Below are 57671 nucleotides of genomic sequence, written 5' to 3'. Positions count from 1 at the left end.
CCATGACAGCCCGGTCACGCGGTCCAAGCGCGAAATCACCTATGTCGAGCTGCGCAATCGCGTCGCCACCCTTGCCGGTGCGCTGCGTGCCAAGGGGATCGAAAAGGGCGACCGCGTCATCATCTACATGCCGATGATCCCCGAAGCACTGGAGGCGATGCTGGCCTGCGCGCGCCTTGGCGCGATCCATTCTGTGGTCTTTGGCGGATTTTCCGCAAGCGAACTGGCGGTGCGAATCGACGACGCCAAACCCAAGGCGATCATCGCCGCCTCCTGCGGGATAGAACCGGGCCGCGTGGTGCATTACAAACCCCTGCTGGACGGGGCCATTGATCAGGCCGCGCACAAGCCCGATTTCTGCGTGATTTTCCAGCGCGAGCAGGAAGTGGCACATCTGGAGGAGGGCCGCGACTACAACTGGCACGGCTTTCAATACGGTGTCGAACCGGCGGAGTGTGTGCCGGTCGAGGGCAATCATCCGGCCTATATCCTTTATACCTCTGGCACGACGGGCGCGCCCAAAGGCGTGATCCGCCACACCGGCGGGCAGTTGGTGGCGCTGAACTGGTCCATGAAAAACATCTATAATGTCGATCCGGGCGATGTGTTCTGGGCAGCGTCCGATGTCGGCTGGGTCGTCGGCCACAGCTATATCTGCTACGCGCCGCTGATCCACGGCAACACCACCATCGTGTTCGAGGGCAAGCCCGTCGGCACTCCCGACGCAGGCACGTTCTGGCGGATCATCGAAGAATACAAGGTGCGCAGCTTCTTTACCGCGCCCACCGCCCTGCGCGCTGTCAAGCGCGAGGATCCCAAGGGCGAATTCGTCAAGAAATACGACCTGTCGCATTTGCAGGCCGTCTATCTGGCGGGCGAGCGCGCCGATCCGGACACGATCGAATGGGCGCAGAAGGTTCTGGACAAGCCGATCTACGATCACTGGTGGCAGACAGAAACCGGCTGGACCATCGCAGGCATGCCCGCAGGGATCGAAAAGCTGCCCGTGAAGATCGGCTCGCCCTCGGTTCCGATGCCCGGCTATGACGTGCAGATCCTGGACGAGGCGGGCCAACCGGTAAAATCCGGAGAGCTGGGTGCCATCGCGGTCAAGCTGCCGCTGCCTCCGGGCACGTTGCCGACCCTGTGGAATGCCGAAGACCGGTTCCGCAAATCCTACCTTGATCACTTCCCCGGATATTACGAGACCGGCGATGCCGGCATGATCGACGAGGATGGCTATCTTTATATCATGGCGCGCACGGATGATGTGATCAACGTGGCGGGCCATCGCCTGTCCACCGGCGGCATGGAAGAGGTGCTGGCCGCGCATCCGGACGTTGCCGAATGTGCCGTTATCGGCGTCACGGATCAACTTAAGGGACAATTGCCCATGGGCTTTGTCTGCCTGACCAAGGGCGTGAACCGGCCGCATGACGAAATTACGGCAGAATGCGTCAAACTGGTGCGCGAAAAGATCGGTCCGGTTGCGGCGTTCAAGCTGTGCCTTGTCGTGGACCGGCTGCCCAAGACGCGGTCAGGCAAGATCCTGCGCGCCACGATGGTCAAGATCGCCGACAGTGCAGAGTTCAAGGCCCCCGCGACGATCGACGACCCGGCAATTCTGGACGAGATCCGCGACGCACTGACAACCATCGGATACGCGAAGTAGGTCCCGACACCGGGCGGCTCTTCCGGGCCGTCCGCCTTGCGTTTTGCAAGGACACATAGGACAGTTGCAGCCTCAAACCCTACAGGAGGTTTCCGTGGCCACAACGCCCCCCTTATGTGATTTCGGTTGGCCTGCCGCCGACTTCACCTTGCCCGGCACCGATGGCCGGTCTCATTCACAAAGCGGCATTCGCGGCCCGAAAGGGATGCTGCTGATGTTCATCTGCAATCATTGTCCTTATGTCATTGCGGTGCGCGACAGGATCGTGCGCGACGCGCGTGATCTGGAAAAGCTGGGCATCGGTGTCGCGGCGATCTGTTCCAATGATGCCGAAAGCCATCCTGCCGACAGCTTCGACAATATGGTGAAATTTGCGGCGGATGCCGGTTTTCCCTTCCCCTATCTGCATGACGCGGATCAATCCGTGGCGCGTGCCTACAACGCGGCCTGTACGCCGGATTTCTTCGGCTTCAATGCCGATTTGCAGTTACAATATCGCGGACGGCTGGATGCCTCGCGCGCGCGCCCTGCCAAAGCGGACGTGCGCCGCGATCTGTTTGAGGCAATGCGCGAAATAGCCGAAACCGGTCTTGGACCGCCTGAACAGATCGCCTCGATGGGGTGTTCGATCAAATGGAAAGCCGCCTGATGGTCGCAACAATCGCCTTTGATCTGGACGGGACACTGATCGACAGCGCGCCGGACATCGCACATGCCGTAAATGCGATGCTGACTGAGGAAAGTGCCGAGATGTTGACGCTTGCCGAAGTGACCGGTTTCATCGGCAACGGCTTGCCACATCTGGTTAAACTGGTCGTCGAAGCGCGCGGCATGGACATGGCACGACATGATGCCCTGACCGCTTGCGTCCTGGCCCATTACACCAGGGCGGGCAGCACCTACACGGTGCTTTATCCACAGGTCCGGGCGGCATTGGATGCGCTTTCAACGTCAGGACACCGGCTGGCTCTTTGCACCAACAAACCAGAGCGCGCCGCGCGTGACGTGCTGGCACATTTCGGGTTGGAAAGCCTGTTTGCCACGGTTATCGGAGGTGACAGTCTGACAACGCGCAAACCCGATCCGGCGATGCTGTTCGCAGCGCTGGGGGAAGATGGCCCGCAGATTTATGTGGGCGACAGCGAGGTGGATGCCGAAACGGCGCAGCGCGCGGGCGTCAACTTCCTGCTCTACACCGAAGGCTATCGCAAAAGCCCGGCAGAGACCCTGCCCCACGCTGCCCGCTTCGATGATTTTGCGCAGCTTCCGGCCCTTGTCACACAGCTTTTGGCGCAGGACTCGGCACGCCAAGTCCGATAGCTGTCCTCACATATGGCGATCTAATTCGAAAAACCCGCCGATCTGAACCGGCGGGAGCAAAGTGCAATTTGTACAGTGACCTTAGCCGATCACCGTGGTGTCGCTGAAGTCCAGACCCAATATCAGGGGGTCGTGATCGGAGGATGCGAACACATCGGCATTGTAGAAAGCCGGGTCTTTGAACTGTGACGAATAGTTCAGCAGATCCGGCTCATCCGCATTGATGTGCCATTCCGTCAGCCCGGTAACATTCATCGCAAATTCATCCGAGGCGATGGCCTGATCCAACGTGCCGCGCTGGCCATCGAACACGAAGCTATAGGCATTCTCTTGCCCGATGAACGTGTCGATCAGATCGGTCGTGTCTGGCGCATCGCGCAGGCTTTGAACCGGATCTTCCTGCGCATAGGCATTGAAATCCCCCAGCACCACATAGCTGCTGACACCGCCCTGATAGGTATTGCCCAGCCAATCCTGAAGCTCGTCCGCGGCATCCGTGCGCACGCCGTTCCAGAACCCCTGCCCGTCGCCGGCATCGTAGTTGGGATCACTGGTCAGCGCATCCACATCGGCCTGGGTAAAGCCGGTGCCGCCGCCATCCAGATAGGATTGTGCTGCTTCTGCGAGGTCTTGCAGATTACTGTCGCCCTTGGATTTGAAGTGAACAGAGACGACGGTGAAGACCTCGCCGCTGTCGTTGTCCATGAAGGTGGCGGCGACGGCGGGGCGCGAGCGCTGGAAATCGCTGATCTGGTCGCCAGCAGGAACAAACGGGTGCAGAACCTCTGCCAATGCGAATGTCGCCGCCGCCGAGGGTTCGTCAAACACAAGGAAATCGCTGGCCATCAGCGTTACCTTGGTCGTGTCATAGACGATCCCGGTGGTGATCGCATCGGTTCCCAGAATACCGCCCCCACCGCCCGTGGGATCAACAACCGAGAAATTGGCCCCGTCCTCCGTGGACAGGTTCAGCGCATCGGTCAGCGTCTGCATGGCCGATCCTGCGCCAAAGCCGTTATTCTCGATCTCCTGCAAGGCAAACACATCCACGCCGGAGGTCAGCATAGATTCAACCGTTGCGGCGGTCTGGCGCGCCAGATCGCCCGCGCTGTTGGCCCCGCGACTGCCCAGCGTGGTGAAGTAGTTCAGCACATTGAACGCGCCCACTTGAAGGGTGCCGCCGACATCTTCCGGCGTTGCAACACGAGCACCGGTATTTGTGGTCTGGTCGACGTTCAACTGCCCATCCACCAGCATCCGGTACGCGCCAAAGCCGTAGGACATGACGCCCGTGGTCGGCCCGTCAATCTCTGCCCCCAGGCGCAACGTCGGTCCGTCACTTGTGAAGGTATCACCGCTATCGAGATAGCCGTTGCCATTATCAAATGCCGCTTCGACCGGGATATAGGCGAACTCCGTCGGGTTGGATGCGTTCACGCCATCGTCGATCAGCAGGCGGTTGTTGATGTTGCCCTGGTTCACCACCGCCACCTGCGCGGCCTCGGTCTGGGCGTCGAACAGTTGCGTTCCCTGCACCTGATTGCCGGCCGATACTGTGATCTCGCCAAACCGGTCAAGGTTGAAGTTCTGTGTGACGGTGATGCGTTCGCCCGCCACTCCACTGTCGAGAGAGATGCGCATGCCCTCGACCGCCTCAAAGTCCTGCGAGACTGCCGGATCCAGCAGGATCTCTGCCGCGGTGGGCATCGGCTGGTTTCCAAGTTCCACCGTGATATCGGTGACAGAGGTGATCTGCGTCAGGCCAAAGAACTCGTCCACCGTACCCGAAACGCTGACCCGGTCGCCCAGAGATGGCAAGCTAAGACCGGCGGCGAAAACGAAGATACCTTCGGAGGTGGCCGCATCCGCGTCAGCATCGGCATCCTCTTCCTGAAGAAAGAAGCCGCCCGCGCCGATATAGGTGACAACCGCATTCACGGTCACGCCCAGCCCGTCGAAGGGCGACATGGAGCCCGCCCCCTGGATCTGCGAAATCAGCACCAACTCACCCGGAGGTGTCACATCCGCGTCATTGGCCTCGCCGCGCGTCTCGGCCTCTGGCGCGCGCCAAGTGCCATCATCGTTGCGTTGCAGCGACTGGCCGATGGGGGTGGTCGTGGCTTCGCTGACCACAACATCGGTCGCCTCCACACCGTCCGCCGGGCCACCGACAGCCGTGAAGCTGCCCTCGTAGCTCAGGAATTCGACAAGCGCGCCATCATTGGACAGGGCGATACCGTCATTGCCGTTCTGAATGCCGGGCGTTTCGATGACATAGTAGTCATAGGTGCCATCCGAAGAGCTGGCGGCAGTCGGGAAGTCATAGGTGGCATAGCTTGCGCCGCCATTGCCGTTATACAGCGTGACCGACGCCAGCGACACGTCGCTGCCTGCCTCGACCCGGATTTCGACAAATTCGCCGACATCGCTGCCGTCATTGTCATAGTGGAATTCGTTGATACGGCCCGCAAAGGCAGCAGGGGCAGCGCCATTGGCCGCCCCCGGCGTACCAAGATCGCCATCGCCGAAGGTCGCCACAGCCGTTGTCCAGTTGGCACCATCGTTGTTGTCCGCCGCCAGATCGACCAGCTCCATCGACGCACCGTTGGGGTCCGGGAAGGCCGGGCCGCCGTCATATTCAACGCGGTCAATCTCGCCGAAGTCGGGCGAGGTCAGCACCACCTCGTCGGCACCATTGGCCAGCGCGATGCCGCTATAGGCGTAATCCACGTTCACGCCGCCATTCGTCGCCATGTCGGCATTGTTGCCGAAGACAAGGTAACCGCCGGCCGGCACGACAAGCGGCCCGCCATTGTCGATCACATGGCTGTCGGAATCATTGTCCGAAATGGTCCATCCGTTCAGATCCACATCGCCCGAACCGGCATTGTAGATCTCGAAATACTCCCCGCTCGAATCCGACACGGCAGACGGGTTCTGCATGATCTCGGTGATGACGATCTCGGGTGTCGGCACAAAGTCGTTGTCCAGCCGGCGCGTCTCGTCCTCTGGTCCGCGCCACGTCCCATCGTCATTGCGTTGCAGCGATTGACCTGCCGGTGTGGATCCGGCCTCTGCCACACCCACATCGGTGGAGCTTTGGCCCGCCGCGGTGCCGTCAGCGGCGGTCAGGGTGCCCTCGTAGCTGAGGAACTCGATCACCGCCCCGTCGCCGATCAGCGCGATGCCGTCGGGTGATCCGTTCTGCAATCCGGGGGTGTCGATCACATAGTAGTCATAGGTGCCGTCACTGCCAGCGGGCGTGCCCGGCAAGGCAAAGCTGTTGTAAAGCGCCCCGCTACTGCCGTTATACAGCTCCAGCGACAGGCGCGACGGATCGGTGCCGGCCGCCAGTCGGATCTCGACGAATTCACCGGTATCGGCACCGGCATTGTCGTAGTGGAATTCATTCACCCGCGCATCGAGTGGCGGCAATTCCACCACATCGGCCACCGTCACCGCGATATCGGCGCTGTCGCTGTCAATGCCGTCGCTGACGCTGACCGTCACGTCATAGATGTTGTCCCCATCCGCATCGCCGGGAGCCTCGAAATCCGGGGCAGTCACGAAGGACAGTGCGCCCGTGATGCTGTCGATCTGGAACAGGCCCGCATCCGCGCCGGACAGGCTGAAGCTGAGGCTGGCGCTGTCCACATCCGTGGCACTGATCGCCGCGGATACGTCCACGGTGTTTTCGTCGATGGTCACGGCGGCAAGTGCTGCGATCACGGGGGCGTCGTTAGCGCCCGTGATGGTCACTGTCACGGTGGCGGTATCGGTGCCGCCCTTGCCGTCATCCACCGTGTAGCTGAAGCTGTCGGTGGCCGTCTCGCCATCTGCCAGCGCGTCAAACGCTGTGCCGGGGTCATAGGTCACCTGTCCGCCGGACAGGCTGACGGAGGTGCCCGCAGTTGCGGTGGCGCCCACCGAAATCACGGTCATGGTGTCGCCGTCAAACTCGCGGTCGTTTGCCAACAGATCAGCCGTAGCAACAACCAGAACCTCATTTTCGCCCGCCGACAGCGCGTCATCCCCGGCAAGCACGTCATTGTTCTGACCGTTCAAGTAAAGGGTGAAATCGTCGCCTTTGAAATAGAGCGCCTCGATCCCCCAGAGCTTGTCAGTCCCGGTATCGGCAACGTCCCCGGCGGATTTAACAGTCGTGGGGGACCAGCGGCCAAACGACCACCACGGCCCGCGCGTGGGCATGGTGATCTCATAATCGCCAATGCCACCTTCGTAGACGGCCGTGTCAAAACCACGCCCGCCTTCCAGCACATCATTGCCCGCGCCGCCATTAATGACATCATCGCCCCTGCCGCCAAAAACGATGTCATTTCCGGCCCCTGCTTCGATCGTATCGTCGCCGCCAAAGCCAAAAATGCGGTCATTGAACGCAGAACCAATCAGCTTGTCGCCGCCGTTCGTGCCAAAAACGAATGATTTCCACCAATATGACATGTGATGACCCCCCAGGCCGCAGTTCGATTCCGAAGTTTTATGCCGACAGTTTGTGACAGTTTCGGCTCACTTGCGACAAAAAGTTAATTGCCGTTACGGCAACCGCTGCCCGGCGGCATGTTTTGAGAACAAACGGTTTGCGGCTTGAATGCGTCCTACGACGTGGTTCAAAGCCAATCTTGGGGGATTGACGACATGCCGAATTGCTGGGCTCACTAGCACAATGCTGTTCAGAAAGGCTGAATTGTGCAACTGCGCCCAAATCTTTTCCGGAAGCTCGACTCTGGCATCGCCTTGCCGCAAGGGATCGACTATCCATCCGACGACGCGTCAAAACCGCTTGCCCTGTTGGCGCGCTGCCCGGCCTATGCGCCCACGCCGCTGCGCAGTCTGCCGGAACTGGCGCGCGCGACAGGCATCGCGCAGCTTAGCGTGAAAGACGAACGCGGGCGAATGGGTCTTGGCAGTTTCAAGGCGCTTGGCGCGGCTTATGTGATCGCCGATGACGCGGTGCAAACCGGGACCGACCCATTTGCAGAGGCGCTGCACGGCATCACCTATGTGACCGCCAGTGCAGGCAATCACGGAATGTCGGTTGCAGCAGGGGCGCAGATCTTCGGAGCCAATGCCGTGATCTACATTGCCGAAACCGTGCCTGAAAGCTTCGCACGCCGGCTGGCGGCAAAAGGCGCGAAGGTGGTCCGCGAAGGTGCCGAGTATGAGGCCAGCATGGCCGCTGCCGCAAAAGCCGCCGAGGTTAACGGCTGGCGACTTCTGTCCGACAGCAGCTGGCAAGGCTATACCGACCGACCCTGGCGGCTGATGCAAGGATATCTCGCGCTGATGGCAGAGATCGCGGATCAGATCGCGGATGCGCCCACACACGTCTTTGTACAAGCCGGCGTCGGTGGACTGGCCGCTGCGGTTGCCGCGTTTACGCGCAAAGTTTGGGGCGATGCGCCCGGCATTATCATCGTGGAGCCGGACGCAGCCCCCGCCATTGCGGCGTCCCTGACAGAGGGGCGCGCCATCACGACCACCGGACCTGTCTCCATCATGGGGCGGCTGGACTGCAAGGAACCATCACTGATCGCGTTAAAAGGGCTTGCCCGCGACGCAGATATGGCGGTCACCCTGTCGGACGATGCGGTTGCACGGACGCTACCGCGCCTTGCAGCGCATGATCTGGAAACCACGCCCTCCGGCGGTGCGGGGCTGGCAGCGCTGTTGTTGTCCGAACCACACAGGCAAGCACTGCGGTTGAACGAATCCAGCCGAGTGCTTGCCTTCGTCACCGAAGGTCCCGAGAGCTAAGGGCGATGCCGTACCCGCGCCTCTTCAGAAAGACATGGCATCTGGTCCAGACCGCCGCCTAACAAGCGATGCCTGTGCACGGCAAAACGATCACTCCTCAGGACCCGTCTTTCGGTATTTTTATGGCCGGTCTTGCCCGCCCACTCGTGCCATCCGCGACGCAGACCTTGATAAGAGACCGCGACGCAAGGCAGGGTTTGAGGTGTCAGATCGCGCGCGCGGAGGCGTCGCTGTCGGCAAAGGCTGGATTCTTGTTCTGCGCCTGAAAATTGCTCATCGGTGCAAAGCTGGCCACGTCGGGCCGGGACGCTTCAACGCCCATCTTATGGGCATTCTGCCGCGCGACGCTCAGGGCCGAGGGCGACGGGGCTGCGGCATCATGTACTGGCGTGATTGACCTTGCTGCATAGACACCGAAGGCCAGCATCGGGACAGCCGCCATATTCGCCCGCTTGATCCCTGTCTGGGACATGGTCTGCAAAACGCGCAGATTGGTTTCCGCGATATTCCCGCAAAAACGCCACCACATTGCACTAAATTGGTAACCTTGGCTTAACGGGTTCATTGCACGCTCCTCCTCCAATTGCGCCGCATCGATTCAGCATTGGGTACCGATGCCAGATCAACCTATCCGAGCAGGATGACAACAAGAAGACATAACATCCCGAGCATCTCGAAAATTGGCCTATTCGCCATATTTTTGGTCGTTTGAGCAAAAAGCCGCCAAAGCGCGGGCAAGCGTCTTTCAGCCCGGTCGTTTCAGGGGCGGCAAGATCGTGGCTCGCCTATCGCTTGCGTCGTTTGACATTGCCGCCATGCTGACCCGGCCTGCCTGCGGTGCTGCGTCCGCGCGCTTTTGTGGCAGCATCGGACGCGGCCTCGACCGCCGATTGCCGGGCCATCGGGTCGTCATGCAAGGCAAGATCGACAGCCTCCAGCCGCTTGACCTCGTCGCGCAGGCGCGCGGCCTCTTCGAATTCCAGGTTTTCGGCGGCTTTGCGCATGTCGGTACGCAACCCGTCCAGCACGGCGGCCAAGTTGGACCCTGCCTGTTTCGGGTCGATCTTGGCCGTCACGCGGCTCATATCCACATCGCCCTTATACAGCCCTTGCAGAATGTCATCGACATTCTTCTTGATCGTCGACGGCGTGATGCCATGTTCCTCATTATAGGCGATCTGCTTGTCGCGGCGACGGTTGGTTTCCCCCAGCGCGCGTTCCATGCTGCCGGTGATCCGGTCCGCATACATGATAACGCGCCCCTCAGAGTTTCGCGCGGCCCGCCCGATGGTCTGGATCAGAGAGGTTTCAGAGCGCAGAAAGCCTTCCTTGTCGGCGTCCAGAATGGCCACCAGACCGCATTCGGGAATATCCAAGCCTTCGCGCAGCAGGTTGATGCCGATCAGCACGTCGAAGGCACCCAGCCGCAGGTCGCGCAGGATCTCGATCCGTTCGATCGTGTCGATATCCGAATGCATATAGCGCACGCGAATGCCCTGTTCGTGCATATATTCGGTCAGATCCTCGGCCATGCGCTTGGTCAGTGTCGTGACCAACGTGCGGAACCCATCGGCGGCAACTTTGCGCACCTCGTCCAGCAGATCATCCACCTGCATTTCGACAGGCCGGATTTCGACCTGCGGATCAAGCAGACCCGTGGGGCGGATCACCTGTTCGGTGAACACGCCGCCCGTCTGTTCCAGCTCCCATTTGGCGGGCGTGGCAGAGACGAAGACCGATTGCGGGCGCATCGCGTCCCATTCCTCGAACTTCAGGGGGCGGTTGTCCATGCAGGACGGCAACCGGAAGCCATGCTCGGCCAGTGTCATCTTGCGCCTAAAGTCACCCTTGTACATTCCGCCGATCTGCGGAACGCTGACATGGGATTCATCGGCAAACACAATCGCATTGTCGGGAATGAATTCGAACAGCGTGGGCGGCGGTTCGCCCGGTGCGCGGCCTGTCAGATAGCGCGAGTAGTTTTCGATCCCGTTGCAGACGCCGGTGGCCTCCAGCATTTCCAGATCGAAATTGGTGCGCTGCTCCAGCCGCTGCGCTTCCAGCAGCTTGCCTTCGCCCACAAGCTGATCCAGCCGCATCCGCAGCTCCTTCTTGATGCCGATGATCGCCTGATTCATCGTCGGGCGCGGCGTGACATAGTGGCTGTTGGCATAGACGCGGATGCGGTCGAAACTGCCGGTCTTTTCACCCGTCAGCGGATCGAACTCGGTGATCCCTTCCAACTCGTCGCCAAAGAAGGACAGCCGCCATGCGCGGTCTTCAAGGTGGGCGGGAAAGATCTCCAGCGAATCGCCGCGCACCCGGAAAGAGCCGCGCTGGAACGCCTGATCGTTGCGCTTGTATTGCTGGGCCACCAGATCGGCCATGACCTTGCGCTGGTCATATTCCTTGCCGACAAACAGATCCTGCGTCATCGCGCCGTAGGTCTCGACCGAGCCGATCCCGTAGATGCACGACACCGAGGCCACGATGATCACATCGTCACGCTCCAGCAAAGACCGCGTGGCCGAGTGGCGCATCCGGTCGATCTGTTCGTTGATCTGGCTTTCCTTCTCGATATAGGTGTCGGACCGCGCGACATAGGCCTCGGGCTGGTAGTAATCGTAATAGCTGACGAAATACTCGACCGAGTTGTCAGGGAAGAACTGCTTGAACTCGCCGTATAATTGCGCGGCCAGCGTCTTGTTAGGCGCAAGGATGATGGCGGGACGCTGGGTTTCCTCGATCACCTTGGCCATGGTGAAGGTTTTGCCGGTCCCGGTCGCCCCCAGCAGCACCTGATCGCGTTCGCCTGCATTGACACCCTCTGACAGTTCCACGATCGCGGTGGGCTGATCGCCCGCCGGAGAGAACTCTGTCTGCATCACAAACCGCTGGCCGCCTTCCAGCTTTTCGCGCACCCGCACGTCGGGCGCGGGCGCGTGCATCAGCGGCATCTGTTCAGGAGAATTGTTGTGCATGTGCTACGGCCTTTCAGAAGTGACAAACTTGATGGCTTTGCCGCGCCTTTCAACCCCACCCCCTGACAAAACCTGTCAGTAACCGGTCGCGGGCCTGTCCTTTAGTCTTAACTCTGTCGCTTTGGGCTTGCCCAAGGGCGAACCCGGTCCTTACCTGTTATGAAGCAAGCGCCGGAGCAGCAGGTTCAGGGCAGGTCTTCCTCTCACTCCCCCAACACTGCTTTAATCTCTGATCCGGCCTTGCGGCCTTATGCAACAGTTTGTCCTGAATACCCGGCTTGCCGGGCACGCGCAAATCTAGCATAACGGCCTCACAGAAACGGAGATTTCGGCCATGAAAGCGCGCATCTACAAACCCGCCCGCAACGCTATGCAATCGGGGGTCGCCAGGACCAAGACCTGGGTTCTGGATTTCGCTCCGTCCGAGCGCCGCTCTGTCGACCCGCTGATGGGCTGGACCTCTTCAGGCGACATGCAAAGCCAGGTGCGCCTGCGCTTTGACACCCGTGAGGCTGCCGAGGAATACGCAAGCGATCACGGCATTGATGCGGTGGTGATAGAGCCGAAGACCCGCAAGCCCAACATTCGCGCCCGTGGATATGCCGAAAACTTTGCAACCGACCGCCGCGGTCCCTGGACACATTGATCCGATGTAAATCGGGGCAAAGCTTTCTCGGGATTGGGCCGAATATCCTGCGAACATGGTGCCTAGGAGAAACCTGATTTCTTCCGAAGATTTACATGTTGGGCGCCCGGTGAGTGCCTCGATTGTATCCTGAGTGTAGCATGGCATTCCAGCCCACCCCCATCACGCAGGACGGCAAGGAGGCCCGCACCTTTGCGCGCAGCATGCAGTTCTGCGCCAAGAAAGGTGAACAGGGACGCGCCATCACCCTCGCCGAGGCAGAGGCTAGACGCAATCGGCCTTGGGGGCTATCTGGGGGACGGTCAGAAACCCACCAAGGGAAAGACACTAGAAACCGTGAAAAATGGTGCGGGCGGCCGGACTCGAACCGGCACGGGCTTTCGCCCCAAGCATTTTAAGTGCCATATGTCTACCATTCCATCACGCCCGCACAAAGCTGATGTCACGCTTTCCTAGCGGGGGCGCGCGGCGAAAACAATGCGGTTTGACGCAGTTCTTCTACGGTCAAAGCTCCTGGCCATCCGGTTCCGTCAAAAACTGGCGTTCAGCCAGCCACGGGTTCAACGACAGGGCCTGTCGCAACACGGTCTGCGCCTCGTCTTGACGTTTCAGCCCGATCAACGTCAGCGCCTTGCCCGCCAGAGCGGCGACGTGGTTTGGCGACCTGTTCAGCGCACGGTCCAGATCCTGCAAGGCGATCTCGTAATCCTGCCTGATGAAGTTGACGAACGCACGTTGATTGTAGCCCTCGGCATAGTCAGGGCAGTAATCGATCAACCTGTCAAAATCCGCGCGCGCGCCAAGCAAGTCAAAGGCCCGGCGTTTGCGCAACCCGCTATCCAGGATTTCCTGTGCAGTCTCGTCAGGCGCATCAGCCCAAAGATCCCACATCTTGTTTGATGCCAGGCGTCCATCCATCTCTGTCGGCGCGGATTGCGCCTCGGCGATAAGCTGAGCCAGACGTTCTGAATGATCTGGTGCGGGCGGGCAGGACTGCGCCAGCGCAGACGTGGAGGTAAGAGCAAGGGCGGTCAGGCTGGCGCGTATCATCCGCCTATCGTGCGCGCAGACAGCCTTGCGTCAAGTCACATCGGCGAGATCGCCCTCTTTGACCGACTGCATCGCAACATAGGTCGAGGTCGAGGAGATATATGGCAACGGCGAGATTTTTTCGGCCAGAACGCGACGATAGGCAGGCATATCCTGAACCCGCACCTTCAGCAGGTAGTCGAAATTTCCCGCGATCAGATGCGCTTGCTCAATCTCGGGAATGCGGGCCACGGCGGCGTTGAACGCGGCGAGCGCGGCCTCTCGGGTATCTGTCAGGCGCACCTCGACGAAAGCGACGTGGTCAAGGCCCAGGCGGATCGGATCAAGTATGGCGCGGTAGCCAAGGATAAAACCCTCGGCCTCCAGCCTGCGCAGACGGGCTTGCGTCGGGCTTTTCGACAGGCCAACCTTGCGCGCAAGATCCGTTACCGTGATGCGCCCATCGGCCGCCATTGCCGCCAGAATCGCCCGGTCAAACCCGTCCAGGCCCGAGAAGTCGTTTTGAGCCAATTTTCTCTCCAAATTCAGCACAACCGGACGGTCGCAGACAGATTTACAGTCAGATCGCCTAGCCACACCGCTATAGTGTAAGACAAAAGAACGGAGACCGCCATGCAAAACCTGTTTGACCTGCGTCAGGCCATTGATGCCGCCACCTATACCGATAGCCTTGCCGCATTGCGTGATGGCGGTGCCGACAGGGCGTTTTCGCCGGAGCAGCGCGCGCGCATCAGCACCAGCGCCGCCACGCTGGTCACCAAGATCCGGGGCCATGCCCGCCCCGGATTGATGGAGGTGTTCCTTGCCGAATACGGGTTGTCCACCGATGAAGGCATTGCGCTGATGTGTCTGGCCGAAGCGCTGTTGCGCGTGCCCGACGCCGCCACGATCGACGCGCTGATCGAAGACAAGATCGCGCCATCGGATTGGTCCAAACATGCGGGACATTCCACCTCTCCGCTGGTCAATGCCTCGACCTGGGCCTTGATGCTGACCGGCCGGGTGCTGCGCGACCGCCAGCCCGGCCCCGCCGCGCATCTGCGCGGCGCGATCAAACGTCTGGGCGAACCCGTCATCCGCACCGCTGTTGGCCGCGCGATGAAGGAAATGGGCGCGCAATTCGTGCTGGGTGAAAGCATCTCCAGCGCCATGACCCGCGCCGCGAAGATGGAAGCCAAGGGCTACACCTACAGCTACGATATGCTGGGCGAGGCCGCCCGCACCGAAGCCGACGCGCGCCGCTATCACCTGTCCTACAGCCGCGCCATCGCCGCCATTTCCGAGGCCGCCAATGCCAAAGACATCCGCGACAATCCCGGCATTTCCGTCAAGTTGTCCGCGCTGTTCCCGCGCTATGAAGAGGCACAGCGCGACGCGGTGATGACCTATCTGGTGCCGCGACTGCGCACGCTGGCAGGTTTGGCGCGCACCGCCAATATCGGGCTGAACATCGACGCCGAAGAGGCCGACCGCCTGTCGCTGTCCCTCGATGTGATCGAGCGGGTGCTGGAAGATCCCTCGCTTGAAGGCTGGGACGGGTTCGGCGTTGTCGTGCAGGCCTACGGGCATCGCGCGGGGCCGGTGCTGGATTGGCTCTATGCGCTGGCCGACCGGCTGGACCGGCGCATCATGGTGCGGTTGGTCAAGGGCGCCTATTGGGACACCGAGATCAAGATCGCACAGGTCGCCGGTCTGGATGCCTATCCGGTCCACACCACCAAGGCGGCGACGGATGTGAACTATATCCTGAACGCGCAGAAATTGCTTGGCATGACCGACCGGATCTACCCGCAATTCGCCACGCATAACGCCCATACCGTCGCTGCCGTGCTGGAAATGACGACCGACAAGAAAGCGTTTGAGTTTCAACGCCTGCACGGCATGGGCGAAGCGCTGCACGAGATCGTGCATGAAGGCGAAGGCACGCGCTGCCGGATCTACGCCCCCGTCGGCGCGCATCGCGATCTGCTGGCCTATCTGGTGCGCCGCTTGCTGGAAAACGGCGCGAACAGCTCTTTCGTGAACCAGATCGTGGATGACGAAGTGCCCCCCGAAGAGGTCGCCCGCGATCCGTTCGCGGCATTTGGCACGCGCTCCACCCTGCCGAAAGGGACCGACCTGTTTCTGCCGGAGCGGCGCAATTCATGTGGCTGGGATCTGGCGCATCGACCGACCCTGGCGGCGGTGGAACAGGCGCGCACCGCCTTTGTGCAAGCCGAATGGACGGCGGCACCGGTGCTGGCCACAGACGCCCCTGTTGCCACGCCCCGCAAAGTCACCAACCCCGCCAATCCCGAAGAAACCGTGGGCGAGGTCAGTTTCGCGACGCCGGAAGCCGTTTCTGCCGCCGTGACGGCGGCCCAGCCCTGGGACACTGACCCGACACAGCGTCGTCGCGTGCTGGAAGCTGCCGCCGACCTCTACGAAACGCATTACGGCGAACTTTTCGCATTGCTCGCCCGCGAGGCCGGTAAATCGCTGCCAGACGCCGTGGCCGAGTTGCGTGAGGCGGTGGATTTCCTGCGATACTATGCGGCGCGCGCCGATGCAGAGCCCCCGCGGGGAGTGTTCGCCTGCATCTCTCCCTGGAACTTCCCGCTGGCCATCTTCACCGGGCAGATCTCCGCCGCGCTGGCGGCTGGAAACGCGGTGCTGGCGAAACCGGCCGAGCAAACCTCGCTGATCGCTGCCCGTGCCGTTGCCCTGCTGCATGAGGCCGGTGTCCCGCAAAGCGCGCTGCAATTGCTGCCGGGCGAGGGCGATGTGGGCGCTGCGCTGACCTCCAATCCCGGCATTGACGGCGTGGCCTTCACCGGGTCGACCCAGACCGCCCAGCTGATCCACCGCGCGATGGCCGAAAACCTGGCCCCCGGCGCGCCGCTGATTGCGGAAACCGGCGGTCTGAACGCGATGATCGTCGACAGCACCGCCCTGCCCGAACAGGCCGTGGATGCCATCGTCGAAAGCGCGTTCCAATCCGCAGGCCAGCGCTGTTCCGCGCTGCGCTGCCTTTATGTCCAAGAGGACATCGCGGATGGCTTCACTGAGATGCTGACCGGCGCGATGGATGAGCTGAAGCTTGGCGCGCCGTGGAACCTGTCCACGGATGTCGGCCCGGTCATCGACGAGGAGGCCCGGCAAGGCATCGCCGACTATATCGAGGCCGCACGCGCCGACGGCCGCGTTGCCAAGGAACTCCCGATCCCCGGTCGCGGACATTTCGTCCCGCCCGTCCTGATCCGCGTGAACAGCATTGCCGACATGGATCGCGAAATTTTCGGCCCGGTCCTGCATATCGCCACCTTCAAATCGCGTGATCTGGACAAGGTGATTGATACGATCAACGCCACCGGCTACGGGCTGACCTTCGGGCTGCAAACCCGGATCGACGACCGCGTGCAGCATGTGACCGACCGCATTCATGCGGGCAACGTCTATGTCAATCGCAACCAGATCGGTGCCATTGTCGGCAGCCAGCCCTTTGGCGGCGAGGGCATGTCCGGCACCGGCCCGAAGGCAGGCGGGCCGCATTACCTGCCGCGCTTCCAGCGCCGGACGGTCGATGCCGTGACAGGCGAATGGGACAAGCCCGCCGAAGCAGACAAGGTGCAGCGCCAGATCGACGCCACACCGATCCCCAAAGAGCGCCGCGACAGCAGCCTGCCCGGCCCAACCGGAGAGCTGAACCGCCTGTCCAGCCACGCCCGGCCCCCGGTGCTGTGCCTTGGTCCCGGCAAAAGTGCCGCAGATGCCCAAGCCGCGCTGGTCCGCGCGGGCGGCGGGGTCGGGTTGGTCCCTCCGGGCCTTCTGGACCCGCAGACCCTGACGGGATTGACCGGCCATTCCGGTGCGATCTGGTGGGGTGACGCCGCGCAAGCGCGCGCCTATCGCTATGCACTAGCTGCAAGTGACGGCCCGATCCTGCCGCTGATCACGGATACGCCGGATGCGGCGCATTTGCGGCACGAACGTCACCTGTGTGTCGATACCACTGCTGCGGGCGGGAATACGGCCCTTCTTGCCGGGACCTCTTGACCTGATCCGAACATGGCCGCAGCTTGGCGGCCATGTTCCCGATCCGAGATCACAACCCTTCCGGCCGCACGCCCTATGTCACCTACGCGCTGATTGCGATCAACGTCGCGGTTTTCCTCAGCTATTGGGGATCGCTGGGCGACATGCGCGTGATGGGGCAGTTTTACTGGGACTGGGCCCTAATCCCTGCGCGCGTCAGCGAGGGCGCAGGCTTTACCGGCATCGTCACCTCGATGTTCCTGCATGGTGGCTTCATGCATATCGCAGGCAACATGCTGTTTCTGTATATTTTCGGCGACAATCTGGAGGATGAGATGGGCCACCTGCCCTATCTTGGCTTCTATCTTGCGTCCGGGATTGGCGCGGGGCTGACGCATTATCTAGCGGCACCGCTTAGTCAGGTTCCTACCGTTGGGGCCTCGGGCGCGATCGCGGGGGTGATGGGCGGCTATCTGCTGCTTTTCCCAAAGGCGCGTGTCGATGTGCTGGTAATCTTCATCGTGTTTTTCCGGATCTTTCCCATTCCGGCGTGGATCACGCTGGGGCTTTGGTTCGCAATCCAGATCTTTGGCGGGTTTGGCAGCCCGGCCGATGAAGGCGGCGTCGCCTATTGGGCGCATGCGGGTGGTTTCATCATCGGTATTCTGCTGACCATCCCGATCTGGCTGAAACGTGGCGGCCCCGGCTTTTGGAACCGGACAGACGGCCACCCGCCACATCCCGAGGCGCGCTATGCCGTTGCGCGCACATCCATCCCCAAAGTCCGGAGACGCCGATGACCGACTATCGCCTGACCTGCCATTGCGGCGCTGTCGAATTGAAGCTGACCATGCCCGAAGGGCTGTCCACCGCGCGTCGCTGTGACTGTTCGTTCTGCCGCAGACGCGGGGCAGCGGCGGTGTCGGCACCTTTGGACGGATTGCAGATCGTTCGCGGCGCAGAGAATCTGACACTCTATCAATGGGGCACAGGGACGGCGCGGCACTATTTCTGCAAAACCTGCGGCATCTACACGCATCACCGCCGCCGGTCGAACCCGAATGAATACGGCGTCAACCTTGGCGCGTTGGAGGGCGTCAATCCGCGCGATCTGGGTCAGATCGACTGGGTCGATGGGGTCAACCACCCGTCCGACAGGTAGGCCACCTTGTGCCTACGGCCTAATCCTTGCGGATGATTTTCAGGAAATCGTCGTAAAGCGCGCCGTTGGCCACCAGCGGATCGCCATGTTCAAGCGGGTTATGTCCTTCGCGCACCGGGCCAACCAGACCGCCGGCTTCTGACACCAGCAGCAGACCTGCGGCAAGATCCCAGATTTTCAGCTCACGCTCCCAGTAGCCTTCGAAACGACCGGCCGCGACATAGGCCAGATCAAGCGAGGCCGCGCCCCACTGCCGCACACCCGCACATTCCGGCATCAACCGTGCCAGATCCTGCAATGTCGCGGGCAATGTCCGCCTTGTCCCAAACGGCACGCCGGTTGCGAAAATAGCATCCGTCATCCGCGAGCGGCCCGACACGCGCAGCCGGCGGTTGTCGTTCAGCCAGGTGCCAGAGCCCTTCTCGGCATAGAACATCTCGTCCTTGGCGGCGTCGAACACCACGGCCGCAACGATCTGACCCTTGTGTTCCAGCGCGATGGAAATCGCCCAATGCGGCAGGCCATGCAGGAAATTGGTCGTGCCGTCCAGCGGATCGACGATCCAGCGCCGGGTCGGATCCTTGCCCGGAATCTCGCCGCCTTCTTCTGCCAACCATCCATAGGTGGGGCGTGCTTCGAGCAGCGCTTCTTTCAGGATCTCTTCAGAGGCCAGATCAGCTTTGCTGACAAAATCCCCGGCTCCTTTGCGCGAAACCTGAAGGTTTTCGACCTCGCGGAAGTCCTTGACCAGCGACCGGCCCGCCTTGCGCGCCGCCTTGATCATGATGTTGAGATTTGCACTGCCCTGCATCGCGCCGGTTCCTCATGTAATCAGGCCGCGCGTATACGCGCCCTGAACGGCAATGCCAAGGGGCGCAGACGTAAGGTTGGAAAGTGGCGTTGCCTGATGCGGCGGGTTGGTTTGGGGCTGCCAGCCAGAGGACGAAAGCGCGCGGAATGAACGTCGGACAGCCAACCTTTGATCAAAATATTCGTCAATGCCCGACATGGGGTCGAGCAATCCAGGCTGCTGGCCTGCGCGCCTTGCCTAGTGTCTGGCACCACATCCTTGAACAAGCATGCGGAGCAACTCTTCGGATGGAAATTGCCGTTCGTCGCTTTGTTCTGTTGGTTCATCGAGGTGCAGAAACTGGTGAAGTGTCCATGCCATGTGTCGCTCCATCATAGAAAGCCATGATTTTACAAACTCTTAAATGTCAGTCTTCATGAGATCAGTCAAGCGAAGGCACGCGTGATCAAAACGCCGGCCAACGCGGATACTCCGGTCAGAACCGTTCCCCATACAAGGTCTGTCGCCACCATCTGCCAATGCCAGTTCTTCAACGTGGCGAAATTCGTGAATTCGTAAGTGCCGTAAGCCATCGCGCCCAGCAATGCCCCGCCCCACAGAGCCTGCGTCGGTGCGTTGTCGCGCAGCGCGGGCAGAGAAATCAGGTAAATCACGCCGCCGACGTAGAAAAGATAGAAGACGGCAGCAGCACCAAGGTTCAGCGTATCGCTCAGCATATTGCCGATATGCCGTTCAAACAGAGGCCGCATCACGCTTTTCAGCATCACGGCATCAAGCCCCAGAAACACCACTGCGGTCGAGACATAGAGGATGACGATCTGCATGGATGCTCCTTTCAGCGCGTGTATCCAACATACGCTGCTCAGCGCGTGTCGGATCTGTTTGGTTTCGAAAATCCGCCACGCGACGCGGAAAAGGGCAGCCCGATGGGCTGCCCCTTGTAGATGCGAGGCACGGATGCCCGGAACCGCCGCGCCGCTTTAGAAGCGGTAGTTTACCGAAACGTTCGCGGTTGTTGCATTGGCTTCCACGTCGGAAATGTCGAAATCGTCAAACTGGTGATATAGGAACTCACCGCCCACGGTGACTTTCTCGGTCAGGAAGTGCTCGGCACCCAAACCGACGAAATAGCCGTTGGAGTCGCCAAGCGATACAGCGTCATCTTCGGTGAAGGCCTTGGCGTAGCCGCCTGTACCATACAGGAACGTACGGTTCAGATCGACACCGGCGCGCAGACCTGCGCGGAACACCTTGTCGAGCGTTGCGGCACCATCAATGTCGATATCGGATTCGTCATACTGGATGCCGCCGCCGACGACATAGTTGCCGAAGTCATAATCGTAATAGGCGCGCAGACCGTACAGGCCGCCGTCACCTTCGACGCCACCGGCATTCTCGGTCTCTATATCGCCAAAGCCAAGCTGGGCACCGATGGAAGGACCGGTCCAGTCATAAAGCGGCGCAGGAGCAACGACGGCGACAGGCGCGGCGGGCTCTGGCTCGCTGAGGGTGTTGTCCAGGCTGCCGGCAAAGGCCGGTGCTGCGATGGCTGTCGACGCGGCAAGCGCTGCCGCAAGGGTCAATCTGGATGCAGACATGGTCATGCTCCTCGTTCTTTGTTTCATTTCAGCGCCCGTTTGTGCCGGGCGACTGAAGAAGAAATAGGTAGCGGCCGCACACAGTTCCTTCACGGCGCAATCACGAATTTGTTCTGTGTTTCGCACGCAACAGTGGCAGTTTTCAGCGCATGATACCGGCGTTGGGAAATGACACGGCGAGCAGAGTTGCAAGACCTTTCGGGGCGGCACAAAAGGCCCCGGGTCAGAGCCCGGGGCAGGTTATGCCTGGCCGAACGGGTGTGTTCCGAGCCTACGCTTGTGCGCGCAAACGACAGGGCCAGACAATTTGGTCTTCCCTGTCGCTCTTGAACCGGCTTCGCCGCGTGCCTAGCTGGGATCGCTTTCGAGAACGCCCATGAATTCGCGCCATTCGCCTTTGGACATGCCAGAGGTTTCCTGAGTGACGGTCTCGCCCTTCAGCATCCGGCGCACGCAGTCCAACGCGCTTGAGGACAGGGTTGCGCCACCCATGCGGTAATCCGCGAAGGCCTTGTAGGCAAATGGCACCCAATCGGCGACCACGTTGCAGATCGCATCGGCATAGACGCGGATTTCATATTGCGCATGGGCATCGGCGCGCAGCCGCAGGAAATGCAGCAGGTTGTGCAGGTCCACCTTCCAATACCATTGCGTATAGATATTTGCTGGCAGGTTCATCCGCGCCAATTCCCGCGCCAGACCCTGTTGACCGTCCTGGCCAATCATCTCTTCATAGTGATCATAGGCGCGCATCGCATCATCGCGCAGGTAGCGCAGCACGCGATCGGCCTCTTCGCCTTGCAGGGCCTCGCCCCGGCCCTGATTGTTGACGACCGATTGCGCTGCCAGCGCTTCGGGCTCGGGGATATAGAACTCCCGGTCCAGGATCGAGTAGCGGGCAGAGTATTCGTTGACGTTGGCGGTCCGGTGCCGAATCCACTGGCGCGCCACGAAAACCGGCAGCTTGACGTGCAGCTTGACTTCGCACATCTCGAACGGCGTCGAGTGCCAGTGACGCATCAGATAGCGGATCAGCCCCTCGTCATTCTGCACCGATTTTGTGCCACGGCCATAGCTGACCCGTGCGGCCTGACAGATCGCGGAATCGTCGCCCATATAGTCGATGACCCGCACGAAACCATGATCGAGAACCGGGATCGCCTTGTAAAGATGCTGCTCCATGCCGGGCGCGGTGGCACGCAGCGTTTCGCGCGGGGTGCTGCGCAGATCGTCGATTTCGGCCTGCTGGTCGGGCGAGAGGGGCATGGGCGAATCCTTTGGCGCTAGATGAGTCGAGCCAGACCATATCTTGACGAGGCGGCGCGATAAACCACTAGATCGGGTGAATGCGTTTTGCGGAGAAATCCCATGTCATGCGTGTGCCCAACGCGTCGATGCCGCAGGGGCGCGGCTGATCCTCTCGACATCCCGGTCCGCGGCTCTATCGTGAAGGGCGATCCAACAATTCGGAGAATGAGATGTCCCTACGCTACCTGCACACCATGGTCCGGGTGAAAGACCTTGAAAAATCCATGGCCTTCTACGCTCTTCTTGGCCTGCAAGAGACCCGCCGCACCGAAAGCGAAAGCGGTCGCTTCACACTTGTTTTCATGGCCCCGCCGGGACAGGAAGAATGCCCGGTTGAACTGACATGGAACTGGGACGGCGATGATGGTCTGCCGTCCGACAGCCGCCATTTCGGCCATCTCGCCTACCGGGTCGAGAATATCTACGATCTTTGCCAGCATCTTCAGGACAATGGGGTGACGATCAATCGGCCCCCGCGCGACGGGCATATGGCCTTTGTCCGTTCTCCCGACAACGTGTCGATCGAGCTGTTGCAGGAAGGTGATAGCCTGCCGAAACAAGAACCCTGGGCCAGCATGGAAAATACCGGCCATTGGTAAAGGCACTGGCGCTCTTGCTGGCATTGTGCGCGTCCGGTCCGGCCGCAGCGCAATGTCGGCTGGCGCTGGCTTTGGCGCTTGATGTGTCCTCTTCGGTGGATGCGTCAGAGCATCTGCTGCAACGCCGGGGACTGGCCGCAGCGCTGAATGACGCGGATGTGCGCAGGGCAATCCTGTCCGGTGCCCCGCGGCATGTGGCGCTCGCAGCCTATGAATGGAGCGGGCGCGACCAGCATCAGATGCTTTTGAACTGGACGGTGCTGGACGGTGACACATCGATTGACGGCGCGGTTGCCGCAATTCTGTCGCCGCCGCGCAGCCATGACAACTTTCCCACGGCGCTTGGCTATGCATTGGGCTATGGCGCAACCCTGCTGGAGCGCGGGCCGGACTGTACGCGGCGCGTTCTCGACGTATCCGGTGACGGGCGCAACAATGAGGGCTTCGCACCGGATCTGGCCTATCAGCATTTCCCCTTCGCCGGGGTCACCGTCAACGGGTTGGCTGTGCTGAACGACAATCCGGCACTGGCCGGATATTTCGAGCGCGAAGTGATCCGTGGCCCCCGCGCCTTCGTCGAGGTTTCGCAAGGCTATGAAGGCTATCGTGAGGCGATGACCCGCAAGCTGTTCCGCGAGATCAATGATCTGGTTGTCGGTCAAACTTTGCAGCTTCAAAAGGATCCGCGCGGATGAGCGATTTGCGCAGGATCATTCGGGGACTGGCCGTTGGGCTGACACTTATCTTGACCGTCACAGCGGCCCAGGCCGCCTGCCGGCAGGCGCTGGTTCTGGGGCTGGATGTGTCCGGCTCTGTTGACGCAACGGAATATGCTCTTCAGATGCAGGGTTTGGCGAATGCGTTGATGCACGCCGAAGTGCAGGCCGCATTGCTGGCGATGCCGTCGGAACCGGTCCGCTTGTCGGTCTTTGAATGGAGCGGCCCGACCAGCCATCGCCTGACCTTGCCTTGGACAGAGATCGAAAACGCAGCCTCCATCGCCGCCGCCGCGACGGCCCTGCGGCGGGCGACTCGGCCGGCGGGAGACCCTTCGACGGCAATCGGGGCGGCAATGTCCCATGGCGCTGCGTTGCTGGCGGGCCAGTCCGATTGCCGCAAACGCACCCTTGATCTGTCGGGTGATGGCAAATCCAATACCGGTCCGCATCCCCGCGAGATCGACGGCGCCGCACTCGGCGGGATCACTGTCAACGGCTTGGTGATAGGGCCGCCCGCCGATCTGGACCTTGGCGAACTGGCCGAACTTTCATCCTATTATCAAGCCTATGTTCTGCGCGGGCCGGATGCTTTTGTCGAAACCGCACGCGGCTTTGCGGATTTTGAGGCCGCGATGGTGCGCAAGCTCAAACGCGAGCTTCAGGGTTTGGTCATGTCCGCCAATACCCCCTGACGCGACTGCTCAGTAAATATAGCGGATCTGATCGGTCCAATACCGTTCCACCCGGCGCAGCGACCCGGTAATGTCAGCGATGCCTTCGTTGCTGAGAACACCCTTTTCGATCAGCCCATCGGCATGGCGGGCAAAGAGCTTCGTCACGACATCGCGCACGTTGCGCCCCTTGGGCGTCAGACGAACACGCACCGACCGGCGATCAATCTCGCAACGCTGATGGTGCATGTACCCCATCTCGACCAGTTTCTTGAGATTGTAGCTGACGTTCGACCCCTGATAGTAACCGCGCGATTTCAGCTCACCCGCAGTGACCTCGTTCTCGCCGATATTGAACAGCAAAAGCGCCTGAACCGCGTTGATGTCCAGCACGCCGACGCGTTCGAATTCGTCCTTGATCACGTCCAGTAACAACCGGTGCAATCGTTCGACCAGCGCCAGCGCCTCCAGATAACCCGCCATAAAGCCCTGTTCCGGACCCTGCCCCATATTTGAATGGATGCTCATTATGTCTACTCCGCCATGACTTTCTTGACGGAGAGAGTCCGCTAAAAAACCGAAAAAATTGTTAAGCGACAAATTTGCTGCAATTTTTCGCGCAGGCTTGATTGTCGGACGCCGATCAAGCAGGCCTGAACGCAGTAAAATCGGGAGGATACTCATGCGAATTCTGTTCACCGGCGGGTCCGGCAAGGCCGGGCGTCACGTCATCCCGTATCTTCTGGAACGCGGCCACCGGGTGCTTAACGCCGATCTGGTGCCGCTGGATCACCCCGGCGTCGACAATCTGACCGTTGATCTGACCGAGTCTGGTCAAGTGTTCAACGCCATGACATCGCTTGCCAATTTCGGTGAACTGGACCCCGGAACCGGGGTACCCAAATTCGATGCCGTGGTGCATTTTGCGGCCCTCGCCCGCATCCTGATAAAGCCCGACAACGAGACCTTTCGCACCAACACCCTGTCGACCTACAATGTGATGGAAGCGGCCGTCAAACTGGGCATTCCCAAGGTCATTTTCGCCTCATCCGAGACCACTTACGGGATTTGTTTTGCAGATGGCGAGGTCAAGCCGGACTATGTTCCGGTGGACGAAGACCACCCCACCGTGCCGCATGACAGCTACGCCATGTCGAAGATCTGCAACGAGGCTTGCGGGCGGTCCTTTCATGCGCGCTCGGGCATCGACATCTACGGGTTGAGAATCAACAACGTGATCGAGCCGCATGAATATGCATCGGACTTTCCGGCCTATATTGCGGATCCAGACCTGCGCCGCCGCAATATCTTTGCCTATATCGACGCGCGCGATCTGGGGCAGATGGTCGATCGTTGCCTTGCGACCGACGGGCTGGGCTATGAGGTTTTCAACGTCTCCAACGACGATCATTCCGTCGCACTGAGCAGCGCCGAGATATGCGCCCGCTACTATGAAGGTGTGCCGGTCACACGCGAGATGGGTGAAACAGAAACGTTCTATTCCAACGCAAAGGCCAAATCGATGCTTGGGTTTCGGCCGGAACATAGCTGGCGGGATGTGTTGAAGGGCTAAGCTGAACGGCATCGCCCAGACAGGCGCGGCCCGCACAATCCTAACCCTACCGACCAAAAGCGTGCGTGGCTGAATGGGACGCGTCATTTCTTTGGATCAAGCCACGCCCTGCGCGCGCCAGTTGCCATCTTGCCGACATGCAAGAAGCGGCATACTGCTACGCAATGACCGGTGCGATGACACTGCCCCAGCATCTGCGGGCGATCCTTTTTCTTGGCGTCCCGCTGATTGGCGGGCATCTGGCGCAATTCGCCATCGGCTTGACCGACACCGTCATGCTGGGCTGGTACAGCGTCGAGGCGCTGGCAGCCGTCACCCTCGCCACTACGCTGTTTTTCGTGCTGTTCATCATGGGGGCGGGGTTCGGCTGGGCGGTGATGCCCATGGTCGCGCAATATCACGCCAAGGGGGACGAGGTGATGATCCGTCGCGCGACCCGTATGGGCGTGTGGCTGTCCTTGGGCTTTGCTGTGCTGGTCCTGCCGCTGTTGTGGTTTTCCGGGCCGTTACTGCAATTGCTGGGCCAGACCGAGGATTTGTCCATCGCGGCGCAATCCTATCTGCGCATCACCGGGCTGGGCTTGATCCCGGCACTGTCGGTCATGGCGCTGAAAAGCTATCTGGCCGCAATGGAACATACCCGGATCGTCTTCTGGATTACCGCCTGTGCTGCGGTCCTGAACGCGCTGGTCAATTACGCGCTGATCTTCGGCAATTGGGGCGCGCCGGAATTGGGGCTGCGCGGCGCGGCGGTGGCGTCGCTCGTCACCAACTCTTTGTCGCTGGTCGGCGTGATGATCTATATCAACATCGTCTTGCCGCAACATGCGCTGTTCGCACGGTTCTGGCGGGCCGATACGGAAATGCTGGCGCGGGTGTTTCGGCTGGGCTGGCCGATCAGCTTGACCAATCTGGCCGAGGTTGCCCTGTTCGCCGCCTCCGCCGTGATGATGGGTTGGCTGGGCGAGGTCACCTTGGCCGCACATGGCATCGCGCTTCAGCTGGCGACTGCGGCCTTCATGGTGCATCTGGGCCTGTCCAATGTGGCGACCGTGCGCGCGGGCAATGCGGTGGGGCGTGGTGACATGGCGCATCTGATCCGCGGCGCTGCTGCCGTGGCCGGGCTGAGCATCGCCACCTCGCTGGTCACGGTCACGGTATTTCTGACTGTGCCGGACCTTCTCGTATCAGCTTTCATTGATCCCGAGGACGACCGGTATGGCGCAATCCTGTCGGTCGGCATCAGCCTGTTGGCAATGGCGGCGCTGTTCCAACTGGTAGACGGTGCGCAGGTGGTCGCGCTTGGACTGTTGCGCGGACTGCAGGACACGCAGGTGCCAATGATAATGGCGGGCGTTGCCTATTGGGTGATCGGGGTGCCAGCCAGCTATGTGCTGGGCTTCCCGATGGGCCTTGGCGGGCCGGGGATCTGGCTTGGTCTGGTGATGGGCCTTGCGGTTGCCGGCTTGCTGATGGTGACGCGTTTCGTGCTGAAAATGCGGGCGGCGGATCTGGGGTAAGGCGATTTTTGTTGAGCTTTGAGGTCATTGCCTGGGGAACAAGAGGTCCCGGCTCGGGGCCGGGACGCGCTGCGCATCGAACGGGTGGCCGCCATTGGTGGCATTTCTCGGTCTTGCGGACGTCAGTGGGAAGGCCACGCGTCGGACGTGGATGAGCGTCCCTCTTCCGGTCAGGCCAACCTACGCCGCCTGACTGGCCCGGTGCCGCACAGGACGCTGGACGGCAGGTCAGCGGAACGTCAGGTCAGGTTTTCGCAGAAGCGGCGGATGCGGTTGCAGGCCTCTGTCAGCACGTCCTCGGAGGTTGCATAGCTGACACGGAAGTTGGGGCTAAGTCCGAAGGCGGCACCAAACACCACCGCCACGCCGGTTTCTTCCAACAGCGCCGTCGCAAATGCCTGATCCGTATCCAGCAGCGTGCCTTCCGGACTGGTCTTGCCGATGCACCCGGCAATGGAGGGGTAGACGTAGAAGGCGCCATCCGGCGTGGGGCAGGTAATGCCCGGCGCTTCGTTCAGCATCTTCACCACCAGATCGCGGCGGCGCTGGAACATCGCACGAAACCGCGGCAGGAAGTCCTGCGTTCCGTTCAGCGCCTCGACGGCCGCCCATTGGCTGATCGAACTGGGGTTGGTGGTGGATTGCGACTGGATCTTGCGCATCGCAGCGATCAGATCCTCCGGCCCCGCCGCATAGCCGATCCGCCAGCCTGTCATCGCATAGGCCTTGGACACCCCATTGCAGGTCAACGTGCGGTCATACAGCGCCGGCTCGACCTGAGCGGGTGTGCAGAATTTGAAATCGTCGAAGACAAGATGTTCATACATGTCGTCGGTCATCACCCAGACATGGGGATGGCGCAGCAGAACATCGGTCAAGCCCTTCAGCTCATCGCGGCTGTACCCTGCCCCGGTAGGATTTGACGGGGAATTGAAGATCAGCCATTTGGTCTTTGGCGTGATCGCGGCCTCAAGCTGCTCAGGCGTCATCTTGAAACCCGCCTCGATCCCGCATTCCACCGGCACGGGCGTGCCGCCGCCCAGCAGGACCATATCGGGATAGCTGACCCAGTAGGGCGCGGGAATGATGACCTCGTCGCCCGGATTGAGCGTCGCCATCAGCGCATTGAACAGGATCTGCTTGCCGCCCGTGGCCACGCTGACCTGTGCAGGCATGTAGCTCAGCCCGTTCTCGCGGGCGAACTTGGCGCAAATGGCGGCCTTCAGTTCCGGCATTCCGTCTGGTGCGGTGTATTTCGTGCGGCCTGCGCGAATCGCCGCAATGGCCGCGTCCTTGATGTTGTCCGGCGTGTCGAAATCCGGCTCGCCTGCGCCCAGACCGATGATATCGCGTCCCTGCGCCTTCAATTCCTGCGCAAGCGTGGTCACAGCGACCGTCGGAGACGGCTTTACACGCGAAAGTGTCGCGGAAAGGAAGCTCATGGTCGCACCCGGTTTGAAGCCAATTCGGACATGTTTTAGGGTGCCCCCAATGGCCGATCAAGCCCAATCGCTGGAAGGACACTGCATGACCGACACGAACGACGCCTGGTACGGCCCCGACAGGGCCACATTCGGAGACCGCGTCGCCGCCGCCCGAGAAGCGGCCAACATGACCCAGAAGGACTTGGCCAAACGGTTGGGTATCAAACTGTCGACCCTGGAAAGCTGGGAGGCCGACACGTCAGAACCACGCGCCAACCGGCTGTCGATGATGGCCGGACTGCTCAACGTCTCGATGATGTGGCTGCTGAATGGCGACGGAGAGGGCGTGGACGCGCCCGAAGATGAGACCGAGATGCCCGAAGGGCTGGACGAGATCCTTGCCGATATCCGCGAGGCCCGCGAAACCTTTCGCAAGTCCGCCGCGCATATGGGACGGTTGGAAAAGCGCCTGCGCACGCTGATGCAGGATGCGGGCCAATGACCGAAACGCGTGCGATCCGTCTCAAACGTCTGAAGATGCGATCGATGCGGCGCGGGATCAAGGAGATGGACATCCTGTTGTCACGCTACGCGGATGCCCGACTGGCGCAGTTGGACAGCCTCCAGCTTGACAGGTACGAGATGCTTCTGGACGAGAGCGATCAGGATCTCTATCAATGGGTTTCGGGCCAGAAACCGGCACCCGAGGCTCTTGCTGCGCTGATCGAAGACATCTCGCAAACGGCATCGGCCGGGTGACACGCGCCCCGGCCATCGAGCCGGGGCCTCCGGCACCTGTCGCCACCAAATCGCTTGCAAGACAATATGCTGTAGGATCGGGCGCAACGCGTGCTTTTCCCCTGCTCCGTGCTCTGCCATAATGGCCGCAAGCAAAAACACAGAAAAAGAGCAGCACAATGGCCGAAGACCTCCTCTCGGGCACCGCCCCTTCCGATTATGACGCCTCGTCCATCGAAGTTCTCGAAGGGCTGGAACCGGTGCGCAAACGGCCGGGCATGTATATCGGCGGCACAGATGAACGCGCATTGCATCACCTCGTGGCCGAAGTGCTGGACAACTCCATGGACGAGGCCGTGGCAGGTCACGCCAACCGCATCGAGGTCGAACTGCACGAGGATTACGCCCTCACGATCCGCGACAACGGGCGCGGCATTCCCATCGACCCCCACCCCAAATTCCCCGGCAAATCCGCGCTGGAGGTAATCCTGTGTACGCTGCATGCGGGCGGCAAGTTTTCGGGCAAGGCCTATGAAACATCCGGCGGTCTGCACGGCGTGGGGGCCTCGGTTGTCAATGCGCTGTCGGATTCGATGGTCGTTCAGGTCGCGCGCAACAAGGAACTGTATGAACAGCGGTTCTCGCGCGGCATTCCACTGGGCGGCGTTGAAAAAATCGGCGCGGCCCCCAACCGGCGCGGCACCACCGTCACCTTTCATGCGGACGAAGAGATCTTTGGCCATCACAGGTTCAAACCGGCGCGGCTGTTCAAGTCCATCCGTTCCAAAGCCTATCTCTTCTCCGGCGTCGAAATCCGCTGGAAATCCGCCATCGACGACGGCGAAACGCCAACCGAGGCCACATTCCACTTCCCCGGCGGGCTGGCCGACTACCTGAACGAAACGCTGGGCGGTGCCACAACCTATGCCGACCGACCCTTTGCCGGGCTGGTCGATTTCCGCGAGAAGTTCGATGCGCCTGGCAAGGTCGAATGGGCAATCAACTGGACCCCTGCCCGCGACGGCTTCATCCAGTCCTACTGTAACACCGTGCCCACGCCCGAAGGCGGCACACATGAGGCCGGGTTCTGGGCCGCGATCCTCAAGGGTATCCGCGCCTATGGCGAGCTTGTGAACAACAAGAAAGCCGCGCAGATCACCCGTGATGACCTGTCCACGGGCGGCTGCGCACTGGTCAGTTGTTTCATCCGGGAACCGGAATTCGTCGGGCAAACCAAGGACCGTCTTGCCACGACAGAAGCACAGCGGCTGGTGGAAAACTCCGTCCGCGACCATTTCGACAACTGGCTGGCGGCGGATACCAAATCCGCGGGCGCAATCCTTGATTTTCTGGTGTTGCGCGCAGAAGAGCGGCTGAAACGGCGTCAGGAAAAGGAAACCGCGCGCAAGACGGCGACGAAAAAGCTGCGCCTGCCCGGCAAGCTGGTCGATTGTTCGGCCACGAACCGCGCCGGCACGGAACTGTTCATCGTCGAGGGCGACTCGGCCGGCGGGTCGGCCAAGATGGCACGCGACCGCAAGACCCAAGCCCTGCTGCCTCTGCGCGGCAAGATCCTGAACGTGCTGGGGGCGGCCTCCGCCAAACTGGGCACGAATGCCGAGATCAGTGACCTGACCCAGGCGCTTGGCGTAGGTCTGGGCACCCGGTTCAACGTCGATGATCTGCGCTATGACAAGATCATCATCATGACCGATGCGGATGTGGACGGCGCACATATCGCCGCCCTCTTGATGACCTTTTTCTTCACCCAGATGCGTCCGATGATCGACGCCGGGCACCTCTACCTCGCCTGCCCACCGCTTTACCGGCTGACGCAGGGCGCCAAGCGCGTCTACTGCCTGGACGAGGCAGAGCGCGACGCGTGGTTCGAAAAAGGCCTTGGCGGCAAGGGCAAGATCGGCGTCAGCCGCTTCAAGGGTCTGGGCGAGATGGACGCGAAGGATCTCAAGGATACCACGATGAACCCCGAAACACGCAAGCTGATCCGCGTCACCATAGACGAAGACGAACCCGGCGAAACCGGCGATCTGGTGGAACGGCTGATGGGAAAAAAACCCGAGCTACGCTATCAATACATTCAGGAAAACGCGCGGTTCGTGGAAGAGTTGGATGTGTGATCTCAGAAACCTTGGTCTGATCTAGCTCGACTGAAGGCAATACCGCGTCGCACAACAAATATCGTGGGCGCGGACGGTGCGGTTCGGCTTACATATTCGCGAAGGATTAAACTACCGCCGCCGGAAAATGCGGGATATTTCTAACACTTGGATAACAAGTTGTGATTGAACCCAATAGTTCAGACTAAATTAATGGATTGGTTAGGAATAGCTGATGATTACACGAGCAGTTTTTACTTGCGCGGTTTGTTTCATGTTCATCGCGGATACGAGCCAGGCGGAAGTCTGCGACTACACTCCGTCGAGCCTGGTGGGTAAGTCTGTCACCGCAATTGGGACGGCAGTCGCTGGCGGCAGCGCCGCCGCGGGCGTCGGCCTACAGGCTGCAGGATATTACACTTTGGTTCATGCTGGTTCGGGCCTTACCATGCTAGCATCTACTGCAGCAGGAACATCTGCGGCTGGCACCGTGGGAATTATAGCAGGGACCGGGGGCCTTGTCGGTACGGTCAGCGCAGTCTTAATGGCTCCGGTAACGATTGTTTTGGGAGGCATAACAATCGTTGGTGTGGGCCTCTTCGAAGGTGCCTGTTATTTCCAAGTGGAACGGGTGACCGACCCATATGAAGTGCGAAGGCTAATTGAGAGCATTGCATCGCGGGACGATGCAGTTTCAATTATTCCGACAGATGATGGAGATGCGATGGCCCTGACCGTTTTGGGGAATGTCAAAACCTATTTGCTGCGAAAATTGTATATTGCAGATGGTCACTTGAAGTACCGAGACTTTGGGCCCAACACAAATCTTGGTCCAATATTGTTCACAGCGGCTGGCGTCGAGGAATAGCATCGGCCTCGGCCACACCGCGTAAAGACGCGCCATGGTCGGAAGGCGAAGCTAAAGACTTTTGCTCTGAGTTGGGACCAGCCGTCGCATCGAGAAAAGTTGCGATACAGCTCAGTTTAATGCAGTCCAGACAGCGAAGGCGGGAGTAGTCCCGCCCTCTGTAGTGATAGAAGTAGAAAAGCCAAGCTCACATCCGCGCTTGCCATTCGTCGACTTCACGCTCGGCTTCTTCCTTGGTCTTGCCGTAGCGCTCTTGCACGAGGCCTGCGAGTTGCTCGCGGTTGCCGCGGGCTTGGGCCAGTTCGTCATCCGTCAGCTTGCCCCACTGCTCGCGGGCGTTGCCTTTGAATTGTTCCCATTTACCTTCGATTTGATCCCAGTTCATAACGATCTCTCCTGTCGCTGTGTCATTCGAAAATATAACTCGCAGATGCGCAGTATGTTCCGTTTGGTTACCGTGAAATGTACAAACGGTAACGGTGTGGGACGGACTACCCTCGCCGCCATCAGACCGAGAACAACCCGTCGCGCACCGCCCGGATCAGCAGTTGTGCGACGGAATGCACCCGCAGCTTGCGCATCAGGGACGCGCGGTGGCTTTCGACGGTCTTGGGGCTGATGGAGAGCGCCTCGGCGATGCCGGAATTGGTCAGGCCGCGCGCTATCATCTGCAACACTTCCAATTCACGCTCCGACAGGCCGTCGGCGGCGGTTTCCTCGGCGATGCGCATCGCGATCTCGGGTGCGATCACCGTTTCGCCGGCGACGATCCGGGCAATGCCCGCGCAAATCTCTTGCGGATCGGCGGATTTCACGAACAGCCCGCAGACGCCAAGCTCCTGCAACTGGCGCAAAACGCCCGGCGCGGGTGTGCCGGTGACGACGACGCAACGCGTGCCGGGCGACCACCTGCGCAGTTCCACCACCACCTCCAGCCCGTTGGCACCGGGCATGGCGATGTCCAGCACGGCAATATCGGGGCGATGCGCACGCGCCAGGGCGATTGCCTCGATCCCGTTATGCGCGGTGGCGACCACCTGCACCCCGTCGATCCGCGACAGCGCGCGTTGCATACCGTCCAGCGTGAAGGCATGATCATCGGCAACCAGAAGGGTTACGGGCATCGGTCCTGGCCTTTCCTGCACGAGGGCATCGAATGCGAAAGCGCGTCCCGCTAACGGGGCTGATATTTGTGGCGCTCTGCTGGGCCGCGGCGGCGCTAGCCCAGCCGGTTGCCGAATTGCACGGCCCGCTTGCCGCGACCCAGTTGCAGGGACATATCATGGCGCTGCGCGATCCGTCCCGCAACCTTTCCCTTGATGATGTCAGCGCCCCGGAACGCGCCGATGACTGGCAGGCCGTCAGCGGGCCAAGCGCCGATTTCGGCTATACCAAGGACGCGATCTGGCTTCGTGTCCTGCTGAGGAACGAAAACGCCGCGGTGCCCGAATGGCGTCTCCATGTCCGCGAAAACTTCTTTCAGGGGTTCCGCGTCTACCTGGCGGGTGCGCAGGGCACACAGGTTCTGGAGGAACTGCACCCGACCTCGCCCTTCTCTGACCGGGAGATCGCCTACCCGGAACTGGTCGTGCCTCTTCCCCTGCCCTTCGGTGAACCTGTCGCGGTCTATATCCGCTATTGGTCGGGCGGCTCTTCCGAGGCCGCATTTGCCATTCGCACCCCCGAAAGCTTTGCCGTCCTGGCCGAACACAAGACAGCGAAGAATTTCATCTATTACGGGATGATGCTGTTTCTGGTGCTGGCCGCCACCGCTGCCTTCGCGGTAACCCGCCAGTTCATCTTCGCAGCCTATGCCGGATATGCCACCTGCGGATTGCTGTTCATCATGCATGCCGACGGCAACACGTTTCGTTATCTTTGGCCGAATGCACCGCTGTTCAACGGCTACGCCTCTGTGCTGCTGGGGTCGGGGATCATCCTGTTCGGCGGGAATTTCGCGCGGCATTTCCTGCAAACCTTCCTGTATCACCCGATGCTGGAACGGATCATATTGACGATGATGGGGGTCACGCTGCTGGTGGTCGGCGCGACATTGTTCGCAGACACGCAGACGGTCAAGAAGCTGCTGGTGCTGCTGTCGCTGATCTCGATGCTCTTGTATTTTGCCAGCGGGCTGGCCGTCGCCCGGACACGCTTTGCCGAAGTGCGGTTCTATGTGCTGGCCTGGGGCGGTGCCGTGGTTTCGGCAGGGATCATGACCGCGCGCCACTGGCTGGGCATCGAGATTTCCGAGGAAGTGCAATTCGACAGCATTCGCGTGGTGCTGGTGCTGGACGCCGCGCTGATGGGGTTCGCCATTCTCGACCGGTTCAACCAGATGAAACGCAACCGCGAAGAAGCGCTGGAAATGTCGCTGTCCGAAGCGCGGCGCAGCCTGTCCCTGTCGGGTCGTCTGCAAGAGCTGGAACAACGCTACGCCCTCGCGGTGGAATTGACCCGGTCCAAAGAGCGCAAGCTGGCCGATGCGGTCCATGATCTGCGCCAACCGATACATGCCTTGCGGTTGAACGTGCAGGCCCTGCTGCCGGGAGAGGATGCGGCCCGGACCAAGCCGCGCCCCGTCGATATTGAAGAGACGTTCGATTATCTCGAAGCGTTGGTGAACCGCGAACTGGCAAGTGCCAGCGGACCCGGCGGCGTCGACGTCTATCTGGACAATGACGCAGCGACGGACACAAACGGCCATCCGGCAGAGAATGTCCGCCTCGATCAGGTGCTGGACGCGCTGCGGGACATGTTCGCAGCCGAGGCGCGCGACAAGGGGCTGGATCTGCGGGTGGTGGACAGCACGGCGCAGACCGCGCTGCCGCCGCTCGCGCTGATGCGTCTGGCCACGAATCTGGTCTCGAACGCCATAAAATATACCGCCACCGGCACGGTTCTTGTGGGGCTGCGACGGAGCGGCGACAGCCACAGGCTGGAAGTGCATGACACCGGTCCGGGCCTGACGGAGGTTGATCTGCAAACGGCGCTTGGCCGCAACATCCGGCTGGCCGGGGCAGAGACGGCCCAGGGCAGCGGTCTGGGTCTTTCGATCGTCGCGGGTATCGCGCGCGAGTACGGCCTGACATTTGGCCTGCTGCCCCGTCGCGGTGGCACGAGCGTTTATGTGAATCTGCCACCCGCCACCTGACATCCTGCACAGTATCCGGGCGGCGTCGTTCCAATTTGGGGTGATCACCTGATTGGGGCCAGCACCTTCCCCATGGTAAACTTGTGCGCATCGGTGGTTTTTTCCCACCACGGCGCAATCTGCGCCGCGCAAAAGTTGATTTAACCGAGTAATTGCAAATGGCTGCCGGACAAGGACTTCTCGACTACAGAACCAATCTCAACCACACGCGGTCGAATGTCACAGACCTGCGCGACGAGGTTGAAAACATGCTCGACGCGGTGGAGATCGCGCAGGAGGCATTGGAAGCGGCCGGCTATGTCGAGGACCAGGCCACCGACTTCCTGCGCACCATCCGTTCGATGCAGTTTTCGCTGAAAGTGCTGGAAAAGGTCGGGCCGATGAAGGTCGTGGCCAAGGTGATGGATGGCGTTCTCGACCGGCTGGAGACCGCCACGATCCGCATCCGCGACAAGGCTCGCGATCTGGACGAACGGATCGAGCGTTCGGGCTGGCCCGACCGGCTGGAGGATGCCGAAGACAAGCTGGAGGATTTCGACGCAAAACTGGCGATCAGCAATGCGAGACTTCAGATTGAGGTCAATCGTGCCAATAACATGATCCATGTTTTCGATTTCGTGGGCAGTTTGATCAACCCGCTATCCCGCGCGGTCGACACCACGGTAAGCCCGATCAATTCCGCGATGGAGCGTTTGAACGGCATCTATGACGGCATCGAGTCCGAGATCGACGGTTTTCGCGCGCAGTTCTACTCGGGGCTGTTCTCCCCGATGAACTCTGTCGCATCGGCCTTTTCGCGCATCAACGACTCGCTCGGGTTTCTGTCCGGACCGCTTAACGCGGCCTATTCGGCGCTGCGCCCGCTGGAACCGGTGCTGGACGCCGTTGGCTTCATCTACAATATCACAGTGAGGCCCGTGGTGGACTGGATCCTCGACAGTTTGGGCATCACCGCTGTTCTGGACCGGATTGCCGACAAGATTTCCGATCTGATTCCCGGTGCAAATGTGCTGGACCGGATCGATGCGCAGATCGACGGCGCGTTTGTGCAGGTCGATGAATTCCTGGGGTCGCTCGGCTGGAACACCGATATCAGCAGCTTTATCGACGATCTGACCGATGACATCTTCAACCTGCTGGACGGCGACGCGACCGGGGCCATACGCGGCGGAAGCCAGGACGACGACACGCTGATCGGGCAGGAAACCGCAGACGTGCTGGATCCCGGCGCGGGCAATGACCTCGTGCGGGCCAATAGCGGCCATGACGTGATCTATGCCAGTATCGGGGATGATACGGTCTATGGCGGCGCGGGCACGGACCGTCTGATCTTTGAGGAAAACTTTATCAGCTACAGCTATTCCCGACCGCAGGAAAACGGGCCGATCGTGTTTCTGCATGAAGGCGGCGGGCGGCAGGGGATCGAAGTCGCCTATGATATCGAACAATTCGTCTTCAATGATGTGAAGCTGACCCAGACCCAACTGTTCAACAGTGTGTTCCGTGTAACGTCTTCGCCCTTCACCGGAACCGGGAATGCAGATTTCATCTATGCCGCCGTCAACGGGCTGGTGGCTTTCGGTCTGGGCGGCGATGATCGGTTCACCGGTTCGAACAGCGCGGATTCGCTGACTGGCGGCGAAGGCGACGATGCGTTCGTGACGCTGCTGGGCGCTGATACCGTCAATGGCGGCAATGGCAGCGATACCTGGATCTATGCCGAGAACGACGCCTCCGGAAATTCGCGCACCACCGTCGATCTTGTGACCGGTCAGGCCTGGGACGGATCGGACCGCGATGTGCTGGTCAGCATTGAAAACGCCGAGATGTACGACAATCGCGACATTGATTTTCGCGGTAACGGTGCGGGGAACCGGCTTGTCGGCAACTCCGACCGCGACTTCATCGACGGGCGCGAAGGCAATGATGTGATCTCGGGCGGTGGCGGGCGTGACCTGCTGATCGGCGGCGCGGGCAATGACACCGTTTCGGGTGGCGAGGACAGCGATATTCTTGTCGCCGGTGGCACGGTCGTCGGGCGACGCGGCGAGGTTTATGACGGCAACGAGGGCTTTGACACGCTGATTTATTCGCGCCAGTGGAACAACTACCGCGTCGGGCGTGACCATAGCCAAAGTCGAATCGACACGCAGGAAGCCTCGGGCCCGCTCAGGGTCTTTGCCGAAAACGGCATCGTGCGCCGGCTGAATGATGCGGGCACGAATATCTTGGCGACCGACAGGTTCGACAACATCGAATCCTTTGTCGGCTCGGACATGGGGGATGTCATCGTGGGGCGGCGCGCCAGCTACGGCGACCGGTTCTTCGTTGACGGCGGCGGCGGCAATGACACGATCCGTTCCGAAGGCGTGACAGAGGCGCTTGGCGGCACCGGTGACGATCTTATTCTGGTGACCGGGGACCGCGGATCGTTTGACGGCGGCAGCGGCGACGACACGCTCGATACGCGGCTGATCGACAATGCCCGCTGGTCGATCCGTCTGTCAGGGGCCATCGGCAGCCGTATCAGCGCCGCCATTGCCGACGAGTCCGGCGATCTGGGATCTTCGTCCAGTTCGGGCACCACCACCACATCCGCCTTCTCGCGCGGCAACCTGCACAGTATGGAATACATCTATCTCGGCGACTACGCCGACGAGGTCTATCTGGAAGGCAATGACCGGGTTACGGTGTTTGGCGGCGACGGAGAAGACCGCCTGATCCGCGCAAATTCCAACGATGGCAGTTCCGAAGCGATCCTGTACGGTCAGGATGGCGACGATTATCTGCAACTGAACCTCGAAGGCGAGATATATGGCGGCAATGGCGATGACCATCTGCATGTGCAAGCCTCGGGCGACGGTCATGTGGTGAATGGCAATCAGGGCGATGACTATATCTATGTCGGACGGATGGATGGCACGATCTACGGCGGCGGCGGATATGATACGCTGGCGCTGGACGCCAGTTCCCGCTTCGTCAGCCAGTTGCAACTGAACCTGCGCACCGGCGACCTGACGACCCCCGGAACGCTGAACGGGATCGACGCCAAGGTTTACGGGATCGAAGAAGTCATCGGCGTTGTCGACATCTCCGACCGCATAATCGGACGCGATATCGGTGAAAGGTTCATGGGACTGGGCGGCAATGACATTCTCGAAGGCTATGGCGGCAACGATGAATTGATCGGCGGCACCGGCAATGACCATCTAATTGGCGGCGACGGTCGTGACGTGCTGCATGGCGGCGCGGGAAATGACACGCTGGACGGCGGCACCGGACGCGATACGGTGTCCTATGCCAACGCGGTCGTGCGCAATACCGCGGGCGATGTGCTGGCCGCCGATTTTGGCAATGTCGTCGTGAACCTTGACCTGATGACTGCATCCGGTGCGCATGGGTCGGACCGGTTTATCAGCATCGAGAACGTGATCGGCGGCGCAGGCAATGACCGCATCACCGGAAACGCCGGTGCAAATGCCCTGTCAGGGGGCGCGGGCAATGACACGCTGGATGGCGGCGCAGGCAATGATGTGCTTGTGCTGGGTCTGGGCGACGATCTGGCCTATGGCGGCACCGGGCGCGACACCTTTGTGTTGGATCAGGGCAACGCCACGCTTTTCGGCGGCGCGGGCATCGACACGATCGACCTGGGCAATCTTGAGGGCGACATCTCCATCGACCTGGTGGCAGGCGCCTATTCGGCCACGCTGCGTGTGGATCAGCCGGTCTGGGACGATACCGGAACCCGCGAGGCGCGGGTGTTCAACGGCCAGATCATGACGCCAGAACTGGTCGAAGAGGCCAATCCGACCTTTGCCAACTCTGCCGACGATGCGAACCGCGTTCTTCCCGGTGCCGACAGTCCCGAGGCCGAGGCTTTTTCCATCCGCTATGTGCAGGTCGATCGCAGCTACACCGGAGAATTCCACAACATCGAGCGCGTGATCGGCGGAACCAGTGCGACTGTCGTGCATGGCAGCGCGGCCAATGACGTGATCGATGGCGGCAGCGCGGCGGACCGCATGACCGGCAACGCGGGCCGGGATATTCTGCGCGGCGAGGATGGCAAGGACACGATCAGCGGCGGCGACGGGGACGACGAATTGATCGGCGGCACCAGCAGGGCCGACCTGAGCGACATGATTTTCGGCGGTGATGGCGATGACCTGATCTACGGCGGGTATGGCAATGACAGGCTCGTCGGCCAAAACGGCAATGACACGATCTTTGGCGGGTATGGCGCTGATACGGTGGTCGGCAACAATGGCAATGACGTGCTGTCCGGGTCTGACTTCGGAGATATGCTGGTCGGCGGCGACGGAAACGATTTCCTCAATGGCGGCTTCGGCTTTGACAGGCTTGCCGGCGGCAACGGTGCCGACCAGTTCTATCATGGTGGCATTCGTCTGCACGCGACGGACTGGGTCCGCGACTATGACGCGCAGCAAGATGATGTGCTGATTTTCGGTGCCCGCGCCAGCGTTGACGATTTTCGCGTCAGCTATGCTCAGACACCGGGCGCAGGCGGCGGGGCGCGTGAAGCGTTCGTGGTCTATAAGCCCGCAGGCCAGATCATTTGGGCGCTGGTCGATGGCGGCGTGCAAAACGAGATCAACCTGCAACTCCAGGGTCAGATCTATGACATTGCGTAAGGCCGAAACGGCGCAAAACTCCGTTTGCTGCCCGCACGGATCGCCGGCATTCCTCAGATGGTGGCTGCCGCATAGTGGCGTCTTTCCATTGCAAGGGGCGAATGCGAGGGTCCTTCCCTTGCACCATTCTCCGCGCGAATGTCCCGCCATTGCGACCGACTCCGATAACAAGCGTAGGGATAGCTCAAAGGGCGGATAGGTGCCTTGTCGTTCAGACGGCGCGCAGTGCCGGTCGCGGCGAGCCAGTGTTGCCAATGTCGGACACAGGGCACCCGTTTATCGAAATCTCCGCCCGGACAGAGCCGCAGGCCCGACGCCGGGCCGAGATCCGCACAGGTTGGCCATCGAAGGAGATAAAACCCAGATCGCCCGAGGCGCGACCGGATTCAGCAAGTTCCGACAACAAGGCCATAGCGATACGCTCTCCCTTGCGCAGCGCGGCCAGGTTTTCAAAGTGGAAATAACCACCCGTGACCAGCCGCCCCAGAACCATGTTCGAGGCCAGTTTGTCGAGATCGCCGGAAAGCCCCGGACGGCGCGGCAGCATGTGGGGGGAGGAACCCATATGCGCCGCGCCTTTTCCGGTCCGCTGCCTGTGGGAAGAGGTCGACAGCGGACCGGCGTAAACAGCTTTCAGAATGGTCAGGCATGCGCCTGCGACGGTGCCCTGCGACTGCGCATCCAAAGGACGCAGCGTCGCGTCACCCTGCGACAGATGCGGCAACATCAGATTGTCGCCCCTGCGCGTTGCAGGGGGCAGACGCGGACCGGCATCAACGGTCACCGCGCTGTCTATTGATGCGGACCCGTCGACAGCATTGCGCCGCGCAACCCATGTCAACAGACGTGGCGCAAAGCGGCGCAACTCCTCCAGAATCTGACGAGAAGAGACATCCGCCGGATTGGCAGGCACAACCGAAGCGTGATCGGTCAGCAGCGAGAGGCGCGCTGCCAGCAGTGCCGGTCGCGGCATTGGACCCGCCAGTGCGGCTTGCGCACGCGACGCCTGTTTGGCAAGCAAGACTGCCTCTGCCATCACCGACAATAGTTCTGCGCCACCCCACCCGCGCCCTGCCAGGGCCGTAACAGGTGGCAACACGATCGATGACATCGCCAGTCCCAGCGCCAGGACGGCGCGTCCCGGCGACGCCGGATGACCGACGACCGCCAGTTCGCGCAGCGTCCCCGGCATCCGTTCGGCAGGCGTTTCTGCCTCGCGACATTTTGCGTTCAGCCACATCTTCCAGATCACCGCAGGCGCATCAGGCGCTGGCAGAGTTTCGAATACACGGTCCAGGTCAGCCCCGTCCGGGCCGGCCTGCGATGGCTCAAGGCTTGGCATCAACTGTGACAACAGCGGCCCGCAGATGTCCGTCCGCGTTGCCCCCCGCACCAACATGCGCAGGGTCAGTTGGCCGTCCTTGTTCCAGCGACTTGCACGGCGCATGTGTTCGTCGTCTTGCGCTGCGTGCCGGGCGGGATCATCGGGCTGTTCTGCAAAACACGGAATGGCATGGCGGTCCAGCCATGGCAGGCTGCGCAACTCGCACAGCAATTCATGCAGCGTGAATGAGGTCTGCGCATCAATCCGAACACCGTGATGCGGGTTTTCCAGATCGGTCAGCGCCACATCGCGCAGCAGCGACAGCGCGTAGATCACCGCCATTTCCGCCGCCAGCTCTGACACACCGACTGTTGCGTTCAGGGGCCGCATCGCTTTGGCACGGCGCGCAAGTCGGAAATCGTTTTCGTCACGCGCCCCCTCAATGACGCGAAACCGCGTTTGATTAAGCTTTGCTTGATCGGTCATCTCGGCATCCCCCGGTGTAGCGGCACGCCGCCTTGCCCGTCAGCCTTGTTGGTCACGATTGATACGAGACGTCGTGAATAGCAGGCCGTCCAGGCAGCGTGGTTTCGAATATGTTGATGCCAGTCTGCCTCCCTTCCGTGACTGCAAAGTGAGTATACCGTGAAACGACTGTGAACTGCGTAAGATTCCGCAGTCGTGTCTGCTCTTTCAGCGGACTCAGCCGTTGGATTAGGCGCAAAGCTTCTGCAATAGCTTGCCCCATGGGCGATTTAGGGGGCTTCCGGCCAAATTGCTTCAAGACAGCAAGTGGGATTCAAGTCGTCGTCGTGGAACCATGCCGAATCGGCACGATTTCACGATGCCCGTCGACACCGGTCACGCCCACAGGCAAGTCGTCATGCGTCAGGGAACACACCGATCCCATCTTCATGCCGCGTAGGCGGCTTTTGACGAAGTGGCGCACTGTTTTCCGGGCAATGCCTGCGCAGTGATTGCCGCAAATTGGCAGGGTCCGTTTCTGAACGGTTAGGGCGTTTCACAGGATTGGTCTGTTTATTGATCAGGTCTGGCGTCGAGCAGTTTCTTGATCAGACCCGCCTTGGAAATCTGCCCGATTGGCTGCCCTCCCGAAATCACTGCCAGCGGCATTTCCAGGTCGACAATACTGCGCATGGCCTCCTCCACGCTTGCGCCAGCGTCGATATGTTGCGCGGGCTGGCAGTCCAAGGGCTCCATCACATCGGCGGCGGTTAACACGCCCAGCGGGTTCATATTGGCGACAAAATCCGCGACGTAGTCATTGGCCGGGTTGGTGAAGATGTCCTTGGGCGTTCCCTTCTGAACGATACGGCCGCCTTCCATGATGGCGATGTGATTGCCCAGCTTGAACGCCTCGTCCAGATCGTGACTGACGAAAATGATCGTGCGTTGCAGTTTTTGCTGAAGGTCCAAAAGCTCATCCTGCAACCGGGTGCGGATCAGCGGGTCGAGGGCCGAGAACGGCTCGTCCATCAGCAGGATCGGCGCGTCGGTGACAAAGGCGCGGGCCAGCCCCACGCGTTGCTGCATACCGCCCGACAATTCGCCCACCTTGCGGTCGCCCCAGTCAGCCAGACCAACCAGATCAAGCTGCTCGTCAACCTTCTTGGCGCGCTCGGGCTTGGCCATGCCGCCCAGTTCCAGACCCAGCCCGACATTTTCGCGCACCGTGCGCCATGGCAACAGACCGAATTGCTGAAACACCATCGCGACGCGACTTAGCCGGATTTTGCGAAGCCCCTGCGGCGTGGCATCCGTGACGCTGACCATCTGTCCGCCATCGCTGACGCGCACCTCGCCGCGTGCGACGGGGTTCAGCCCGTTGACCGCGCGCAGCAATGTCGATTTTCCGGACCCTGACAGCCCCATCAGCACGAGGATTTCGCCCTCTTCAACGGTCAGGGAACAGTCATGCACACCCAGAACCTGATCTGTCTTTGTCTGGATCTCGGACCGGTCAAGACCTTTATCCATCAACGGCAGCGCCTTGGCCGGGTTTTTTCCAAACACGATGGACACATTGTCGATCTCAACAGCTGTTGTCATTTGCGCGCCCCTACATTGAGCATACGGTCAAGGATGATGGCGACGACAACAATGACAAAGCCGCTCTCGAACCCCAGTGACGTGTTCACCTGATTGAGCGCGCGGACCACCGGCACACCCAGTCCGTCTGCGCCCACAAGTGCGGCAATCACCACCATGGACAGCGACAACATGATGGTCTGATTCAACCCGGCCATGATTTGCGGGAACGCATAGGGCAATTCCACCTTCACCAGCGTCTGGCGCGGGGTGGCCCCAAAAGCGCGCGCGGCCTCCAGCAAGGCTTGCGGGGTCGAGGACACGCCAAGCCATGTCAGACGGATCGGCGCGGGCAGCACGAAGATTACCGTGGCGATCAGGCCGGGCACCATGCCAATGCCGAAAAAGACGATGGCCGGGATTAGGTAAACGAAGGTCGGCAGCGTCTGCATCAGGTCCAGCACGGGCCGCATCGCGGCGTAAAGCCTTGGGCGATGCGCCGCAGCGATGCCGACGGGCACGCCCACCCCCATGCACACCACGCAGGCAGACAGCACCAGCGTCAGGCTTTCGGTGGTCTCTTCCCAGTAATCCTGATTGAGCACGAAGAGAAAGCCCAGACCCACGAACAGGCAGACCTTCCAATTGCGCTGCAAGACCCATGTCAGCACAACGAATGCAGCGATGACGATCAACGGGTTCGGCGTTTGCAACACCCACAGAATACCGTCGATCATGCCTTCCAGAATGTCGGACAGGGAATCGAAAAATATCGCGCCCCGGCTTTCAAGCCAGTCAAAGGCATTCCCGGCGACCTTGCCCACGGGAATCTTGTTTTCGGTCAGCCAATCCATGCAGGCGTCCTTCTACGTGACCGCGCGGGTGTTACACCCGGAACGGCGCGGCGGGCGGCCCTTTGAGGGAACCGCCCGCCATTGAACTTACTCGCTGAGCGCCGCGTCGATCGCCGCTGCGGCATCACCACCGTCCTTGGTGGTCACACCGTCCAACCAGCCTGCATAGGCGTCCGGATGGGCGGCCAGCCAAGTGCGGGCGGCATCCTCGGGGTCTTCGCCGTCATCAAGGATCGCCGCCATGATCTCATTCTCCATGGCCAGCGTGAATTCAAGGCTCTGCAACAACTTGCCGACATTCGGGCAGGCCTCGACATAGCCCGCGCGCGTGTTGGTGTGAACCGTTGCGCCGCCCAGATCGGGGCCGAACCAGTCATCGCCGCCTTCCAGATAGGTCATGTCGAAATTGGCGTTCATCGGATGCGGTTCCCACCCCAGAAAGACGACCGGCTTGTCGCGCCCGTCCGCACGGGCGACCTGCGACAGCATCCCCTGTTCAGAGCTTTCGACAACCTCGAACCCGTCCAGCCCAAAGGCATCGGCTTCGATCATGTCCAGGATCAGGCGGTTGCCGTCATTGCCCGGCTCGATGCCGTAGATTTCGCCGTCCAGCGCGTCACGATGCGCGGCAATGCTGGCGAAATCGGTGATGCCCAGTGCCGCGCCAGCCGCGTTTGTGGCCAGCGTGTATTTCGCGCCTTCGAGATTTGCGCGCACGGTATCGACAGTGCCCGCCTCGCGGTAGGGCGCGATGTCCGCCTCCATCGTGGGCATCCAGTTGCCAAGGAACACATCCACATCGCCGCCCTCAAGCGCGGTGTAGGTCACCGGAACGGACAGCACCTTGATGTCAGTCTCATAGCCAAGCGCCTCCAGCACAACGCTGGTCGCGGCCGTGGTGGCGGTGATATCGGTCCAGCCCACATCGGACATGACAACCTCGTCGCAATTGGCAAAGGCGGCACCCGCGCCAAGCGCAAGAATGGAGGTGGCGGTAAATAGCTTCATTGGGATCTCCCTATCGGGCACTTCGGCCCGTTTCCTGATTGACCAGTTAATCAATCACTGATTAGGGTCATGAATACAACATTTTTCTGGCAGCCGGAGACCCAGATGAGCATTGAGGTCAGACGCAGAAAGGAGCTTGTGATTGCCGCGATCGAAGAAATCGGCGTGCAAGGGTCGCTGGATGTGACGGTCAGCAAAATCGCAAAGCGCGCCGGGGTATCCTCGGCTCTGGCGTTCCATTATTTTGGTGACAAGGATCGGCTGTTCCTCTCTGCGATGCGTTTCGTGCTGACAGTTTATGCGACAGAGGTGCGCAAGTCACTCGCCACCGCAGACGGGCATCATGCAAGGCTTCGGGCGCTGATCCATGCCAGTTTCACCCCGTCGAATTTCTGCAACACCGCGATTGCGGCCTGGCTGAACTTCTACGTTCTGGCGCAGCGATCCGACGAAGCAAAGCGGCTGCTCTGGGTCTATCAACGCCGCCTGCATTCGAATCTGGTGCATGACCTCAAACCCCTCACCGGCACCAACGCCCAAGCGATCGCAGAGCGGATCGGCGGGTTGATCGACGGGCTTTACCTGCGCTTTGCGCTCAACCCGGCGGGTCTGAACGGCGAAAGCGCCACAGCATTGGTGCTGGACGCGCTGGACCACGAGATCGAGGCCGTGACATGAGCCAACCAAATATCCTGATCCTCATGGTGGACCAGTTGAACGGCACGCTGTTTCCCGATGGTCCCGCCGATTTCCTGCATCTGCCCAATCTGACCAAGCTGGCTGCACGGTCCACCCGGTTCAAATACGCCTACACCGCCAGCCCGCTTTGCGCACCCGGACGGGCAAGCTTCATGTCCGGGCAGTTGCCCTCGGTCACGGGCGTCTACGACAATGCGGCCGAGTTCCCCTCGGACCTGCCCACTTATGCGCATCACCTGCGCCGCGCGGGCTATCACACCTGCCTGTCGGGCAAGATGCATTTCGTCGGCCCCGACCAGATGCACGGCTTCGAGGAGCGGCTGACAACCGACATCTATCCCGCTGATTTCGGCTGGACGCCCGATTACCGCAAGCCGGGCGAACGCATCGACTGGTGGTATCACAACATGGGCTCTGTCACCGGTGCCGGCGTGGCCGAGATCTCCAACCAGATGGAATATGACGACGAGGTCGCCTATAACGCGACCCGCAAGCTTTACGATCTGGCGCGCGGCAAGGATGACCGCCCGTGGTGCCTGACCGTCAGCTTCACCCACCCGCATGACCCTTATGTGGCGCGGCGTGAATTCTGGGATCTTTACGAGGATTGCGAGCATCTGGAACCGCAGGTCGGTGCCATCCCCTACAAGGATCACGACCCCCATTCGCAACGCATCTTCGACGCCAATGACTGGCGCAGCTTCGACATTACCCGCGAAGACATCCGTCGTTCACGCCGTGCCTATTTCGCCAACTGCTCTTATCTGGATCAGAAAATCGGAGAGATCCTCGACGTGCTGGAACGCACCCGGCAAGAGGCGATCATCGTTTTCGTGTCAGATCATGGCGACATGCTGGGCGAGCGCGGGCTGTGGTTCAAGATGAGCTTCTTCGAAGGGTCGTCGCGCGTGCCGATGATGATCTCTGCCCCCGGCATGGAACCGGGGCTGGTCACCGATCCCGTGTCCAATATCGACATCTGTCCGACGCTTTGCGATCTGGCAGGCGTGTCGATGGAAGAGGTCGCCCCCTGGACACAGGGCGAAAGCCTTGTTCCCCTTGGAAAAGGTGCGGCCCGCGACACGCCCGTTGCGATGGAATACGCGGCTGAGGCGTCTTGCGCGCCGATGGTATCGCTGCGCTACGGCAAGTGGAAATACAACCGCTGCGCGCTGGACCCCGATCAGCTCTTTGATCTGGAAAACGACCCGCACGAGATGACCAACCTCGCGGATGTGCCTGCCCATGCGGGCACGCTGGCGACGCTTCGCGCAAAAGCCGAGGCCCGCTGGGATCTGGACTGTTTCGATGCCGATGTGCGCCAAAGTCAGGCCCGCCGCTGGGTCGTCTACGAGGCATTGCGCAACGGCAGCTACTACCCGTGGGATTACCAACCGCTTCAGAAAGCCTCCGAACGGTTCATGCGCAACCACATGGATCTCAACGACGTCGAAGAAAACCAGCGCTTCCCGCGCGGCGAATGACGCCTATCTGAAAGGCACCCCAATGACCTACCCGACCCAGCCCACCGCCAGCCATTACATCAATGGCGCTTATGTCGAAGATGCCTCGGGCACGCCGCTCTCGGTGATCTACCCCGCCACCGGGGCCGAGATCGCGCAGCTTCACGAAGCGACACCCGATCTGGTGGATAGCGCGCTTGCCGCCGCCCACCGCGCGCAGCCCGCATGGGCCGCCATGTCGGGAACAGAGCGGGGCCGCATCCTGCGCCGCGCCGCCGACATCATGCGAGAGCGCAACCACGACCTGTCGGTGCTGGAAACTTATGACACCGGCAAGCCCCTGTCGGAAACGCTGGTCGCCGATGCCACCTCTGCCGCCGATGCTCTGGAATATTTCGGCGGCATCGCGGCCAGCATCGCGGGCGAGCATATCCAACTGCCAGAGGGCGACTTTGTCTATACACGGCGCGAGGCGCTTGGCGTCTGCGTCGGTATCGGGGCGTGGAACTATCCCACCCAGATCGCCGCCTGGAAGGCCGCGCCCGCGCTGGCCTGCGGCAATACGATGGTGTTCAAACCCTCTGAAACCACACCGCTCTGCGCGCTGAAACTGGCAGAGATCCTGACCGAAGCAGGTGCTCCTGCGGGTGTGTTCAACGTTGTGCAGGGCAAGGGTGCGGTCGGTGCGCAGCTTGTGGGCGATGCCCGCGTCGCCAAGGTCTCGCTCACCGGATCTGTGCCGACGGGGGCACGCGTCTACGCCGCAGCCGCCGCCGGGTTGAAACACGCCACGATGGAGCTTGGCGGCAAGTCGCCCTTGGTGATCTTCGACGACGCCGATCTGGAAAGCGCCGTCTCGGGCGCGATCAACGCCAATTTCTACTCCACCGGACAGGTTTGCTCCAACGGAACGCGGGTCTTCGTACAGAAAGGCATCAAGGACGCCTTCGTGAAACGCCTCGCCGAACGGCTGCAAGGTGCCGTGATCGGCGATCCCATGCAAATGGAAACCACCATCGGTCCGATGGTCAGCGAGAGGCAGCTGGAAATCGTGTTGGGCTATATCGAAAATGGCAAGGCCGAGGGCGCGCGGCTGGTCGCAGGCGGCAACCGCCTCAATCGTGACGGATTCTATATCGAACCCGCGGTTTTTGCCGAGGTCACCGACGACATGACCATCGCCCGCGAGGAAATATTCGGGCCAGTCATGTCGGTGCTGGATTTCCACACCGAGCAAGAGGCGCTGACCCGTGCCAATGCCACCGAATTTGGCCTTGCTGCGGGCGTCTTCACCCGCGACATCACCCGCGCCCACCGCATGGTTGCCGGGTTCGAGGCAGGAAGTTGCTATATCAACACCTACAACCTTACCCCGGTCGAGGCACCTTTTGGCGGGTCCAAAATGTCCGGCGTCGGGCGTGAAAACGGCAGTGCCGCCATCGCTCATTGGTCTGAGATCAAATCCGTCTACGTCGCCATGACTCCCTGTGAGGCGGCCTTCTGATGCAAGCCGATTACGTCATTGTCGGGGCCGGCAGCGCAGGCTGTGCGCTGGCCTACCGGCTGTCAGAGGCCGGGCATTCCGTGATCGTCATCGAACATGGTGGCTCCGATGCGGGCCCATTCATTCAGATGCCCGCTGCGCTCAGCTATCCGATGAACATGGCGCGCTATGATTGGGGCTATCGCACCGCGCCGGAACCGCATCTGGGCGGTCGGCAATTGGTTGTTCCGCGCGGCAAGGTGATCGGCGGATCGTCCTCGATCAACGGCATGATCTATGTGCGCGGGCACGCGCGCGATTTTGACACCTGGGCCGAAATGGGGGCGCGCGGTTGGTCCTATGCCGATGTGTTGCCCTATTACAAGCGGCTGGAACATTGGCACGATGGCGGCCATGGCGGCGATCCTGACTGGCGCGGGACGGACGGCCCCTTGCATGTCAGCCGGGGGCCGCGCACCAATCCGTTGACCCGCGCCTTTGTCGAGGCCGGGCATCAGGCCGGATACCCGATCACGGATGACTACAACGGCTGGCAGCAAGAAGGGTTCGGCCCCTATGATGCAACGATCTGGAAGGGCCAGCGCTGGTCTGCCGCCAATGCCTATCTGCGCCCGGCGTTGAAGCGCGAGAATTGCACCTTGATCCGTGCGCTCGCCCGCCGTGTGGTGATCACAGAAGGCCGCGCCACAGGTGTCGAGGTCATGCGTGGCGGTGCAACCGAAGTGATCGAGGCGCGGGCCGAAGTGATCCTCGCCGCGTCATCCCTCAATTCGCCGAAACTGCTGATGCTGTCAGGGATCGGCCCAGCCGCGCATCTGGCCGAACACGGGATCAAGGTCGTCGCCGACCGTGCGGGCGTCGGTCAGAACCTGCAAGACCATCTGGAGCTTTACATCCAGCAGGCCGCAACCCAGCCCGTCAGCCTGTTCAAGCACTGGAACCTGATGGGCAAGGCGATGATCGGCGCGCAATGGCTGTTCACCCGCACCGGGCTTGGCGCGTCCAACCAGTTCGAAAGCGCCGGCTTCATCCGCAGCCGCGCAGGCATCGACTATCCCGACATCCAGTTCCACTTCTTGCCCATCGCCGTGCGCTATGACGGCAAGGTTGCCGCCGAAGGCCATGGCTTTCAGGCCCATGTCGGGCCGATGCGATCCAAATCGCGCGGCGCGGTCACGCTGCGATCCGCTGACCCCGCAGAGGCCCCGAATATCCTGTTCAACTACATGTCCCACCCTGATGACTGGGAGGAGTTCCGCACCTGCATCCGTTTGACGCGCGAGATCTTTGCACAGGACGTCTTTGCGCCCTATCGCGGCAAGGAGATCCAGCCCGGCGCAGATGTGCAAAGCGATGCTGACCTGGATGGTTTCATTCGCGAACATGTCGAAAGCGCCTATCATCCCTGCGGCACCTGCCGGATGGGGAGCGGCGACGACCCTTTGGCCGTTGTGGACCCCGAAACCCGTGTCATCGGCGTGGATGGTTTGCGCGTTGCCGACAGCTCTGTTTTCCCGCAGATCACCAACGGCAATCTCAACGCGCCGTCGATCATGGTCGGCGAAAAGGCCGCAGACCATATCCTGGGTGGCGCGATGCTGGCCCCTTCCAACGCACAGCCCTGGATACACCCGGATTGGGAGAAGGCGCAGCGATGACCCCGCGCCACAGCGAAACCCGCCCCGGCCCCCGAGCCGGGGCCTCGCGCCGCCCTGGCCGAATCACTGACACTGAGCGTGTTCAGTCTGGTAGCACAGCGAATCCGTCACGCTCAAAGATCGTGCGTGCCGCATCCGAGCGCAGGAAATCCAGAAACGCGACTGTCAAAGGGGTATCGCGTTCGGTCACCGCCGCCACCGGATAGACGATGGGCGGGTGACTGCCCTCCGGAAAGGTGCCGATCACGCTGACATGTGGCTCTGCCACGGCGTCGGTCGCGTAAACGACGCCAAGCGGCGCTTCTCCCGTAGCAACCAGGGCCAGTGCCGTGCGCACATTATCGGTCTGCGCCACCCTGCCTTCGACCAGTGGCCACAGGCCCAGCGAGTCCAGCGCCGCCTTGCCGTAGATGCCCGCCGGGACGGCCTCGACCAGCGCCATCGCCAGCCACCCGTCACCCAGCATTGTTGCCAGATCCATGCCCGGCACAATCTCGACCGGATCCGCGTGCCCATGCGCAACCAGGACCAGATGGTTGCCCAGAAGGTCGCGGCGCGTGCCTGTCGCGATCAGGTCGGACGCGTCCAAAGCATCCATCCAGGCCACATTGGCGGAGATGAACACATCCGCTGGCGCGCCCTGCTCTATCTGCCGCGCCAGTGCAGAGCTTCCGGCATAGGCGATGACTGCCCGGTTGCCGGTCTCCGCCTGCCAGGCTTCGGCCACATCATCCAGCGCGGTCTTGGTACTGGCAGCGGCAAATACCGTCACCTCTGCGGCCACAACCAATTGCGCAACCACACAGAACACCAGCGCGCAAAGCAATCGAATAATATGCAAGGATCGGATCATCATCGCAGCATGAATGCGCCCCGGCCCAAGCGCAAGCGGCCCAAAAGTAGAAGGCGCGCCCCTGCGCCGGAATTGCCAGTGAAACGCCCTTTTCGGGCGCGTCGCCCTCCGTCGCACGCACGCCACTGCGTCAATAACGCCATCAGCGGTCGTCTTTCCGCCCGGTGACGGTGCGCGCCTCTGGAAAGCGTGGCCGGACAGGCGTATATGCCCGCCATGGATACGCGTGATGATACCGGATTGCCCTTCATGAAAATGCACGGGCTGGGCAACGACTTTGTCGTGCTGGATGCCCGTGTGCGACAGACAAACGTGACGCCCGCACTGGCACGCGCCATAGCCGACCGGCACCGGGGCATAGGCTTTGACCAGTTGGCCCTGATCGAGGCGCGCGGCACAGGCGATGCGCATCTGACCTTCTACAATTCCGACGGCTCCACTGCCGGGGCGTGCGGCAACGCGACCCGCTGTATCGCACGCTACCTGATGGACGAAACCGGACGCGACAGCCTGACCCTGACGACGGATCGCGGCACGCTTTCGGGGCGCGACATGGGCGATGGGATCACCTCGGTCAATATGGGCGCCCCGCAGCTCAATTGGGATGAAATCCCGCTGGCCGAGGAAATGGACACGCTGGAACTGCCGATCGAGGGCGGCCCGACGGCCACGGGCATGGGCAACCCGCATTGCACCTTTTTCGTGCCGGATGCAGAGGCCGTGCCGCTGGACCAATTCGGCCGCCGCTATGAACATCACCCTCTCTATCCCCAACGCACCAATGTGCAGGTCGCCAGTATCATCGGCCCCGATCATCTGCGGATGCGGGTCTGGGAACGGGGCGTCGGGCCGACTCTGGCCTCTGGTTCGTCCTCCTGTGCCACGGCCGTTGCCGCCGCGCGGCGCGGGCTGACCGGGCGCAAGGTGCGGGTTGATCTGGATGGCGGATCGCTGGAAATCGACTGGCGCGACGATGGCGTCTGGATGACCGGCACCACCACGCATGTCTTTGACGGCGTGTTGACACCCGCCTTTCTGGACAGCGTCCGATGAGCAATCCTCCGAAATTCACCACGCTGGGGTGCCGTCTGAACGCCTACGAATCCGAGGCCATGCGCGAGCTGTCCGAGGCCGCCGGTCTGGACGATGCCGTGATCGTCAACACCTGCGCCGTCACCGCCGAGGCCGTGCGCAAGGCGCGTCAGGAAATCCGCCGCCTGCGCCGTGAAAACCCTGATGCGCGTCTGATCGTCACCGGCTGCGCCGCCCAGATCGAACCTGAAACCTTTGCCGCGATGGACGAGGTTGATCACGTCATCGGCAATACCGAAAAGATGCGCCCCGACACATGGACCGCGCTCGCCGCTGATTTCATCGGGCAAACAGAGCGTGTGATGGTCAATGACATCATGTCCGTGACTGAAACGGCGGGCCACCTGATCGACGGGTTTGGCCGCCACCGTGCCTATGTGCAGGTCCAGAACGGGTGCGACCACCGCTGCACGTTTTGCATCATCCCCTACGGTCGCGGCAATTCACGATCCGTGCCTGCGGGCGTCGTGGTGGACCAGATCAAGCGGCTGGTGGACAAGGGCTTTAACGAGGTCGTGCTGACCGGCGTGGATCTGACCAGTTGGGGCGCGGACCTGCCTGCCACGCCACGTCTGGGTGATCTGGTGATGCGCATCCTGAAACTTGTGCCGGACCTTCCGCGCCTGCGCATTTCGTCGATTGACAGCATCGAGGTGGACGAGAACCTGCTGGCCGCCATCGCGACCGAACCGCGCCTGATGCCGCATCTTCACCTGTCGCTGCAACATGGCGATGACCTGATCCTGAAACGGATGAAACGCCGTCACCTGCGCGACGATGCCATCCGCTTTGCCGAAGAGGCCCGCCGTCTGCGGCCCGAAATGACCTTTGGCGCGGACATCATCGCGGGCTTTCCGACCGAAACCGAAGAGCATTTCGTCAACTCGTTGAAGCTGGTCGACGATTGCGGTCTGACATGGCTGCACGTCTTTCCCTATTCGGCACGGCCCGGTACACCAGCGGCGCGCATTCCGAACAAGGTCAACGGCACCGTCATCAAAGAGCGCGCCGCACGGTTGCGCGCCGCCGGCGAGGCTCAGGTGCAGCGCCACCTTGAGGCGCAGATCGGACGCAATCACCGTGTCCTGATGGAAAAGCCGCGACTGGGGCGGACCGAACAGTTTACCGAAGTGTCCTTTGCGCAAGATCACGCGGAAGGCCAGATTGTCGCCGCAACCATAGTGGGGCGTGACGGCAACCGTCTGACAGCGTGAACGCCGCGCGGGATTTACAATCCCGTCTGTTTTGCGCCATGACAGTGCCATGACCATTCAAACGCGTGCGCTTATTGTTCATTTCCTGACGGCCACAGGGGCGGTCTTTGCCATGCTGGCGATGCTGGCGGCTGCCGACCAACGCTGGGATCTGATGTTTCTTTGGCTGGTGGTGGCCTTCGCGGTCGACGGTGTCGACGGGCCACTGGCACGCAAATACGACGTCAAGATCAACGCGCCGCGCTTTGACGGGGTGCTGCTGGACCTGATCATCGACTATCTCACCTATGTGTTCATCCCGGCCTTTGCGCTGTTCAAATCAGACCTGCTGCCGGGCTGGACCGGCTGGTTTGCGATCATCGTGATCACCTTCGCCAGTGCGCTTTATTTCGCCGACAACCGAATGAAGACCGAGGACAACTCTTTTAACGGGTTTCCGGGCTGCTGGAACATGCTGGTGATCGTGCTTTTTGCCACGCGTCCGGATTTCTGGATCATTCTTGCACTGGTCGCGGTGCTGTCGATCGCGATGTTCCTGCCGCTGAAATTCATTCATCCGGTACGCACTGATCGCTGGCGCGCCGTGTCCCTGCCCATCGCCCTGGCCTGGACCTTTTTCGCCGGCTGGGCAGCCTGGGTCGACTTTCATCCGCAAAGCTGGGCAATCTGGGGGCTGGTGGCCACGTCGATCTACCTATTGGGGGCAGGCATCGCGCAACAGCTTGTGACCGCGCGAAAATAACGCCCAAGCGCAAGTGACAGAACGGGGTGTCACCGCACACGCACTAATGTGCCCCATTGCCATCCCAACCCCGACAAACAGGCTTGCACATCGCCACGACGTCCCGCAAAGCTGGCGCGCATGTTCATTCCCACCACCGCCAATCCCGCCCTCGCAGCCCTTCTGACGCTCTGCGCCTCTGCCTTCGCGGCGGGCACAACCTTGCTGGCCAAGGCCATCGGGACGGGTGCGCTTGGCGATCCGCTGCATCCTTTGCAGATCAGCCATGGCCGGTTTGCGTTTGCTTTTCTCGCCATTGCGGTGACGTATTTGGCAACACAAAGCAAAATCCACAGTCCGGAATGGACCACCCATGCAGCGCGATCTGTGTTCGGCTGGGGTGGCGTGACACTGATGTTCGCTGCCGCCGCCTTCATTCCGCTTGCCGATGCGACCGCAATCAGCTTTCTCAACCCGGTCTTTGGAATGATCTTCGCCATCATCTTTCTGCGCGAAAAGGTCGGCCCGGTGCGCTGGACTGCGGCCTTGATCGCCCTGATCGGCATGGCGATCCTGCTGCGCCCCGCGCCCGATAGTTTTCGGCCTGCGACGCTTCTGGCATTGGCCGCAGCGGTGACGCTTGGGGCGGAGCTTATCTTTATCAAGCGCCTGTCAGGCCGCGAACCGGTGCTGCAAATCCTGTTTATCAACAACGCCATCGGGCTGGGCATTGCCAGTCTCGCGGTGATTGCCGTCTGGCACCCGCCCAGCTGGCAGCAATGGGTGGCGCTGGCGGGGATCGGGCTTCTGATGGCCTCGGCGCAGTTCTGTTTCGTAAATGCCATGGCACGGGCCGATGCCAGCTTTGTCGCACCGTTTTTCTACGCCTCGCTGGTCTTTGCGACGCTCTACGACTTTGTCGTGTTCCGGGTGACGCCGGATGCGATCTCTGTCACCGGTGCCACGGTCATTATGGCCGGGGCGGCCCTGCTGGCGTGGCGCGAGGCCCGGATCAGGACTTGAGCCGGGTGCCGTTTCGGAACAGCATCCAGGCGATGGAACTGACAACGGCAACAGAAAACACCGAGACCGCCAAACCCAGAGCGGGAGGGCTGTCGGACACGCCGATCATGCCGTAGCGCACGCCGTCAATCAGATAGAAAATCGGGTTCACATGGGTGATCTCTCGCAGGCCAAGGGGCAATGCGTCGACCGAGTAGAAGGTGCCCGACAGGAAAGCGAGCGGCGTGATGATGAAGTTGGTGATTGCCGCCATCTGGTCAAATTTCTGTGCAAAAACACCCGCGATGACGCCAATGCCGCCCATCAGGGCCGATCCCAGGATCACGAATACCAGCATCCAAAGCGCATGGGCCGGAACAAGCCCCGTGGCCAACGCCAGACCCAGGGCGATGGCCAGCGCCACGATCAGCCCGCGCGCAATGCTGCCCACCATATAGCCCACGACCAGTTCGGCCGGGCTGAGCGGTGGCATCAGTGTGTCGACGATATTGCCCTGCACCTTGGAGACCATGATCGAGGACGCGCTGTTGGTGAACGCGTTCTGGATGACCGTCATCATCAGAATGCCGGGCGCGATGAAATCCGTGAAAGCCACACCCATCACATCGCCCCGCCGCGGTCCGATTGCGATGGTGAAAATCAGCAAAAACAGCCCCGACGTGACCAGCGGCGCAAGCAAGGTCTGGGTCCAGACCACCGCAAAGCGCAAGACTTCACGTTCGCAAAGTGTATACAGCCCAAGGGTGTTCCAGCGTCCGAACCGCCTGACGCCCTGTGCCAATCCCTGTCGAGTGCTCATCTCATTCTCCGCAATGGTTGCGTTAGCCTTGTAACTCGTTGCTCAGTGATTAAAATAGGGGCTGATCCGAATTTACCGGCGGCCCCCAAGTGTGGCCGCCTTTTGCCTAAGGAATTTCCATGTCCTGGACCGATGAACGTGTCGAGCTGCTCACGAAGATGTGGAGCGAAGGCCAGTCTGCCAGCCAGATTGCCAAAGAGCTTGGCGGCGTGACCCGCAATGCCGTGATCGGCAAGGTCCACCGGCTGGGCCTGTCCAACCGTGCGGGCGCGACGCCCGCCCCTGCCAAGACAGAGCCAAAGCCCGCCGCCCCGGCAGCCAAGCCCAAACCCGTCCCCGAGGCGGACGCCAAACCCAAGCCCGCCGTCGAAGCGCCTGCGCCCGAGACCCGTCCGGTCGTGTCGCATATCCGCAAGGCGATCATCCCGGCGGGCCAGCCGTTGCCGCCGCAGCCATCGGCCAACGAGATCAGCCCCGAGGCTTTGGCCAAGGTCAGCGAGATCGAGAAGAAAGCGAAGAAGATCAGCCTGATGGAACTGACTGAGCGGACCTGCAAATGGCCCGTGGGCGATCCGGCGACGGATAACTTCTGGTTCTGCGGTCTACCGGTACAAGCAGGCAAGCCGTATTGCGAGGCGCATGTCGGCGTGGCGTTCCAGCCCATGTCGTCGCGTCGTGACCGCAAGCGCTAGGACGCATGCTGATCGCTGCCCCCATGGGTCTGCCATAGTCTCGCCACGCGGCCTGTACCCTGAGACCTGAGACCTGAGAATTTACAATCCGTCTGCTTTTGACACAGTTTCGGATCGCAAAGCGATCCGACCGGGAGGGGCGAGGCGGTTCGCCTCGCCCCTCCCGGTCGGTTGCAAACCCAAGCTCTGTTGCATGGATAGGTTCAGGAGTGAGGGGCCAGTCCCTCACACTCCCCTGAGTATTTTCGCCAATGAGAATTTGAACGAAGGCCTGGCGAGAGAAGGCGAGGTTCGGGATGACGGAGGCTGGAATATGGTTTTCTATGCCTCGACCGACTGGTCT

Annotated in this window: 47 protein-coding genes and 1 tRNA gene (1 of these 48 running past the window's edge); 28 read left to right on the top strand and 20 right to left on the bottom strand. The window is 61.1% G+C overall.

The window, feature by feature from the left end:
- From prpE to gph, 3 genes are all read left to right on the top strand, one after another.
- A protein-coding gene (gene prpE / locus ACN0WV_RS09905; protein ID WP_084354733.1) for a propionate-CoA ligase PrpE crosses the window boundary here: on the top strand, positions 1-1672 show its 3' portion. The gene continues 218 nt to the left of window position 1, outside the view; the window shows 1672 of its 1890 coding nt (coding positions 219-1890); the start codon falls outside the window, past its left edge; its stop codon occupies positions 1670-1672.
- A gap of 94 nt (positions 1673-1766) precedes the next feature.
- The gene (locus ACN0WV_RS09900; protein WP_417605430.1) at positions 1767-2321 is read left to right on the top strand and encodes a thioredoxin family protein; all 555 of its coding nucleotides are present in this window, start codon (positions 1767-1769) and stop codon (positions 2319-2321) included.
- The gene (gene gph, locus ACN0WV_RS09895; protein WP_417605428.1) at positions 2321-2992 is read left to right on the top strand and encodes a phosphoglycolate phosphatase; all 672 of its coding nucleotides are present in this window, start codon (positions 2321-2323) and stop codon (positions 2990-2992) included. Before ACN0WV_RS09900 ends, gph begins: the two co-directional genes overlap by 1 nt.
- Before the next feature lie 81 nt (positions 2993-3073).
- Here gph and ACN0WV_RS09890 read toward each other — a convergent pair whose 3' ends face one another.
- Complete coding sequence (locus ACN0WV_RS09890; protein ID WP_417605427.1) at positions 3074-7453, bottom strand: ExeM/NucH family extracellular endonuclease; 4380 nt, start codon at positions 7451-7453, stop codon at positions 3074-3076.
- 246 nt (positions 7454-7699) lie between these two features.
- On the opposite strand from ACN0WV_RS09890, the gene ACN0WV_RS09885 reads away from it, so the two are divergent.
- Positions 7700-8767: a diaminopropionate ammonia-lyase gene (locus ACN0WV_RS09885; RefSeq protein WP_417605426.1), complete on the top strand. Its 1068-nt coding sequence runs from the start codon at positions 7700-7702 to the stop codon at positions 8765-8767.
- Between the two features lie 205 nt (positions 8768-8972).
- Here ACN0WV_RS09885 and ACN0WV_RS09880 read toward each other — a convergent pair whose 3' ends face one another.
- A complete protein-coding gene (locus ACN0WV_RS09880) occupies positions 8973-9239 on the bottom strand; it encodes a hypothetical protein (protein WP_417605424.1) in 267 nt (88 codons plus the stop codon).
- Between the two features lie 313 nt (positions 9240-9552).
- The gene (gene uvrB, locus ACN0WV_RS09875; RefSeq protein ID WP_417605423.1) at positions 9553-11748 is read right to left on the bottom strand and encodes an excinuclease ABC subunit UvrB; all 2196 of its coding nucleotides are present in this window, start codon (positions 11746-11748) and stop codon (positions 9553-9555) included.
- Positions 11749-12082: 334 nt separating this feature from the next.
- Between uvrB and ACN0WV_RS09870 the strand changes: the two genes are divergently transcribed.
- A complete protein-coding gene (locus ACN0WV_RS09870; protein ID WP_417605422.1) occupies positions 12083-12394 on the top strand; it encodes an ETC complex I subunit in 312 nt (103 codons plus the stop codon).
- A 344-nt stretch (positions 12395-12738) separates the two neighbouring features.
- On the opposite strand, the gene ACN0WV_RS09865 is transcribed toward ACN0WV_RS09870, so the two are convergent.
- From ACN0WV_RS09865 to ACN0WV_RS09855, 3 genes are all read right to left on the bottom strand, one after another.
- Positions 12739-12824, bottom strand: a tRNA-Leu gene (locus tag ACN0WV_RS09865).
- Positions 12825-12898: 74 nt separating this feature from the next.
- Complete coding sequence (locus tag ACN0WV_RS09860; protein WP_417605421.1) at positions 12899-13444, bottom strand: tetratricopeptide repeat protein; 546 nt, start codon at positions 13442-13444, stop codon at positions 12899-12901.
- Positions 13445-13474: 30 nt separating this feature from the next.
- Positions 13475-13954 carry an Lrp/AsnC family transcriptional regulator gene (locus ACN0WV_RS09855; protein ID WP_268876751.1) on the bottom strand — a complete coding sequence of 160 codons (480 nt, stop codon included), beginning with the start codon at positions 13952-13954 and terminating at the stop codon, positions 13475-13477.
- Between the two features lie 102 nt (positions 13955-14056).
- On the opposite strand from ACN0WV_RS09855, the gene putA reads away from it, so the two are divergent.
- From putA to ACN0WV_RS09840, 3 genes are read left to right on the top strand one after another with little or no spacing between them, the layout of a single operon-like run.
- Positions 14057-17479 carry a bifunctional proline dehydrogenase/L-glutamate gamma-semialdehyde dehydrogenase PutA gene (gene putA, locus ACN0WV_RS09850; RefSeq protein ID WP_417605419.1) on the top strand — a complete coding sequence of 1141 codons (3423 nt, stop codon included), beginning with the start codon at positions 14057-14059 and terminating at the stop codon, positions 17477-17479.
- Between the two features lie 32 nt (positions 17480-17511).
- Positions 17512-18258, top strand: a complete 747-nt coding sequence (locus ACN0WV_RS09845; protein ID WP_417605418.1) for a rhomboid family intramembrane serine protease — start codon at positions 17512-17514, stop codon at positions 18256-18258.
- Positions 18255-18620: a GFA family protein gene (locus tag ACN0WV_RS09840; protein WP_084354286.1), complete on the top strand. Its 366-nt coding sequence runs from the start codon at positions 18255-18257 to the stop codon at positions 18618-18620. Before ACN0WV_RS09845 ends, ACN0WV_RS09840 begins: the two co-directional genes overlap by 4 nt.
- Before the next feature lie 19 nt (positions 18621-18639).
- Here ACN0WV_RS09840 and ACN0WV_RS09835 read toward each other — a convergent pair whose 3' ends face one another.
- The 4 genes from ACN0WV_RS09835 to thyX form a co-directional block, all read right to left on the bottom strand.
- Positions 18640-19431 carry an inositol monophosphatase family protein gene (locus ACN0WV_RS09835; protein WP_084354288.1) on the bottom strand — a complete coding sequence of 264 codons (792 nt, stop codon included), beginning with the start codon at positions 19429-19431 and terminating at the stop codon, positions 18640-18642.
- A 425-nt stretch (positions 19432-19856) separates the two neighbouring features.
- Complete coding sequence (locus ACN0WV_RS09830; RefSeq protein WP_417605417.1) at positions 19857-20255, bottom strand: DUF2177 family protein; 399 nt, start codon at positions 20253-20255, stop codon at positions 19857-19859.
- Positions 20256-20411: 156 nt separating this feature from the next.
- Positions 20412-21029 (bottom strand): outer membrane protein, encoded by a 618-nt coding sequence (locus ACN0WV_RS09825; protein ID WP_417605415.1) that lies wholly within the window; start codon positions 21027-21029, stop codon positions 20412-20414.
- Positions 21030-21377: 348 nt separating this feature from the next.
- A complete protein-coding gene (gene thyX / locus ACN0WV_RS09820) occupies positions 21378-22295 on the bottom strand; it encodes an FAD-dependent thymidylate synthase (protein WP_084354292.1) in 918 nt (305 codons plus the stop codon).
- Positions 22296-22507: 212 nt separating this feature from the next.
- On the opposite strand from thyX, the gene ACN0WV_RS09815 reads away from it, so the two are divergent.
- Genes ACN0WV_RS09815 through ACN0WV_RS09805 form a run of 3 tightly spaced genes read left to right on the top strand, consistent with a single transcriptional unit; the run spans position 22508 to position 24347 of the window.
- A complete protein-coding gene (locus ACN0WV_RS09815) occupies positions 22508-22936 on the top strand; it encodes a VOC family protein (RefSeq protein WP_084354294.1) in 429 nt (142 codons plus the stop codon).
- Entirely contained in the window at positions 22930-23631 is a 702-nt protein-coding gene (locus tag ACN0WV_RS09810) for a DUF1194 domain-containing protein (protein ID WP_417605413.1), read from the top strand. The genes ACN0WV_RS09815 and ACN0WV_RS09810 overlap by 7 nt, the downstream gene beginning before the upstream one ends.
- A complete protein-coding gene (locus ACN0WV_RS09805; RefSeq protein WP_417605412.1) occupies positions 23628-24347 on the top strand; it encodes a DUF1194 domain-containing protein in 720 nt (239 codons plus the stop codon). Before ACN0WV_RS09810 ends, ACN0WV_RS09805 begins: the two co-directional genes overlap by 4 nt.
- Before the next feature lie 9 nt (positions 24348-24356).
- Here the strand turns inward: ACN0WV_RS09805 and ACN0WV_RS09800 are convergent, their stop codons facing one another.
- Positions 24357-24854, bottom strand: coding sequence for a MarR family winged helix-turn-helix transcriptional regulator (locus ACN0WV_RS09800; RefSeq protein ID WP_084354297.1), 498 nt, complete (start codon positions 24852-24854; stop codon positions 24357-24359).
- A 154-nt stretch (positions 24855-25008) separates the two neighbouring features.
- On the opposite strand from ACN0WV_RS09800, the gene ACN0WV_RS09795 reads away from it, so the two are divergent.
- Both ACN0WV_RS09795 and ACN0WV_RS09790 read left to right on the top strand, forming a co-directional pair.
- Complete coding sequence (locus tag ACN0WV_RS09795) at positions 25009-25899, top strand: NAD-dependent epimerase/dehydratase family protein (protein ID WP_417605410.1); 891 nt, start codon at positions 25009-25011, stop codon at positions 25897-25899.
- Between the two features lie 164 nt (positions 25900-26063).
- Entirely contained in the window at positions 26064-27419 is a 1356-nt protein-coding gene (locus ACN0WV_RS09790) for an MATE family efflux transporter (RefSeq protein WP_417605409.1), read from the top strand.
- A 239-nt stretch (positions 27420-27658) separates the two neighbouring features.
- Here ACN0WV_RS09790 and ACN0WV_RS09785 read toward each other — a convergent pair whose 3' ends face one another.
- Entirely contained in the window at positions 27659-28861 is a 1203-nt protein-coding gene (locus ACN0WV_RS09785) for a pyridoxal phosphate-dependent aminotransferase (protein WP_417605408.1), read from the bottom strand.
- An 85-nt stretch (positions 28862-28946) separates the two neighbouring features.
- Here ACN0WV_RS09785 and ACN0WV_RS09780 point away from each other — a divergent pair, with 85 nt between their 5' ends.
- From ACN0WV_RS09780 to ACN0WV_RS09765, 4 genes are all read left to right on the top strand, one after another.
- The gene (locus ACN0WV_RS09780; RefSeq protein WP_417605592.1) at positions 28947-29345 is read left to right on the top strand and encodes a helix-turn-helix domain-containing protein; all 399 of its coding nucleotides are present in this window, start codon (positions 28947-28949) and stop codon (positions 29343-29345) included.
- On the top strand, positions 29342-29602 hold the full coding sequence (locus ACN0WV_RS09775) for a succinate dehydrogenase assembly factor 2 (protein WP_417605406.1): 261 nt from the start codon (positions 29342-29344) through the stop codon (positions 29600-29602). Before ACN0WV_RS09780 ends, ACN0WV_RS09775 begins: the two co-directional genes overlap by 4 nt.
- A gap of 158 nt (positions 29603-29760) precedes the next feature.
- On the top strand, positions 29761-31719 hold the full coding sequence (gene parE, locus ACN0WV_RS09770) for a DNA topoisomerase IV subunit B (protein ID WP_417605404.1): 1959 nt from the start codon (positions 29761-29763) through the stop codon (positions 31717-31719).
- A gap of 214 nt (positions 31720-31933) precedes the next feature.
- On the top strand, positions 31934-32566 hold the full coding sequence (locus tag ACN0WV_RS09765; protein ID WP_417605402.1) for a hypothetical protein: 633 nt from the start codon (positions 31934-31936) through the stop codon (positions 32564-32566).
- Positions 32567-32753: 187 nt separating this feature from the next.
- Here ACN0WV_RS09765 and ACN0WV_RS09760 read toward each other — a convergent pair whose 3' ends face one another.
- Complete coding sequence (locus tag ACN0WV_RS09760) at positions 32754-32951, bottom strand: CsbD family protein (protein ID WP_084354311.1); 198 nt, start codon at positions 32949-32951, stop codon at positions 32754-32756.
- 121 nt (positions 32952-33072) lie between these two features.
- The gene (locus tag ACN0WV_RS09755) at positions 33073-33690 is read right to left on the bottom strand and encodes a LuxR C-terminal-related transcriptional regulator (RefSeq protein ID WP_417605401.1); all 618 of its coding nucleotides are present in this window, start codon (positions 33688-33690) and stop codon (positions 33073-33075) included.
- 32 nt (positions 33691-33722) lie between these two features.
- Here ACN0WV_RS09755 and ACN0WV_RS09750 point away from each other — a divergent pair, with 32 nt between their 5' ends.
- Together ACN0WV_RS09750 and ACN0WV_RS09745 are read left to right on the top strand one after the other, a co-directional pair.
- The gene (locus ACN0WV_RS09750) at positions 33723-35720 is read left to right on the top strand and encodes a sensor histidine kinase (protein WP_417605400.1); all 1998 of its coding nucleotides are present in this window, start codon (positions 33723-33725) and stop codon (positions 35718-35720) included.
- Between the two features lie 158 nt (positions 35721-35878).
- Entirely contained in the window at positions 35879-40375 is a 4497-nt protein-coding gene (locus tag ACN0WV_RS09745) for a calcium-binding protein (RefSeq protein WP_417605399.1), read from the top strand.
- A 211-nt stretch (positions 40376-40586) separates the two neighbouring features.
- On the opposite strand, the gene ACN0WV_RS09740 is transcribed toward ACN0WV_RS09745, so the two are convergent.
- The 4 genes from ACN0WV_RS09740 to choX all read right to left on the bottom strand — a co-directional run bounded on the left by ACN0WV_RS09740 (position 40587) and on the right by choX (position 45610).
- Positions 40587-42185: a hypothetical protein gene (locus ACN0WV_RS09740; protein ID WP_417605398.1), complete on the bottom strand. Its 1599-nt coding sequence runs from the start codon at positions 42183-42185 to the stop codon at positions 40587-40589.
- Between the two features lie 552 nt (positions 42186-42737).
- Entirely contained in the window at positions 42738-43769 is a 1032-nt protein-coding gene (gene choV / locus ACN0WV_RS09735; RefSeq protein WP_417605397.1) for a choline ABC transporter ATP-binding protein, read from the bottom strand.
- Positions 43766-44602: a choline ABC transporter permease subunit gene (choW, locus tag ACN0WV_RS09730; protein WP_417605395.1), complete on the bottom strand. Its 837-nt coding sequence runs from the start codon at positions 44600-44602 to the stop codon at positions 43766-43768. The genes choV and choW overlap by 4 nt, the downstream gene beginning before the upstream one ends.
- 87 nt (positions 44603-44689) lie before the next feature.
- Positions 44690-45610: a choline ABC transporter substrate-binding protein gene (choX, locus tag ACN0WV_RS09725; RefSeq protein ID WP_417605393.1), complete on the bottom strand. Its 921-nt coding sequence runs from the start codon at positions 45608-45610 to the stop codon at positions 44690-44692.
- A 105-nt stretch (positions 45611-45715) separates the two neighbouring features.
- On the opposite strand from choX, the gene betI reads away from it, so the two are divergent.
- The 4 genes from betI to betA are packed head-to-tail and all read left to right on the top strand — an operon-like array spanning position 45716 to position 50934.
- Positions 45716-46288 (top strand): transcriptional regulator BetI, encoded by a 573-nt coding sequence (betI, locus tag ACN0WV_RS09720; protein ID WP_084354326.1) that lies wholly within the window; start codon positions 45716-45718, stop codon positions 46286-46288.
- Positions 46285-47793 carry a choline-sulfatase gene (betC, locus tag ACN0WV_RS09715; protein ID WP_417605391.1) on the top strand — a complete coding sequence of 503 codons (1509 nt, stop codon included), beginning with the start codon at positions 46285-46287 and terminating at the stop codon, positions 47791-47793. The genes betI and betC overlap by 4 nt, the downstream gene beginning before the upstream one ends.
- Before the next feature lie 22 nt (positions 47794-47815).
- Entirely contained in the window at positions 47816-49276 is a 1461-nt protein-coding gene (gene betB / locus ACN0WV_RS09710) for a betaine-aldehyde dehydrogenase (RefSeq protein ID WP_417605389.1), read from the top strand.
- Positions 49276-50934, top strand: coding sequence for a choline dehydrogenase (gene betA / locus ACN0WV_RS09705; RefSeq protein WP_417605387.1), 1659 nt, complete (start codon positions 49276-49278; stop codon positions 50932-50934). Before betB ends, betA begins: the two co-directional genes overlap by 1 nt.
- An 82-nt stretch (positions 50935-51016) precedes the next feature.
- Here the strand turns inward: betA and modA are convergent, their stop codons facing one another.
- A complete protein-coding gene (gene modA, locus ACN0WV_RS09700) occupies positions 51017-51787 on the bottom strand; it encodes a molybdate ABC transporter substrate-binding protein (RefSeq protein ID WP_417605385.1) in 771 nt (256 codons plus the stop codon).
- A 207-nt stretch (positions 51788-51994) separates the two neighbouring features.
- Here modA and dapF point away from each other — a divergent pair, with 207 nt between their 5' ends.
- The 4 genes from dapF to ACN0WV_RS09680 all read left to right on the top strand — a co-directional run bounded on the left by dapF (position 51995) and on the right by ACN0WV_RS09680 (position 55837).
- Positions 51995-52840: a diaminopimelate epimerase gene (dapF, locus tag ACN0WV_RS09695; protein WP_417605590.1), complete on the top strand. Its 846-nt coding sequence runs from the start codon at positions 51995-51997 to the stop codon at positions 52838-52840.
- A complete protein-coding gene (gene mtaB / locus ACN0WV_RS09690) occupies positions 52837-54093 on the top strand; it encodes a tRNA (N(6)-L-threonylcarbamoyladenosine(37)-C(2))-methylthiotransferase MtaB (protein ID WP_417605383.1) in 1257 nt (418 codons plus the stop codon). The genes dapF and mtaB overlap by 4 nt, the downstream gene beginning before the upstream one ends.
- A 49-nt stretch (positions 54094-54142) precedes the next feature.
- Entirely contained in the window at positions 54143-54835 is a 693-nt protein-coding gene (locus tag ACN0WV_RS09685; protein WP_417605382.1) for a CDP-alcohol phosphatidyltransferase family protein, read from the top strand.
- Positions 54836-54955: 120 nt separating this feature from the next.
- Positions 54956-55837 carry a DMT family transporter gene (locus tag ACN0WV_RS09680; RefSeq protein ID WP_084354340.1) on the top strand — a complete coding sequence of 294 codons (882 nt, stop codon included), beginning with the start codon at positions 54956-54958 and terminating at the stop codon, positions 55835-55837.
- Here the strand turns inward: ACN0WV_RS09680 and ACN0WV_RS09675 are convergent.
- The gene (locus ACN0WV_RS09675; RefSeq protein ID WP_417605380.1) at positions 55827-56636 is read right to left on the bottom strand and encodes an ABC transporter permease; all 810 of its coding nucleotides are present in this window, start codon (positions 56634-56636) and stop codon (positions 55827-55829) included. The two genes, ACN0WV_RS09680 and ACN0WV_RS09675, sit on opposite strands and share 11 nt — an antisense overlap.
- 119 nt (positions 56637-56755) lie before the next feature.
- On the opposite strand from ACN0WV_RS09675, the gene ACN0WV_RS09670 reads away from it, so the two are divergent.
- Positions 56756-57328 (top strand): GcrA family cell cycle regulator, encoded by a 573-nt coding sequence (locus ACN0WV_RS09670; protein ID WP_417605378.1) that lies wholly within the window; start codon positions 56756-56758, stop codon positions 57326-57328.
- Positions 57329-57671 lie beyond the last annotated feature (343 nt).

The sequence above is a fragment of the Primorskyibacter flagellatus genome (assembly GCF_048268605.1).
GTDB classification, from domain to species: domain Bacteria; phylum Pseudomonadota; class Alphaproteobacteria; order Rhodobacterales; family Rhodobacteraceae; genus Primorskyibacter; species Primorskyibacter flagellatus.
The sequence above is the reverse complement of the archived record's forward strand: the minus strand, read 5'-3'. Positions and strand labels throughout refer to the sequence as shown.

Excerpts from the sequence above, each read along its gene's own strand:
- gph (WP_417605428.1), top strand. The coding sequence starts at position 2,321 with ATGGTCGCAACAATCGCCTTTGATCTGGACGGGACACTGATCGACAGC.
- ACN0WV_RS09870 (WP_417605422.1), top strand. The coding sequence starts at position 12,083 with ATGAAAGCGCGCATCTACAAACCCGCCCGCAACGCTATGCAATCGGGG.
- ACN0WV_RS09670 (WP_417605378.1), top strand. The coding sequence starts at position 56,756 with ATGTCCTGGACCGATGAACGTGTCGAGCTGCTCACGAAGATGTGGAGC.
- betB (WP_417605389.1), top strand. The coding sequence starts at position 47,816 with ATGACCTACCCGACCCAGCCCACCGCCAGCCATTACATCAATGGCGCT.
- ACN0WV_RS09835 (WP_084354288.1), bottom strand. The coding sequence starts at position 19,431 with ATGCAGGGCAGTGCAAATCTCAACATCATGATCAAGGCGGCGCGCAAG.
- ACN0WV_RS09760 (WP_084354311.1), bottom strand. The coding sequence starts at position 32,951 with ATGAACTGGGATCAAATCGAAGGTAAATGGGAACAATTCAAAGGCAAC.
- ACN0WV_RS09825 (WP_417605415.1), bottom strand. The coding sequence starts at position 21,029 with ATGTCTGCATCCAGATTGACCCTTGCGGCAGCGCTTGCCGCGTCGACA.
- ACN0WV_RS09830 (WP_417605417.1), bottom strand. The coding sequence starts at position 20,255 with ATGCAGATCGTCATCCTCTATGTCTCGACCGCAGTGGTGTTTCTGGGG.
- modA (WP_417605385.1), bottom strand. The coding sequence starts at position 51,787 with ATGATCCGATCCTTGCATATTATTCGATTGCTTTGCGCGCTGGTGTTC.
- betC (WP_417605391.1), top strand. The coding sequence starts at position 46,285 with ATGAGCCAACCAAATATCCTGATCCTCATGGTGGACCAGTTGAACGGC.
- ACN0WV_RS09675 (WP_417605380.1), bottom strand. The coding sequence starts at position 56,636 with ATGAGCACTCGACAGGGATTGGCACAGGGCGTCAGGCGGTTCGGACGC.
- choV (WP_417605397.1), bottom strand. The coding sequence starts at position 43,769 with ATGACAACAGCTGTTGAGATCGACAATGTGTCCATCGTGTTTGGAAAA.
- ACN0WV_RS09860 (WP_417605421.1), bottom strand. The coding sequence starts at position 13,444 with ATGATACGCGCCAGCCTGACCGCCCTTGCTCTTACCTCCACGTCTGCG.
- dapF (WP_417605590.1), top strand. The coding sequence starts at position 51,995 with ATGCCCGCCATGGATACGCGTGATGATACCGGATTGCCCTTCATGAAA.
- ACN0WV_RS09740 (WP_417605398.1), bottom strand. The coding sequence starts at position 42,185 with ATGACCGATCAAGCAAAGCTTAATCAAACGCGGTTTCGCGTCATTGAG.
- ACN0WV_RS09765 (WP_417605402.1), top strand. The coding sequence starts at position 31,934 with ATGATTACACGAGCAGTTTTTACTTGCGCGGTTTGTTTCATGTTCATC.
- ACN0WV_RS09880 (WP_417605424.1), bottom strand. The coding sequence starts at position 9,239 with ATGTCCCAGACAGGGATCAAGCGGGCGAATATGGCGGCTGTCCCGATG.
- ACN0WV_RS09785 (WP_417605408.1), bottom strand. The coding sequence starts at position 28,861 with ATGAGCTTCCTTTCCGCGACACTTTCGCGTGTAAAGCCGTCTCCGACG.
- ACN0WV_RS09805 (WP_417605412.1), top strand. The coding sequence starts at position 23,628 with ATGAGCGATTTGCGCAGGATCATTCGGGGACTGGCCGTTGGGCTGACA.
- ACN0WV_RS09680 (WP_084354340.1), top strand. The coding sequence starts at position 54,956 with ATGTTCATTCCCACCACCGCCAATCCCGCCCTCGCAGCCCTTCTGACG.
- ACN0WV_RS09840 (WP_084354286.1), top strand. The coding sequence starts at position 18,255 with ATGACCGACTATCGCCTGACCTGCCATTGCGGCGCTGTCGAATTGAAG.
- parE (WP_417605404.1), top strand. The coding sequence starts at position 29,761 with ATGGCCGAAGACCTCCTCTCGGGCACCGCCCCTTCCGATTATGACGCC.
- ACN0WV_RS09685 (WP_417605382.1), top strand. The coding sequence starts at position 54,143 with ATGACCATTCAAACGCGTGCGCTTATTGTTCATTTCCTGACGGCCACA.
- ACN0WV_RS09815 (WP_084354294.1), top strand. The coding sequence starts at position 22,508 with ATGTCCCTACGCTACCTGCACACCATGGTCCGGGTGAAAGACCTTGAA.
- thyX (WP_084354292.1), bottom strand. The coding sequence starts at position 22,295 with ATGCCCCTCTCGCCCGACCAGCAGGCCGAAATCGACGATCTGCGCAGC.
- mtaB (WP_417605383.1), top strand. The coding sequence starts at position 52,837 with ATGAGCAATCCTCCGAAATTCACCACGCTGGGGTGCCGTCTGAACGCC.
- ACN0WV_RS09790 (WP_417605409.1), top strand. The coding sequence starts at position 26,064 with ATGACCGGTGCGATGACACTGCCCCAGCATCTGCGGGCGATCCTTTTT.
- ACN0WV_RS09750 (WP_417605400.1), top strand. The coding sequence starts at position 33,723 with ATGCGAAAGCGCGTCCCGCTAACGGGGCTGATATTTGTGGCGCTCTGC.
- ACN0WV_RS09775 (WP_417605406.1), top strand. The coding sequence starts at position 29,342 with ATGACCGAAACGCGTGCGATCCGTCTCAAACGTCTGAAGATGCGATCG.
- ACN0WV_RS09890 (WP_417605427.1), bottom strand. The coding sequence starts at position 7,453 with ATGTCATATTGGTGGAAATCATTCGTTTTTGGCACGAACGGCGGCGAC.
- choW (WP_417605395.1), bottom strand. The coding sequence starts at position 44,602 with ATGGATTGGCTGACCGAAAACAAGATTCCCGTGGGCAAGGTCGCCGGG.
- ACN0WV_RS09780 (WP_417605592.1), top strand. The coding sequence starts at position 28,947 with ATGACCGACACGAACGACGCCTGGTACGGCCCCGACAGGGCCACATTC.
- ACN0WV_RS09795 (WP_417605410.1), top strand. The coding sequence starts at position 25,009 with ATGCGAATTCTGTTCACCGGCGGGTCCGGCAAGGCCGGGCGTCACGTC.
- putA (WP_417605419.1), top strand. The coding sequence starts at position 14,057 with ATGCAAAACCTGTTTGACCTGCGTCAGGCCATTGATGCCGCCACCTAT.
- ACN0WV_RS09800 (WP_084354297.1), bottom strand. The coding sequence starts at position 24,854 with ATGAGCATCCATTCAAATATGGGGCAGGGTCCGGAACAGGGCTTTATG.
- ACN0WV_RS09745 (WP_417605399.1), top strand. The coding sequence starts at position 35,879 with ATGGCTGCCGGACAAGGACTTCTCGACTACAGAACCAATCTCAACCAC.
- betA (WP_417605387.1), top strand. The coding sequence starts at position 49,276 with ATGCAAGCCGATTACGTCATTGTCGGGGCCGGCAGCGCAGGCTGTGCG.
- choX (WP_417605393.1), bottom strand. The coding sequence starts at position 45,610 with ATGAAGCTATTTACCGCCACCTCCATTCTTGCGCTTGGCGCGGGTGCC.
- betI (WP_084354326.1), top strand. The coding sequence starts at position 45,716 with ATGAGCATTGAGGTCAGACGCAGAAAGGAGCTTGTGATTGCCGCGATC.
- ACN0WV_RS09845 (WP_417605418.1), top strand. The coding sequence starts at position 17,512 with ATGTTCCCGATCCGAGATCACAACCCTTCCGGCCGCACGCCCTATGTC.
- uvrB (WP_417605423.1), bottom strand. The coding sequence starts at position 11,748 with ATGCACAACAATTCTCCTGAACAGATGCCGCTGATGCACGCGCCCGCG.
- ACN0WV_RS09755 (WP_417605401.1), bottom strand. The coding sequence starts at position 33,690 with ATGCCCGTAACCCTTCTGGTTGCCGATGATCATGCCTTCACGCTGGAC.